This window comes from Streptomyces incanus, from assembly GCF_042656345.1.
GTDB classification, from domain to species: Bacteria; Actinomycetota; Actinomycetes; order Streptomycetales; family Streptomycetaceae; genus Streptomyces; species Streptomyces incanus.
Genome location: NZ_JBHSPC010000056.1, coordinates 79,582 through 137,252, shown reverse-complemented (window position 1 = coordinate 137,252; position 57,671 = coordinate 79,582). Strand labels below are relative to the sequence as shown.

43 protein-coding genes, 1 tRNA gene and 2 pseudogenes (1 of these 46 running past the window's edge) are annotated in these 57,671 nt (G+C 70.7%); 18 read left to right on the top strand and 28 right to left on the bottom strand.

Translation table 11 applies throughout. The features are described from left to right. Both ACFP2V_RS20135 and ACFP2V_RS20130 read right to left on the bottom strand, forming a co-directional pair. Positions 1–646, bottom strand: the 5' end (the start) of a protein-coding gene (locus ACFP2V_RS20135) for a GTPase (protein WP_381214024.1). It extends 3,155 nt beyond the left edge of the window; 646 of the gene's 3,801 nt are visible here — the first part of the coding sequence; it begins with the start codon at positions 644–646; the stop codon falls past the left edge of the window. Continuing rightward, entirely contained in the window at positions 643–1,131 is a 489-nt protein-coding gene (locus ACFP2V_RS20130) for a hypothetical protein (protein WP_381214021.1), read from the bottom strand. The genes ACFP2V_RS20135 and ACFP2V_RS20130 overlap by 4 nt, the downstream gene beginning before the upstream one ends. Positions 1,132–1,747: 616 nt before the next feature. On the opposite strand from ACFP2V_RS20130, the pseudogene ACFP2V_RS20125 reads away from it, so the two are divergent. Beyond that, a pseudogene (locus ACFP2V_RS20125) lies at positions 1,748–1,942 on the top strand (hypothetical protein); the annotation flags it as partial. A gap of 716 nt (positions 1,943–2,658) precedes the next feature. Here ACFP2V_RS20125 and ACFP2V_RS20115 read toward each other — a convergent pair. Next, the gene (locus ACFP2V_RS20115; protein WP_381214015.1) at positions 2,659–3,426 is read right to left on the bottom strand and encodes an IclR family transcriptional regulator; all 768 of its coding nucleotides are present in this window, start codon (positions 3,424–3,426) and stop codon (positions 2,659–2,661) included. 278 nt (positions 3,427–3,704) lie between these two features. Here ACFP2V_RS20115 and ACFP2V_RS20110 point away from each other — a divergent pair, with 278 nt between their 5' ends. Both ACFP2V_RS20110 and ACFP2V_RS20105 read left to right on the top strand, forming a co-directional pair. Then, the gene (locus ACFP2V_RS20110) at positions 3,705–4,226 is read left to right on the top strand and encodes a hypothetical protein (protein ID WP_381214012.1); all 522 of its coding nucleotides are present in this window, start codon (positions 3,705–3,707) and stop codon (positions 4,224–4,226) included. Between the two features lie 151 nt (positions 4,227–4,377). Further along, positions 4,378–5,538, top strand: coding sequence for an IS4 family transposase (locus ACFP2V_RS20105; RefSeq protein ID WP_381214009.1), 1,161 nt, complete (start codon positions 4,378–4,380; stop codon positions 5,536–5,538). 324 nt (positions 5,539–5,862) lie between these two features. On the opposite strand, the gene ACFP2V_RS20100 is transcribed toward ACFP2V_RS20105, so the two are convergent. Further along, positions 5,863–6,183, bottom strand: a complete 321-nt coding sequence (locus ACFP2V_RS20100) for a helix-turn-helix domain-containing protein (protein WP_079259476.1) — start codon at positions 6,181–6,183, stop codon at positions 5,863–5,865. Between the two features lie 21 nt (positions 6,184–6,204). On the opposite strand from ACFP2V_RS20100, the gene ACFP2V_RS20095 reads away from it, so the two are divergent. Both ACFP2V_RS20095 and ACFP2V_RS20090 read left to right on the top strand, forming a co-directional pair. Continuing rightward, positions 6,205–7,209: a hypothetical protein gene (locus tag ACFP2V_RS20095; RefSeq protein WP_381214005.1), complete on the top strand. Its 1,005-nt coding sequence runs from the start codon at positions 6,205–6,207 to the stop codon at positions 7,207–7,209. After that, positions 7,206–9,107, top strand: coding sequence for a hypothetical protein (locus ACFP2V_RS20090; protein WP_381214003.1), 1,902 nt, complete (start codon positions 7,206–7,208; stop codon positions 9,105–9,107). The genes ACFP2V_RS20095 and ACFP2V_RS20090 overlap by 4 nt, the downstream gene beginning before the upstream one ends. A 247-nt stretch (positions 9,108–9,354) precedes the next feature. Here ACFP2V_RS20090 and ACFP2V_RS20085 read toward each other — a convergent pair. The 4 genes from ACFP2V_RS20085 to sucC form a co-directional block, all read right to left on the bottom strand. Then, positions 9,355–9,439: transfer RNA gene (locus tag ACFP2V_RS20085), tRNA-Leu, on the bottom strand. A gap of 205 nt (positions 9,440–9,644) precedes the next feature. After that, the gene (locus tag ACFP2V_RS20080) at positions 9,645–11,186 is read right to left on the bottom strand and encodes an aldehyde dehydrogenase family protein (protein ID WP_381214000.1); all 1,542 of its coding nucleotides are present in this window, start codon (positions 11,184–11,186) and stop codon (positions 9,645–9,647) included. Between the two features lie 324 nt (positions 11,187–11,510). Then, positions 11,511–12,428: a succinate--CoA ligase subunit alpha gene (sucD, locus tag ACFP2V_RS20075; protein WP_381213997.1), complete on the bottom strand. Its 918-nt coding sequence runs from the start codon at positions 12,426–12,428 to the stop codon at positions 11,511–11,513. Positions 12,429–12,439: 11 nt separating this feature from the next. Beyond that, entirely contained in the window at positions 12,440–13,570 is a 1,131-nt protein-coding gene (sucC, locus tag ACFP2V_RS20070) for an ADP-forming succinate--CoA ligase subunit beta (protein ID WP_381213995.1), read from the bottom strand. Between the two features lie 203 nt (positions 13,571–13,773). On the opposite strand from sucC, the gene ACFP2V_RS20065 reads away from it, so the two are divergent. The 4 genes from ACFP2V_RS20065 to ACFP2V_RS20050 all read left to right on the top strand — a co-directional run bounded on the left by ACFP2V_RS20065 (position 13,774) and on the right by ACFP2V_RS20050 (position 20,404). Then, entirely contained in the window at positions 13,774–15,456 is a 1,683-nt protein-coding gene (locus ACFP2V_RS20065) for a thiamine pyrophosphate-binding protein (protein WP_381213992.1), read from the top strand. Positions 15,457–15,466: 10 nt separating this feature from the next. Next, positions 15,467–16,744 carry a formyl-CoA transferase gene (gene frc / locus ACFP2V_RS20060; protein ID WP_381213990.1) on the top strand — a complete coding sequence of 426 codons (1,278 nt, stop codon included), beginning with the start codon at positions 15,467–15,469 and terminating at the stop codon, positions 16,742–16,744. Between the two features lie 4 nt (positions 16,745–16,748). Continuing rightward, a complete protein-coding gene (locus tag ACFP2V_RS20055; RefSeq protein ID WP_381213987.1) occupies positions 16,749–18,893 on the top strand; it encodes an acetate--CoA ligase family protein in 2,145 nt (714 codons plus the stop codon). 122 nt (positions 18,894–19,015) lie between these two features. Next, a complete protein-coding gene (locus tag ACFP2V_RS20050; protein ID WP_381213984.1) occupies positions 19,016–20,404 on the top strand; it encodes an OFA family MFS transporter in 1,389 nt (462 codons plus the stop codon). Between the two features lie 123 nt (positions 20,405–20,527). On the opposite strand, the gene ACFP2V_RS20045 is transcribed toward ACFP2V_RS20050, so the two are convergent. From ACFP2V_RS20045 to ACFP2V_RS19955, 19 genes are all read right to left on the bottom strand, one after another. Further along, the gene (locus tag ACFP2V_RS20045) at positions 20,528–21,739 is read right to left on the bottom strand and encodes a sugar phosphate isomerase/epimerase family protein (RefSeq protein WP_381213981.1); all 1,212 of its coding nucleotides are present in this window, start codon (positions 21,737–21,739) and stop codon (positions 20,528–20,530) included. Positions 21,740–21,872: 133 nt separating this feature from the next. Beyond that, the gene (locus ACFP2V_RS20040) at positions 21,873–23,306 is read right to left on the bottom strand and encodes an alkaline phosphatase family protein (protein ID WP_381213978.1); all 1,434 of its coding nucleotides are present in this window, start codon (positions 23,304–23,306) and stop codon (positions 21,873–21,875) included. Continuing rightward, a complete protein-coding gene (gene eboE / locus ACFP2V_RS20035; RefSeq protein WP_381213976.1) occupies positions 23,303–24,472 on the bottom strand; it encodes a metabolite traffic protein EboE in 1,170 nt (389 codons plus the stop codon). The genes ACFP2V_RS20040 and eboE overlap by 4 nt, the downstream gene beginning before the upstream one ends. Before the next feature lie 3 nt (positions 24,473–24,475). Then, complete coding sequence (locus tag ACFP2V_RS20030; protein WP_381213973.1) at positions 24,476–25,369, bottom strand: TatD family hydrolase; 894 nt, start codon at positions 25,367–25,369, stop codon at positions 24,476–24,478. After that, positions 25,369–26,172, bottom strand: coding sequence for an EboA domain-containing protein (locus ACFP2V_RS20025; RefSeq protein WP_381213970.1), 804 nt, complete (start codon positions 26,170–26,172; stop codon positions 25,369–25,371). Before ACFP2V_RS20025 ends, ACFP2V_RS20030 begins: the two co-directional genes overlap by 1 nt. After that, on the bottom strand, positions 26,169–27,125 hold the full coding sequence (locus ACFP2V_RS20020) for a sugar phosphate isomerase/epimerase family protein (RefSeq protein ID WP_381213967.1): 957 nt from the start codon (positions 27,123–27,125) through the stop codon (positions 26,169–26,171). Before ACFP2V_RS20020 ends, ACFP2V_RS20025 begins: the two co-directional genes overlap by 4 nt. Next, positions 27,122–28,198, bottom strand: a complete 1,077-nt coding sequence (locus ACFP2V_RS20015) for an SCO3242 family prenyltransferase (protein ID WP_381213964.1) — start codon at positions 28,196–28,198, stop codon at positions 27,122–27,124. Before ACFP2V_RS20015 ends, ACFP2V_RS20020 begins: the two co-directional genes overlap by 4 nt. Further along, positions 28,195–29,370, bottom strand: coding sequence for an inositol-3-phosphate synthase (locus tag ACFP2V_RS20010; RefSeq protein WP_381213961.1), 1,176 nt, complete (start codon positions 29,368–29,370; stop codon positions 28,195–28,197). The genes ACFP2V_RS20015 and ACFP2V_RS20010 overlap by 4 nt, the downstream gene beginning before the upstream one ends. Positions 29,371–29,491: 121 nt before the next feature. Continuing rightward, positions 29,492–33,214, bottom strand: a complete 3,723-nt coding sequence (locus ACFP2V_RS20005) for a ThuA domain-containing protein (RefSeq protein ID WP_381213958.1) — start codon at positions 33,212–33,214, stop codon at positions 29,492–29,494. 257 nt (positions 33,215–33,471) lie between these two features. Next, positions 33,472–34,470: a sugar phosphate isomerase/epimerase family protein gene (locus tag ACFP2V_RS20000; protein WP_381213955.1), complete on the bottom strand. Its 999-nt coding sequence runs from the start codon at positions 34,468–34,470 to the stop codon at positions 33,472–33,474. A 15-nt stretch (positions 34,471–34,485) separates the two neighbouring features. Then, positions 34,486–35,712 (bottom strand): Gfo/Idh/MocA family protein, encoded by a 1,227-nt coding sequence (locus tag ACFP2V_RS19995; protein WP_381213952.1) that lies wholly within the window; start codon positions 35,710–35,712, stop codon positions 34,486–34,488. Between the two features lie 80 nt (positions 35,713–35,792). After that, entirely contained in the window at positions 35,793–36,842 is a 1,050-nt protein-coding gene (locus ACFP2V_RS19990) for a substrate-binding domain-containing protein (RefSeq protein ID WP_381213949.1), read from the bottom strand. Positions 36,843–36,859: 17 nt separating this feature from the next. Beyond that, positions 36,860–37,879 (bottom strand): ABC transporter permease, encoded by a 1,020-nt coding sequence (locus ACFP2V_RS19985; RefSeq protein ID WP_381213947.1) that lies wholly within the window; start codon positions 37,877–37,879, stop codon positions 36,860–36,862. After that, complete coding sequence (locus ACFP2V_RS19980) at positions 37,876–39,393, bottom strand: sugar ABC transporter ATP-binding protein (RefSeq protein WP_381213944.1); 1,518 nt, start codon at positions 39,391–39,393, stop codon at positions 37,876–37,878. The genes ACFP2V_RS19985 and ACFP2V_RS19980 overlap by 4 nt, the downstream gene beginning before the upstream one ends. Before the next feature lie 300 nt (positions 39,394–39,693). Beyond that, on the bottom strand, positions 39,694–40,875 hold the full coding sequence (locus ACFP2V_RS19975; protein ID WP_381214071.1) for an ROK family protein: 1,182 nt from the start codon (positions 40,873–40,875) through the stop codon (positions 39,694–39,696). A gap of 193 nt (positions 40,876–41,068) precedes the next feature. Then, a complete protein-coding gene (locus tag ACFP2V_RS19970; RefSeq protein WP_381213939.1) occupies positions 41,069–41,746 on the bottom strand; it encodes a GntR family transcriptional regulator in 678 nt (225 codons plus the stop codon). A 161-nt stretch (positions 41,747–41,907) separates the two neighbouring features. Next, complete coding sequence (locus tag ACFP2V_RS19965) at positions 41,908–42,855, bottom strand: beta-ketoacyl-ACP synthase III (RefSeq protein WP_381213936.1); 948 nt, start codon at positions 42,853–42,855, stop codon at positions 41,908–41,910. A gap of 175 nt (positions 42,856–43,030) precedes the next feature. Next, the gene (locus ACFP2V_RS19960) at positions 43,031–43,186 is read right to left on the bottom strand and encodes an MFS transporter small subunit (RefSeq protein WP_381213933.1); all 156 of its coding nucleotides are present in this window, start codon (positions 43,184–43,186) and stop codon (positions 43,031–43,033) included. Next, positions 43,155–44,498: an OFA family MFS transporter gene (locus ACFP2V_RS19955; RefSeq protein WP_381213931.1), complete on the bottom strand. Its 1,344-nt coding sequence runs from the start codon at positions 44,496–44,498 to the stop codon at positions 43,155–43,157. Before ACFP2V_RS19955 ends, ACFP2V_RS19960 begins: the two co-directional genes overlap by 32 nt. Positions 44,499–44,789: 291 nt before the next feature. On the opposite strand from ACFP2V_RS19955, the gene ACFP2V_RS19950 reads away from it, so the two are divergent. The 6 genes and pseudogenes from ACFP2V_RS19950 to ACFP2V_RS19925 form a co-directional block, all read left to right on the top strand. Beyond that, on the top strand, positions 44,790–45,761 hold the full coding sequence (locus ACFP2V_RS19950) for a 2-dehydropantoate 2-reductase (protein ID WP_381213928.1): 972 nt from the start codon (positions 44,790–44,792) through the stop codon (positions 45,759–45,761). Continuing rightward, positions 45,758–47,719 carry a molybdopterin oxidoreductase family protein gene (locus tag ACFP2V_RS19945; RefSeq protein ID WP_381213925.1) on the top strand — a complete coding sequence of 654 codons (1,962 nt, stop codon included), beginning with the start codon at positions 45,758–45,760 and terminating at the stop codon, positions 47,717–47,719. Before ACFP2V_RS19950 ends, ACFP2V_RS19945 begins: the two co-directional genes overlap by 4 nt. Before the next feature lie 5 nt (positions 47,720–47,724). Further along, positions 47,725–49,566 (top strand): NAD(P)H-dependent oxidoreductase subunit E, encoded by a 1,842-nt coding sequence (locus ACFP2V_RS19940; protein WP_381213922.1) that lies wholly within the window; start codon positions 47,725–47,727, stop codon positions 49,564–49,566. Next, positions 49,563–50,423 (top strand): 2Fe-2S iron-sulfur cluster-binding protein, encoded by an 861-nt coding sequence (locus ACFP2V_RS19935; protein ID WP_381213919.1) that lies wholly within the window; start codon positions 49,563–49,565, stop codon positions 50,421–50,423. Before ACFP2V_RS19940 ends, ACFP2V_RS19935 begins: the two co-directional genes overlap by 4 nt. A gap of 28 nt (positions 50,424–50,451) precedes the next feature. After that, entirely contained in the window at positions 50,452–51,300 is an 849-nt protein-coding gene (gene fdhD, locus ACFP2V_RS19930) for a formate dehydrogenase accessory sulfurtransferase FdhD (protein ID WP_381213916.1), read from the top strand. Between the two features lie 272 nt (positions 51,301–51,572). After that, positions 51,573–52,066: pseudogene (locus ACFP2V_RS19925) on the top strand (hypothetical protein); the annotation flags it as partial. On the opposite strand, the gene ACFP2V_RS19920 reads toward ACFP2V_RS19925, so the two are convergent. Then, positions 52,008–53,075: a bile acid:sodium symporter family protein gene (locus ACFP2V_RS19920; protein WP_381214069.1), complete on the bottom strand. Its 1,068-nt coding sequence runs from the start codon at positions 53,073–53,075 to the stop codon at positions 52,008–52,010. The pseudogene ACFP2V_RS19925 and the gene ACFP2V_RS19920 overlap by 59 nt on opposite strands. A 313-nt stretch (positions 53,076–53,388) precedes the next feature. Here ACFP2V_RS19920 and ACFP2V_RS19915 point away from each other — a divergent pair, with 313 nt between their 5' ends. From ACFP2V_RS19915 to ACFP2V_RS19905, 3 genes are all read left to right on the top strand, one after another. Continuing rightward, positions 53,389–54,267, top strand: coding sequence for a LysR family transcriptional regulator (locus ACFP2V_RS19915; protein WP_381214066.1), 879 nt, complete (start codon positions 53,389–53,391; stop codon positions 54,265–54,267). Between the two features lie 589 nt (positions 54,268–54,856). Next, positions 54,857–56,683: an AMP-dependent synthetase/ligase gene (locus tag ACFP2V_RS19910; protein ID WP_381213913.1), complete on the top strand. Its 1,827-nt coding sequence runs from the start codon at positions 54,857–54,859 to the stop codon at positions 56,681–56,683. A 179-nt stretch (positions 56,684–56,862) separates the two neighbouring features. Then, on the top strand, positions 56,863–57,648 hold the full coding sequence (locus ACFP2V_RS19905) for an aldo/keto reductase (RefSeq protein ID WP_381214063.1): 786 nt from the start codon (positions 56,863–56,865) through the stop codon (positions 57,646–57,648). Positions 57,649–57,671: the final 23 nt, after the last annotated feature.

Below are 57,671 nucleotides of genomic sequence, written 5' to 3'. Positions count from 1 at the left end.
GAACTTTCGCGGGGTGGCGCCAGCGCGAGTTGCGGACGTTGAGGACAGCCACCACCGGCTTTCCGTGGTCGCGGATCCAGGCGGCGATCTTCTCGAACTCCATCTCCTGCTGAGACTGGTTGTCGAAGCACAGAAGCACGATGTCGGCGATCTCGACCGCCTCGCGGGCCTTGGCCTCGAGATCGTCGCGGCTCTCGGTCCGTCCCCAGCCGTTAATCCCGGGTGTGTCGAACAGCCGGCAATCCCGCCACTCGATTGGACGCACCTCGGTGGTCCAATCGCTGACACCCGGTGAGACATACTCCCCGTCGAGCTGGCCGAACGCCGACAGCAGGGTGCTCTTTCCGACGCCGGTGCGTCCGAAGAACGCGATGTTGAACGACCCGAGCGACTCGCGCTCACGATCGAGATGACGTCGCAGTTCCCCCGGAAACCCACGAGTGAAGTCGTCCAGTCGGATGATCAAGCCAGACGAGGACGGCGCGACGCGCTGCCCTTGCGTAAATGCGCCGATCAGGTCGTCCGTGATGTCATCCAGGCGCGTCAGTTCCGCGTGTCCCTGCTCGACGGCCGATCGAACGGCCTCCTCGAGCGACACCACCTCTGTCGTCAACTCGTCATCACTTTCCGCTGGCAGACCGGTCACGGCGCGACGGTGATGCTCGTCGAGCTGTCCAGGGCCTGGCGGGCGACCTTCACGGACTTGCTGGTGAAGTCGGGCATGGTCGATCCGGCGGCCTGTGGCGCGGCGCCTTCGTCCGTGGCGGGGCAGGTCTCCTCGAGCTTGACCGTGGCGAAGTCGACCTTGGTGTCGGTCGGGTGTTCGCCGGGCGTCGAGGTCTGCGAGCAGACCTTCCAGTTGCGGTCGAAGGCCTGCATGCGGCCGCGCCCGAGGGCGTCGTGCGAGGTCAGGCTGTAGAAGCCGGCGGCTTGAGCCTGGTCCTGCGCGGACTGCAGGCCCTTGCCGATCATGTCCGGCAGGGTGGCCGTCTTCTTGTCGTCCGTGGCGGGCGCGTTGCCGGCGGCCGGCGGCTGGTCGTTGGCGCTCTGCACGCTACTGGGCCTGCTGCTAGCAGTGTCAGTGCCCTCGCAGGCGGTGAGCGTGAGCGCGGCGACGGTGCGGGTGTGCATGATCCCCCCTGAGCGGTTCTGCTGCTGAGGGACCATCATGCGACATGTGTGGCCTGAGTGAAGGCGCTGTGACACGACGAAGCCCCAGCCGGGGGGCCTCCGTCGTCGCACGTCAAGCGGCTGCGGCTCCGCGTTGCCCAGGACGGCAGGGCTTGGCCGCCCGCATGGCCTCTGTGACGTCGGAGAGGCGGTAGTACGGACGCTTGGGCGTACCGCCACGGCGGGTGAGGATGCCGCGGCGGACGGGCCCGCGTAGATGGCCAAGAGGCCCCAAACCTACGGAAGTTGCGAGGTGCTGTGCCGATGACCAGCGATGACGTCCATTCGAACATGGACGGACTAGCGTTTAACTTTCTGACCTGCCGTCAGGCATGTCGTGCCAGCTTAGCGTCGGTGAGCGTCAACTCTAGGTTATCGAAAAGTTCAACGACTTTCCCACATCGAACAAGGCCGAACTTCCGGAGGTCTGGGCCCTACCCCCAGCGGGGTAGGGCCTCTTGGCGTCGCAAGGGCGATGCGTCGGAGCGGCAATCGCCCGACGGCGCGGCCTGCCGCATCCTCCGCTTGTGCGTCAGGATGCCGCTGGCGCGTCGAGGAAGCAATCAAGCTGGCCAAGTCCGCCTGCGGCCTGGCCGACTACGAGGTGCGCTCCTTCCACGGCTGGTACCGGCACATCACCCTGGCCCAGCTGGCCGCCGCGTTCCTTGCCGTCCAGGACGCGGCGTCCCTGCGCGAGCGGGGCCCCCTCGCCTCGAAGCACTTCCGTCAGGAGGCGGCACAGTCCGCCGACCACACAGGGGGACGAGGCTGACCCCACCGGCTCCGTCCCGCCCCTGCGTTTCACCGCCTACGAGATCCGCCCGAGTCGCGCCTCCGAAGTGGTGATGGCTTCGCTCATCCCTGAAGGCGCGATCCGGGGGCTGCCGTCTCCTCCGGCCAAGACTCGCGTCGCCACGAGAAGTGGCCGGTTAAGCGGCCGCATGTCAGGATCAGTCCGTGCCTGTTTTCCTGGACGCAGTCGGGGGTGCGGGACGCCCTGCCGTGCCGGCCCCCAGGATGCGGCGGGTCGCGTTCGTCACGGTGCTGAGCCTAAAAGGGCAGCTTGCCTTGGTGGCTGACGAACTTCCTGGAGGTCATCCCCAATGGGTGCTTCCTTCAGGATCCGTCCGAGCCGCGGAGCCCTACCGTGAGGCGGCAGCTCGCGTGCTGCGCGACGTGGTCGGCGCGCTGCCGGTGCGCGGGGGCGCCGTCGAGGGATGCCGTTGGGCTCAGGTCCCTGTTCCAGTGGGCCGGAGCCGTCGAGAGGCGCACGTGTTTATCTTTCGTCTCGCTGCGGCTGGCGATCCACCGGAGCATCTGCCTTGGAAGGGAGTCACACGCTGGGCGGAGCCTGAGGAATGGCCGGAGTTGTGTACACGGTGTGATCTGCCGGACGTGGATGTGCTGCTGACGGGATATCTGGAGGGGTGGATCCCGGACGGGCGGATCACATTGGGGCCTTGAGCCCCGGCACCTCGGCACCCGCTGTCACTCTGCCCTGGCGATCGTGGTGGCGGTCTCCTGCAGGGCCGCGGCAACTGCTGGCATGTCCTGTTCACGCAGACGTATGGCGGGTGCGTACACGGAGATCGCGGCGAGCGGTTCCCCAATGCGGTTGCGGATGGCCACGCCTACGCCGTGCAGGTCGTGTGCGCTTTCCTCGAGGTCTGCCGCCCATCCCCGGACTCTGACTTCCTCCAACTCCACCTCAAGCAGCGGCCACTCAGTGATGCTTCCTGCCGCTGTAGCAGGGAGCGCGGCCGGGAGTGCCGCGCGGACATCTGCCGGGTCGCGCAGTGCGAGCAGGGCCTTGCCCGCCGCCGTGACGTGGGCGGGGAGCTCCTGTCCGAGCGGAACGCTGACGCGCAGGACATGCCGGCACTCGACTCCGTCAAGTAGTCGGACGACGGGCGCATCCAGGGAGTACAGGCACACCGTCTCCTGCAGCTTCTCGGAGAGCTCCTCCAGTGGTCTGCGCGCCTGTCGTCGGACGTCCAGCTGGGCGATCGCGGCCAGTCCCATGCGTACGAGCTGCGGCCCCGCTGAGTATCCGTGCTGGCCAGGATCGTGGCGCAGGAAACCCGTGCGCTGCAGGGTGACCAGGATGCGGTGTGCGGTGGATCGTGAGATACCGAGTTCACGGGCGGTTTCGGTAACACCGATCTCCCCCCGGTCATACGCCAGGACGAGAACATCCAGGGCCTTCGTCACCGACGCCAAGGCCTCTGTCGCCGACAGATGCTTGCCATCCACCATGAAGGAACCGTAGCGCTCAAACGTTCCCGGAGGCCGGGAGCTTCGACAGAATCCACACGTCAGAATTCTCTGATGGCATGTCTCACAGTGCAGGTGCAGCATCGCTCGAACCCAGCGAGCCAACTCTGCGCCAAGACAGGTCGAGTCCTGCGATAACCCCGACCGGACTTGCCGCGCTTGAGCTCACTGCTGACCGTTTGATAGCGCCTCACAGGAACTGCGTGCGTGCCACAGTGTGCCGTCCCTACACTGGCAGCGACCTTCCTTAGGAGTTCGCTATGGCGGGATACCGGACCGGCGCACCTGCGTCAGACAAGGGTGTCTACATCGGCCAGGCCCGGCATGCCGTGAAGGAGCTGATCACTTCACTGCGCGGCGAGTTGGCAACATTGGAAGCTGTGTACGCGATGATGTGCCAGGGCGTCGAATCCACCGATGTCCGCAAAGAGCCGCCGGACACTGGCGAGGACGCGGGTACCGCCCCACCCTCCCGGGAGGGTCCGCCTGAAGTTTCTGTCGCCGACGAGGATCCTTCGTCCGAAGAGGCGCGCCCGGGCATGGGCACTCGGACCCTGGGGCCACCGCGTAACGGAAGCATGCGCGATGCGATCCTCACACTCCTGTGCGCCGCTCAAGAGGCAATGTCCATCACCGATATCGCGGTGGCGGTGCGCCCGGGAGCGGACGCGACGGTCCGCTCATCCGTAGGAAAAACCCTCAACCGTATGAAGCAACTTGGCGAGGTGGAAAACGTAGCACCGGGAATGTTCCGGGCCGTGCTGTCATCCCGGACTGCTTGATCCATCCGAGAATGAGCCCAACCCAACAAGCAGGCCTCCCTCGATTAGCGGTCGAGGGAGGCCGTCAAACACGCGAACGGACGCTTCTCCTAGCAGGGCTCCGGTCCAATGGCCATGACTTAAGGTTGTCGGCGTGTGCGATGATCCATTGGTGGTGGATCAAGATGCGGTGCCCGAGGGTCGTTTGACGGATGACGTGGCGATCGGGCTGCTGGCGACTACGTTCCCGGATGAGATGGTCCGGGCCGTCATCGAGGCGACGGGCAGGCGTGAACAGCGCAACCGGGCGCTGCCCGCCCGGTTGATGGTCTATCTGTCGATGGCGTTGTGGCTGGACTTCGGCAAGGGCTACGTGCGCGTTCTGCGGAATCTGCTGCGCGGGCTGCGGTGGGCGCGGGGTGGCTGGGACGGCTACGTCGTACCGACCGACGGGGCGATCTCCCGGGCTCGGGACCGGCTGGGCAGCGCGCCGATGCGTGCACTGTTCGAGGCCACCGCGAAGCCGACGATTCCAGCCGGTCATGATGAGGTGTTCTGGCGTGACCTGCGCAAAGTCGTCGTGGACGGCACGGTCTTCGACGTGCCCGCCAGCGCGGACAACGCCGTGGCCTTCGATACCCCGGCCGGCGGGGTCCTGCCGCAGGCCCGCCTGGTCGCCCTCGCGGAGTGCGGCAGCATGGCCCTGATCGGGGCCGCCTTCGACTCCATCGAGGTCGGCGAACGCACCCTGTTCGAGCGGCTGCTGGGCAAACTGACCGAGGGCATGCTGCTGCTGGCCGACCGGGGCTTTCCCTCCTACGGCCTGTACACCGCTGCCTCCGGCACCGGCGCGCACCTGCTGTGGCGCGTCTCGGACTCCTTCACGCTGCCCGTCAGGAAACGTCTGGACGACGGCACCTACCTGTCCGAACTGCGGGGTAAACGTGCCCGGGATCGGGTCACGGTGCGCGTGATCGAGTACAGCGTCGCCGACGACGACGGCGTCTCCGAAGTATTCGCACTGATCACCACACTGCTCGACCCCGAGCGGGCACCCGCGATCGAACTCGCACGGATCTACGCGGACCGTTGGCACGTGGAAATCCTCTTCCGCCTGGTCAAGGTGGACCTGCGCACACCGGGAGGGGTCCTGCGCTCGCGCACCGCCGAAGGAGTCCGCCAGGAGCTGTGGGCGCTGCTCTGCCTCTACCAGGCACTCCGCTCGCTGATCACCCGAGCCGCCGTGATCGCCGGAGTGGATCCCGCCCGCATCAGCTTCCCGCCGGTCCTGGACGCCGTCAACGACTCCGTCGCGACGGCTTTTTCCCCCTGAACACCTCGCCCAGGCACTGAAGTTCTTCATCGCCGACCTCCCCGGCTGGGTCATACGCGACCGCCCGGACCGCACCACCCCCATCAAGACCAAACGCCCCAGCCTGCGCTACCAAACCCGCAGCGCGAACGACCCCGGAACCCGCCTCGTCACCCGCACCATCACCCTGCACCTACTCAAGCCCCGAACTTCCTAAGTCATGACCATTGGGGCTCCGGTCCGTCGCGCACGTTCACTCTAGCGCTCCCACAGGTGGCGCTATAGGGCGTCTACGCCATTCCGTACTTGAGCGTGCACGACTGACCTCAAATAGGCAATTGGGGATCAGTCATGAGCACATTGGGTCGCATTCGATCCGGGCCAGAGCGCCAGACCCAGGGCGCGTTCCAGTCGGCAGACCGTCAGCACATCCGGCCAGGTGGCGCCCGCCAGCAGATCGCCGATGGTCTGTCTGCCGACGTTGCTCTGGGCGGCCAGTGCACGCAGCGAGAGCTCCGGCCTCTCACGCAGGGCGGCGGCGAGGCGGCGGGCAATCGTCTGGACCACCGCCGCGGCGGGCTCCCCGGCGATCCGGGCATCCGGCCACTCCTCCGGATCGACGGCGTAGCTCCATGGCGGCGCCGTGCGCGCTCGGCCTCCGGTCATAAAGATGCGTTCCTTCAGATCGTGATCGACACTGACACCAGTGGCCGGTTAACCGGCCACTTGTCATGGGCCTTGCGCCTGGAGGTCGCTGTGTCGAATCGTCTGCTGGCCTACGCACCGAAGGCGGAGACGGTGCCGCCCGCCCAGTGGCGCCGCATCGCTCCGGTCGTCCGCTCGCTGGGATTCATGGCCGTCGCAGCGGGACCTTACGGCCCAGACGTGGTCATGACGCCGCTCGCACGGCTGGTCGCCTGGGTTGAGGCCCAAGGCCTCCCGCTCGAACCCTCGGTGATCCTTGACCAGAGCACCGTCGAACGGTTCGTCCTCGTCGGCTGCCGCGACATGGCCGCCAACAGCCGACGAACCTGCAGCAGCCAGCTGCGCCGGGCCTCCGAAGCACTCCTGCTGGACCAGCTCGGACAGCATCCGCCGATCCGGCTGAAGGCCACCGCCGCCCCGGTGGCCCCCTACCCGCCGGCAGAAATCGCCCACTGGCTGATCTGGGCGCAGAGCCTGCCCACCCCGGCCCAGCGGCGCAACGCCTGCCTGCTGTTCTGTCTCGGCGTGGGCTGCGGGCTCGCTGTTGAGGATCTTGTGTACGTTCAGGGGCGGGACATCCTCGCGGGCCCCACCGGCCGGGCACTGGTCAAGGTGCACGGGCGCCGTCCGCGCACTGTCGTATGCCGGTACGCCTACGAGGAACTGCTGCTGGCGGAAGCCGCCCACATCCCGGCAGACGCGTACGCCTTCCGGCCGGACTGGCAGGACCGCACCAGCAAGCACATCGCATCGGACTGGCTGGCCAGGTACCCGCGAATCATCGGCCGTTGTGACGGTGCAGTGCTGCAGACCCAGCGGCTGCGTACGACCTGGCTCGTCGAACTGCTGAATGCAGGTATTCCACTGAAGGTGATCCTCAAAGCGTCGGGACTCGGGACCCTGCACAGCCTCTCGCGCTACCTCGTCTTCCTCCACGACGTGCCCGAAGCGGAGGCATCCGATCTGTTGCGGGGGGCGGCGGCATGAGCAGGAAGAACCCGGAGGACAAACCCTGCCGACGTACCGGCCTCGCCCTACGCCCTGCACCGCAGGCCCCCGGCCGTACCCTCAGCGACCGCGTTGTGAGCCAGGTCTTCGACCTCGTGCGCCACAGCGGAGCACTGGAACGCCTTCCCTCCAACGAGCACCGGCCAGGCCCGAAGGGCTTCCCGTTCCGTACAGTGCTGATCGGCCTGATCCTGTCGCAGTACATGGGAAAGAGCGCGAACATCGACGACGCGTGGGAGACACTCTTCTTCGCACTGTCTCCAGGGTCCAAAGCCCTCCTTGACGTCCCCAACGTCGACCTGCACATCCCCGAGGGCGCAACCCGAGAAGAGATCGACCGCGTCGCACACCACCAGTACGCGACGTCGAAGCGCGTCTACCGGTCCTGGGCCTCGATGACCCGGCGCCTCGACCCTGCACCGCACGACCGCCGCAAGCGGCTGTCGCTCAGCGAGGCCAAGAAGATCCGACGGAAGTGGAATGCCCGCGACAACCAGGACACCGTGCGCAACCTGGAGGCCATCGCCCAGGATCTGATTCTCGCTCCGGTGATGGCTTCCTACCGGCGCGGCGACTTCGATCGGTGGCCTGGCCACATCGCGGTCGACGACACTCCGGTTCCGGTCTGGGGCAAAGAGCCGGACTACCACCAGGACCGGGCCTCGCTTGAGATCACCGCCGGGATGTACGTGAAGGGAGGAACCCAGAAGAAGTCGGGGCCCAGTGGCAAAGCTGCGACCTCCACGAACACTGGCACCCGGCGCGGCACGGCAAACAAGCCAGTGCCTCGCAAGACCAAGTCGGCACGGGAGAAGAAGGCCAAGGCGCCGGAGAAGAGAGAGTTCCGCTACGCCATGATGGCCGCGTTCCCGGGCCATGGCCATGGCGACCTCGCCGGCGCCTACCCCGCGGTCTGCCTCGGCATGATCCTGCACACCCCGGGCACCGAACCCGGCCCGGCCGCCCTGCGCGCCATCCAGCCGGCCTTCGAACGAGGCCTGGTCAAAGACCTGTTCTGCGCCGACCGGGGCATCACCCAGGCCAAGCCTCACAACCTGCATCTGCAGCTGCTCAAACTCGGCCTCAACGCGGTGAAGCACTACAACGACGACAAGGTCGACCGGCAGGGAGAGTTCCGCGGCATGCAGCGGGTCGGCGGCGAGTTCTACTGCCCGCTGATGCCCACCCCACTCGTCACTGCGGGCGCCACATACATCGACAGCCGCACGGACGAGGACCGCACCCACGCACTCAACCTGATCCAATCCCGCAAGGACTACCAGACCAAGATCAAGGAGTACGGGCCCGCAGGGGACCAGCGTCGACAGTGCCCCGCCCTCGGGTCCCATGCCACGGTCACCTGCTACCGCCGGCCCCAGCCACGCCCGTCCACCGTCGTGGACCTCGACGCCCCCACGGTGCGTACCCCGGCAGCTCTGCCCACCATCCCCAGGCCCAAGCGGGACACCCCCGTCTACCCCGACGTCTGCAGGGGGAAGAGCATCACCGTCCCGGGCACCGTGTTGGCCAAGTGGCGGCAGAAGTACCCCCTGTTCACCCCTCTGTGGCAGGAAGCCTGGTCCGGACTGCGCAGTCAGAACGAGGGCGGCAACGGCAACCTCAAGAAGTCCGCCCTCGACAGCATCGACAATCCCCAGCTCCGCCTGCCGCACGGGCGCGTCGCACAGACCCTGCTCAATGCCGTCATCATCTTCGTGGCGAACCTCAGAGCCATCCGACGGTTCCTCCGCGACCAGGGCATCCAGCCCCGCAAAGCCAGCACGCACAGCGCCGCAACCCAACCCGGTGAGCCGTCCGACCCGCCTCAGGCGCGACCGCTTCCGATCGAGCAGGTCGAGCCTCCGCCACGCGAGTGACACACCTCCGCCGCGCTCCGCCCCCTGAAAATCCCACATGCCTGCGCCACGGCTACCAGCCGTCGCGCAGGCACGTCCTGTTTCCGCAGGTGAGAGGCGCAGTACCTGGACCGCCACCGCCTCACCCCCTCATCGAGCCGATCGCGAGGCTCAAGGCTCCAGAAACGACGAAATACCGGCGAGTAACATGACTCAACCGGTAATTCGTGAACGCTTCGGGACGATCTCGTGAACGTCCCGATCGATGTGTCCGAGGGGGGACTTGAACCCCCACGCCCGATAAAGGGCACTAGCACCTCAAGCTAGCGCGTCTGCCATTCCGCCACCCGGACCAGGTGTCTTGCCGCCGTGTCAGGAGTGATCCCCTGCGGCGACGTGGACAACCATACCAAGGTTTCGCAGTGCCTTTCACCTGCGTTTCCGTGCCCCTGGACGGAGGTTCCTGGTCGCGGGCACAGCACCGGACACACCGCCTCCCGAGTCTCGTCCCGAGGCAGCACCATGGGTGGCGGAAGAGTTACCGGGGGTCCGGACCCGTCACGGCATGAGCTGGTACTCCGGGAAGTTGCCCGGCAGCCGCTCTCCCGCCGGCCCCTGGGTCACGGCACGTACGAGAAGCTCGCCGCCGACGAACGCGCCGCGCCAGGACCCGCCGAACCCGCCGAACAGCTCGTCGCGGTCACCTCGGGAGCGCGGTGTGCCGTGGCCGACCTTGAAGGCGCGGATCTGCGGGGCCAGTCGGTCGTAGGTCTCCCGGTCGTCCGTGGACAGGGTGGCCACCAGGGCGCCGTTGGACGCGTTCATGGCGGCCAGCAACTCCGCCTCCGTGTCGACGAGGACGATCGTGTCGACCGGTCCGAACGGCTCCGCGTGGTGCAGCGGGGACGAGCGGGGCGGGGCAAGGAGCGTGATGGGCTGGACGTACGCCGAGGTGTCCTGGCCGGGCAGGAAGCGGGCCTCCTCGGGCCGGCCGCGGTGCAGGGGCACGGCGCCGCGCTCGACGGCCTCGGTGACCTGGTCGTGCAGTTCCTTCGCCTTGGCCGCGTTGATCACCGGGCCGAAGTCCAACTGCGGGCAGGGGTCGTCGGGCTGCTCCACGGCGAGCGGGTGGCCGATCCTGAGCGTGCGCACCGCGGGCAGGTAGGCGGCAAGGAAGTCGTCGAACAGGTCCCGCTGGACGACGAAGCGCGGGTACGCCGTGCAGCGCTGCTTGCCGTAGTCGAAGAGCTTGGGTACGACCGCCGCGAACGTGTCCCAGTCCGAGTGGTTCCAGATGCCCCAGGTGTTGAGGCCTTCCTGTTCCAGGATGTGCCGCTTGCCGAGGTCGGCGACGGCCGTGGCCACGGCGGCTCCGGTGTCGCGGCCGCCGACGAAGGAGACGCAGCCGATCTCGGGCGCCCGCACCAGCGCCTCGGACAGCTCGCCCCCGCCGCCGCTGACGAGGGTCACGGGAATCCCCTCGCGGGCGGCGAGCGCCGAGGCCAGGGTCAGGCAGGCGACGCCGCCGTCGGTCGGGGTCTTGGCGATGACCGCGTTGCCCGCCAGTGCCTGCACCAGCATGGCGTGGACGAGCACGCTCATCGGGTAGTTCCAGCTCGCGATGTTGGACACCGGCCCGTCCAGCGGGGCTCGGCCGGCGACCATGGCGTCGATGCCGTCGACGTACCAGCGCACGCCGTCGATGGCCCGGTCGACGTCCGCCTGGGCGAGCCGCCAGGGTTTGCCGATCTCCCAGACGAGGAGGAGGGCGAGCAGTTCGCGGTGTTCGGTGAGGGCGTCGAGGGCGGCGCCGACGCGGGCGCGGCGTTCCGGCAGCGGGATGTGCCGCCAGGCGCGGTGCTGGTCGAGCGCGGCGCGTACGGAGTCCTGGGCGGTGACCCGGTCCAGACGCGGCGGGCCGACGACGGGGCTGCCGTCGACGGGGCTGACGGCGGGCAGTGTCCTGCCGTCAGCCTGCCAGGCGGCGTTCCAGAGGTTGAGGACGCGGTCGTCCCGGAAGGCCTCGGGGGCGACGGCGAGGCAGCGTTGCCAGGCGTCGGTCCAGGAGGTGCCGGCTTTGAGGGTGAGGATGGATGCCATGCGGTTCGCCTGTCTCTTGCGAGGATGCCCCGGCGTTCACGCCGGGAAGGAAGCGCATCCGGGCGCGGAGCGCTTGGACGGTTGCCCGACGGAGCCCGGGGTGGGAACACGTGTGCTTTCGGTCGCGTGATGCTCCCCCGGGCAGGTCTGGACCCGGCTGGTGTTGATCGCGTAGGACTCGGTCGCTCGCCGAGCGACCGAGCGGCGTGAGCCAGGAGTCCCCCTCACTCGTGAGGGCGAGCATTCGATCCGCTCTCGGTGCACAGTCGAGAGGAAGGGGCTCATGGGGCCGCCCTGGGTGGTGTGCGGCTGGGCTGGGGTGGGTCACCGTCCTGCTTCGAGGACGGCGAGTACGTGTCGTGCCGTTTCCGTGGGTGTGCCACCCACCCGGACGCCGACGGCTTCCAGGGCGTCCTGCTTCGCCTGAGCCGTGCCCGAGGAACCGGAGACGATCGCGCCCGCATGGCCCATGGTACGGCCCTCGGGTGCGGTGAAGCCCGCGATGTAGGCGACGACCGGCTTGGTGACGTGCTCGCCGATGTAGGCGGCCGCGCGTTCCTCGGCGTCGCCGCCGATCTCGCCGATGAGGACGACGAGGTCGGTGTCGGGGTCGTCCTGGAAGGCGGCGAGGCAGTCGATGTGGGTGGTGCCGACGACGGGGTCGCCGCCGATGCCGACGCAGGTCGAGAAGCCGATGTCCCTCAGCTCGTACATGAGCTGGTAGGTGAGCGTGCCGGACTTGGAGACCAGTCCGATGCGGCCCGGTTTGGTGATGTCGGCGGGGATGATGCCGGCGTTGGACTGTCCGGGGGTGATCAGGCCGGGGCAGTTGGGGCCGATGATGCGGGTGCCCTTCTGCCGCGCGTACGCGGTGAAGGCGACGGAGTCGTGGACGGGGATGCCCTCGGTGATGACGACCGCGAGCGGGATCTCGGCGTCGGCCGCCTCCATGACGGCGGCCTTGGCGTGGGCGGGCGGTACGAAGACCACGGTGACGTCGGCTCCGGTCGCCTGGATACCGTCGGCAACCGACCCGAAGACGGGCACCGCAGTGGGGGCGCCTGCCAGGCCGTTCGGGCACTGGGGGACGTCGAAGTCGACGCTCCGGCCGGCTTTGCGCGGGTTGACTCCGCCTACGACGTTCGTGCCGGCGGCGAGCATCCGCCGGGTGTGCTTCATGCCCTCGCCGCCGGTCATGCCCTGGACGAGGACCTTGCTCTCCTTGGTGAGGTAAATCGCCATGTCCCGTCTCCTCAGGCTGTGGTGGCGAGTCGGGCCGCGCGGCTCGCGGCGCCGTCCATCGTGGTGGCCTGTTCGACCAGCGGGTGAGCGCGCTCGTCGAGGACGGCGCGGCCCCGGGCCGCGTTGTTGCCGTCGAGGCGTACGACGAGCGGCTTGGTCAGCCGGACGGTGTCCAGGGCGCGGACGATGCCGTCGGCCACCGCGTCGCAGGCGGTGATGCCGCCGAATACGTTGACGAAGACGGATTTCACGGCCGGGTCGGAGAGGATGACGGACAGTCCGTCCGACATGATCTGCGCCGACGCCCCGCCGCCGATGTCGAGGAAGTTGGCGGGGCGGGCTCCGCAGCCGGCGACGACGTCGAGGGTCGACATGACCAGGCCGGCGCCGTTGCCGATGATGCCGACCTCGCCGTCCAGTTTGACGTAGTTGAGGCCCTTGGCGGCGGCCACGGCCTCCAGCGGATCGCGGTGGGCCGAGCCCTCCGCTCCCCACCGGGCCTGCCGGAAGCGGGCGTTGTCGTCGAGGGTGACCTTGCCGTCGAGGGCCATGATCCGTCCGTCGCGCGTGCGGACGAGCGGGTTGACCTCGACGAGCAGGGCGTCCTCTCGGACGAGGACCTCCCAGAGCCGGACGAGGACGTCGACGGTCCGCGGCGGGAGGCCCGCCGCCTCGGCGATGCGGGCCGCGGTCGCCGAGGTGACGCCTTCGGCGGGGTCGACGGGGATGCGCGCGACGGCCTCGGGGCGGGTGGCGGCGACCTCCTCGATGTCCATGCCGCCCTTGGCGGAGGCGATGGCGAGGAAGTGGCCGGCGGCGCGGTCGAGGACGTAGGAGACGTAGAACTCGTCCTCGATCTCCACGGGCTGGGCCAGCATGACCTTGCCGACCGTGTGTCCCTTGATGTCCATGCCGAGGATCTGGCGTGCCGTCAGTTCGGCGGCGGCCGGGTCGGCGGCGATCTTCACTCCGCCCGCCTTGCCGCGTCCGCCGGTCTTGACCTGTGCCTTGACGACGACGCGGCCGCCGAGCCGGCGGGCGATCACGCGGGCCTGTTCGGGCGCGTCGGTGACCTCGGCCTTCGGCACCACGATGCCGTGTTCCTCGAAGAGTTGCCTTGCCTGGTGTTCGTACAGGTCCATCTCGGCTCCTGTCTGCGAAGTCGCCGGAAGGTCGCTGGGAGAAGCCGGGGTCCGGCGTGGGAAAAGTGCCGCACACCCCCTGGACACCACTCGTGGGATGCGGGATAACAAGCTTCATACAGTATTCGTCGACTGTATGCAATGTACTGCGGGAGCGGTACCCGAGAGCGTTCCCACCCCCTAGGAAGGGACAGGACTTCGCCATGCCCGACGACACACAGGACCTGGTCTCCGGCGGTCATCTCGTCGCCAAGGCCCTCAAGGCCGAGGGCGTCGACCGCATCTACACGCTGTGCGGCGGCCACATCATCGACATCTACGACGGCTGCGTCGACGAGGGCATCGAGGTCGTCGACGTACGTCACGAACAGGTCGCCGCGCACGCCGCGGACGGCTACGCCCGCATCACCGGCAAGCCGGGCTGCGCAGTGGTCACCGCAGGCCCGGGCACCACCGACGCCGTCACCGGGGTGGCCAACGCCTTCCGGGCCGAGTCCCCCATGCTGCTGATCGGCGGTCAGGGGGCCCTCACCCAGCACAAGATGGGGTCCCTGCAGGACCTGCCGCACGTCGACATGATGAGCCCCATCACCAAGTTCGCGGCGACCGTGCCGCACACGGCGCGGGCCGCGGACATGGTGTCGATGGCCTTCCGCGAGTGCTACCACGGCGCCCCCGGCCCCTCCTTCCTGGAGATCCCGCGCGACGTCCTGGACGCCAAGGTGCCGGCGTCCGCCGCACGCGTGCCGCGCCAGGGCGCCTCCCGCGCCTCGACGCGCTCGCCCGGCGACCCCGAGGCCGTCGAGAAGCTCGCCGACCTGCTGGCGCACGCCGAGAAGCCGGCGATCCTGCTCGGCAGCCAGGTGTGGACCACCCGGGGCACCGAGGCGGCCGTCGAACTCGTCCGCACCCTCAACATCCCCGCGTACATGAACGGCGCGGGACGCGGCACCCTGCCGCCCGGCGACCCGCACCACTTCCAGCTGTCCCGCCGGTACGCCTTCACCAACGCCGACGTCATCGTGATCGTCGGCACGCCCTTCGACTTCCGCATGGGCTACGGCAAGCGGCTCTCCCCCACCGCGACGGTCGTGCAGATCGACCTCGACTACCGCACCGTCGGCAAGAACCGCGACATCGACCTCGGCATCGTCGGTGACGCGGGGCTGGTGCTGAAGTCGGTGACCGAGGCGGCTTCCGGGCGCCTCAACGGGGGTGCTTCCCAGCGCAAGGAGTGGCTGGACGAACTGCGGGCCGCCGAGCAGGTCGCCCTGGAGAAGCGGCTGCCGCAGTTGAAGTCGGACGCCTCGCCCATCCACCCGTACCGGCTGGTCAGCGAGATCAACGACTTCCTCACCGAGGACTCGATCTACATCGGCGACGGCGGCGACATCGTCACCTTCTCCGGGCAGGTCGTGCAGCCCAAGTCGCCCGGCCACTGGATGGACCCGGGCCCGCTGGGCACACTCGGCGTCGGTGTCCCCTTCGTGCTCGCGGCCAAGCAGGCGCGGCCCGACAAGGAGGTCGTCGCCCTCTTCGGCGACGGCGCCTTCTCCCTGACCGGCTGGGACTTCGAGACCCTCGTCCGCTACGACCTGCCGTTCGTCGGCATCGTCGGCAACAACTCCTCGATGAACCAGATCCGTTACGGCCAGGCCGCCAAGTACGGCAAGGAGCGCGAGCGGGTTGGCAACACCCTCGGCGACGTCCCGTACGACCAGTTCGCGCGGATGCTGGGCGGTCACGGCGAGGAGGTCCGCGACCCCGCCGACATCGGCCCCGCGCTGCGCCGGGCCCGCGAGTCGGGCAAGCCGTCCCTGATCAACGTCTGGGTGGACCCGGACGCGTACGCCCCCGGGACCATGAACCAGACGATGTACAAGTGAGGTGCCCACGGTGACCACCGAGACCGCCACGAGCACGCCCACCGCCACGAACGCACGCACCGCCAAGGCACTCGAAGGCGTCCGCGTCCTGGACATGACGCATGTCCAGTCCGGGCCCTCCGCGACCCAGTTGCTGGCCTGGCTCGGCGCGGACGTCGTCAAGCTGGAGGCCCCGACCGGGGACATCACGCGCACACAGTTGCGCGACCTCCCCGACGTCGACTCCCTCTACTTCACGATGCTCAACTGCAACAAGCGGAGCATCACCCTCAACACCAAGACCGAGCGCGGCAAGGAGATCCTCACCGAGCTGATCCGGCGCTCGGACGTCATGGTCGAGAACTTCGGGCCGGGCGCCGTCGACCGGATGGGGTTCACCTGGGACCGCATCAAGGAGATCAATCCACGGATCGTCTACGCCTCCATCAAGGGGTTCGGCGACGGTCCGTACACCGCCTTCAAGGCGTACGAGGTCGTCGCCCAGGCCATGGGCGGGTCGATGTCGACCACCGGGTTCGAGGACGGGCCGCCGCTGGCGACGGGCGCCCAGATCGGGGACTCGGGCACGGGCATCCACGTGGTGGCGGGCATCCTCGCCGCGCTGTTCCAGCGGGAGACCACCGGGCGCGGGCAGCGGGTGAACGTGGCCATGCAGCACGCGGTGCTCAACCTCTGCCGGGTGAAGCTGCGCGACCAGCAGCGTCTGGCCCACGGCCCGCTCGCCGAATATCCCAACGAGGACTTCGGCGACGAGGTTCCCCGGTCCGGGAACGCGTCCGGCGGCGGGCAGCCCGGCTGGGCGGTCAAGTGCGCGCCGGGCGGCCCGAACGACTACGTGTACGTGATCGTGCAGCCCGTCGGCTGGAAGCCCGTCAGTGAGCTGATCGGCCGGCCGGAGCTGGCCGACGACCCCGACTGGGCGACACCGCAGGCACGGCTGCCCAAGCTCGGCAAGATGTTCCAGCTGATCGAGGAGTGGTCCTCGACGCTGCCCAAGTGGGAGGTGCTGGAGCGGCTGAACGCGCACAACATCCCGTGCGGGCCGATCCTGTCCACCAGGGAGATCATCGAGGACGCCTCGCTGGTGGCGAACGAGATGGTCGTCACCGTCCCGCACCCCGAGCGCGGTGAGTTCGTCACCGTCGGCAGCCCGCTGAAGCTCTCCGACTCCCCCGTCGACGTGGTCGCCTCCCCGCTGCTCGGTGAGCACAACGAAGAGGTGTTCGTCGGCGAACTCGGCCTCGGCGACGAGGAACTGCGCCTGCTCAAGTCGAACGGGGTGATCTGAGGTGATGGCCGAGGACCGCACGCTGCGGGTGCGCACGCTGCTCGACGCGGTGCGCGCCGACGGGCGCACCGCGCTCACCGCCCCCGAGGGCAAGGTGCTGGCGGACGCGTACGGGATCGCCGTACCGGGTGAGGAGCTGGCGACGGACGTCGACGAGGCCGTGGCGTACGCGGCGCGGTTCGGCGGGCCCGTCGTGATGAAGATCGTCTCACCGGACATCCTGCACAAGACCGACGCCGGCGGTGTGATCGTCGGTGTGGAGGGCGCGGCCGACGTGCGGGCGGCGTTCTGCCGGATCGTGGAGAACGCCCGCGCGTACGACCCTGCCGCCCGGATCGACGGCGTGCAGGTGCAGGAACTGCTGCCGCAGGGGCAGGAGGTCATCGTCGGGGCGGTCACCGACCCGACGTTCGGGAAGGTGGTGGCGTTCGGGCTCGGCGGGGTGCTCGTCGAGGTGCTCAAGGACATCACCTTCCGGCTCGCGCCGGTGGACGCCGACGAGGCGCTGTCGATGCTGGACTCGATCCGGGCGGCGGAGATCCTGCGCGGGGTGCGCGGGCAGGCCGGTGTGGACCGGTGGGCGGTCGCCGAGCAGATCCGCCGGGTGTCGGACCTCGTCGCGGACTTCCCGGAGATCGCCGAGGTGGACCTCAACCCGGTGATCGCCACACCGGGCGGCGCGGTCGCCGCCGACATCCGGGTGATCCTGTCGACCGAGGCGCCGAAGGAGCGCCGCCAGTACTCGCGTGAGGAGATCCTCGCCTCCATGCGGCGGCTGATGCAGCCGCGTTCGGTCGCCGTGATCGGCGCCTCCGCCGAGCCGGGCAAGATCGGCAACTCGGTGATGCGCAACCTGGTGGACGGCGGCTTCGCCGGGGAGATCCATCCGGTGAACCCCAAGTCCGATGACATTCTGGGCCGCAAGGCGTACAAGAGTGTCACGGACGTCCCCGGTGAGGTGGATGTGGCGGTCTTCGCGATTCCCGCCAGGTTCGTGGCCGCGGCGCTGGAGGAGGTGGGACGCAAGGGGATCCCGAACGCCGTCCTCATCCCCTCCGGGTTCGCGGAGACCGGTGAGCACGAGCTCCAGGACGAGATCGTGGCGATCGCCGAGCGGCACGGCGTCCGGCTCCTCGGACCCAACATCTACGGCTACTACTCGACGTGGCAGGACCTGTGCGCCACGTTCTGCACGCCGTACGACGTCAAGGGCGGGGTCGCGCTGACGTCGCAGTCGGGTGGCATCGGGATGGCCATCCTGGGGTTCGCGCGCACCACGCGGACGGGTGTGTCGGCGATCGTCGGGCTGGGCAACAAGTCGGACCTGGACGAGGACGACCTGCTGACCTGGTTCGGACAGGACCCGCACACCGACTGCATCGCCATGCACCTGGAGGATCTCAAGGACGGGCGGGCGTTCGTGCGGGCCGCGCGCGAGACGGTGCCGAAGAAGCCGGTCGTGGTGCTGAAGGCGGGGCGTACGGCGGCGGGCGCGAAGGCCGCGGGTTCGCACACCGGCGCGCTGGCGGGCGACGACGCCGTGTACGACGACATCCTGCGGCAGGCCGGTGTGATCCGCGCGCCGGGTCTCAGCGACATGCTCGAGTACGCGCGCGCGTTGCCGGTGCTGCCCGCCCCGACGGGCGACAACGTCGTGATCATCACGGGGGCGGGCGGCAGCGGGGTGCTGCTGTCGGACGCGGTGACGGACAACGGGCTGTCGCTGATGGAGATCCCGCCGGATCTGGACGCCGCGTTCCGCGCGTTCATTCCGCCCTTCGGAGCGGCCGGCAACCCGGTGGACATCACCGGGGGCGAGCCGCCGTCGACGTACGAGGCGACGATCCGGCTGGGTCTTGAGGATCCGCGCATCCACGCGCTCGTCCTCGGCTACTGGCACACCATCGTCACGCCTCCCATGGTGTTCGCGGAGCTCACCGCGCGGGTGGTGGCGGAGTTCCGCGAACGGGGCGTCGAGAAGCCGGTGGTGGCGTCGCTGGCGGGCGATGTGGAGGTCGAGGAGGCGTGCCAGTACCTCTTCGAGCGGGGCGTCGTGGCGTACCCGTACACGACCGAGCGGCCGGTGGCGGTGCTCGGGGCGAAGTACCGCTGGGCGCGTGCGGCGGGTTTGTTGGGGGGCGGTTCATGAGGTGAGTGGACCGGGGGCCGGCCGGCGGGGCGCGTCGGCCGGCCCCCGGGCCCGAACGCGCACGAAAGGCATTGGACAGGGGGCGCTGGCCAGAACTTTCGACGCAAGGGGTGCAACACGACATGACAACGACCGATCTGCGTACTTCGGTTCCCTACCGGGAGGTGGCCGACGCGAACGGACGCGTCTACCGCCTCGGTGAGACCGACATCGACATCATGGGCCGCGCACGCAAGTGGATGGTCATCCTGCCGTGGATCGGCATGATGGGCATCTCCTCGGCGGAGTACGCGTTCGCTTCCGCCGAGGACACCCTGCACACGGCCCATTCGTGGAGCAGCGCGCACATCTTCTGGATGCTGGGCGTGTGGGTGTTCTTCCAGGCGGCGGTGGCCTTCCCGGCGGGCAAGCTGCGGGAGAGCGGCAGACTGCCGGCCCGCTGGGCGATGATGTGCGGCGCGGTGGGAACCCTGCTGGGCTATGTCTCGCTGGCCTTCGCGCCGCATGTGATCGTCGCGTATCTCGGCTTCGGCATGTTCAGCGGTATCGGTGCCGGCATGGTGTACGCGACCTGCGTGAACATGGTCGCCAAGTGGTACCCGGAGCGCAAGGGCGGCAAGACCGGCTTCGTGAACGGCGGTTTCGCCTACGGTTCGGTGCCGTTCGTCTTCATCTTCACCGGCTACATGGACCTCACCAACTTCCGCTGGGTGCTGGTCGCGGTGGGTGTGTTCCTGGCCGGTGTGGTGGCAGGAGCCGGCTACTTCTTCAAGGACCCGCCGAAGAACTGGTGGCCGGCCGACATCGATCCGCTGAAGAAGCCGACCGACGCGCGCACCCGGCGCGCGATGGAGAAGAACCCTCCGGCCGTGCACCAGTACACCCCCATGGAGGCGTGGCGGACCGGCCGGGTGGGCCTGATGTGGTTCTGCCTGCTGTGCACGTCGGGGGTGAACATCTTCGGTATCGCCTTCCAGGTGCCCTTCGGCGACGACGCGGGCTTCGCGGGCGGCATCGTGGCGACCGCCATGTCCCTGAAGGCGATCGTCAACGGCACCGGCCGCGGTGTCATCGGCTGGCTCTCCGACCGGTACGGCCGCAAGCAGTGTCTGATCTTCGTCTGCATCATCCTCGGGCTGGCCCAGTACGGCATCCTGTTCTCCGGGAACATCGGGAACCTGCCGCTGTTCCTGCTGTTCTCGTCGATCTCCGGATTCGGCGGCGGTGCCATCTTCCCGATGTTCGCCGCGATGACCGCCGACTACTTCGGTGAGAACAACAACGCCACGAACTACGGTCTGGTGTACTCCTCGAAGCTCGTCTCCGGTCTGCTCGGATCCGGCATGGGCGCCGTCGTGGTGGCGGCCTGGGACTACGCGGGCGCGTTCGTCCTGGCCGGTTCGATCTCCCTGTTCGCCGGTTGCGTGGCGGTGTTCCTGCATCCCCCGGGGCGGCCCAGGGCCAAGGGCGTCACGCCCAACCCGCAGCCGCTCGGTGAGGAGACGGCCTGACCCCACGGACCGCCGGAGCCGCACGCCGTCCGCCACGAAGCACCGGCACGAGAGCTTCGTCCACACGGACCGGGCGGCCCCTCCCGCAACACGCGGGAGGGGCCGCCCGGTCCGTGTGCGCGGTCAGCGGCGCCCCTTGCGCAGGGCCGCCAGGTTGTCGTAACTGATCTTGGCCTCCCGCAGCGACTTCCCGGGGTCTGTGGCGCTCGGGGCGTTGTCGTCCTCGACCATCGGGTTGCGGTAGTTCCGCTGCCCGACCCGGGAGAAGAACGTCGTGTAGTCGATGACGCCGGTTCCGAAGGGGACCATCTCGTAGCCCATGCCGTTGGTCGTGCTGACGACGCCGTCCTTGGCGTGGAAGAGCGGGTAGCGCTTGTTGTTGCGGGCGACCAGGCCGGCCGGGTCGAAGACGTTCCTGCGGGTGGAGCCGTCGTGGGCGGTGTACGTGTGGAACTTGTACTGGGCGACGTGCGCCCAGAAGATGTCCATCTCCAGCCAGACGGTCTTCGGGTCGGTGACCTTGAGGAAGTACTCCAGCTTCCGGATGCCCGAACTGCGGGTCGGCCGGCCCTGGTCGTCCAGGGGGCCGCCGTCGAGCAGGAAGCCGTAGGCACCGTCGTGGTTGTGGGTGTAGAGCTTGATGCCCTCCCGCCGGGCGATCGCGCCGAGGGCGTTCCACTTGTCGGCGGCCACGTCCCAGTCGGCGCGGTGGGAGCTGCCGGTGGGGTCGCCGCCGGTGCCCATGTGGTCCAGGCCGAGGATGTTGGCGATCTCGAGGTGTTTCTTGAAGGTGTCCAGGTCCGCCGTGGTCAACGGCCAGGAGGACGGGATGAAGCCGTGGTTGCCCTGGGCGCGCAGGCCGTAGTCGTCGAGCCAGGAGCGCAGCAGCCTGGCGCCCGCGACGGATTCCAGGCTGGCGCCGCCGGGCGCGTTCGCGTGCTGGTTGTAGCCGGCGAACTCCACCTGGCGGTAGCCGTGGCGGGCCAACTGCTTGAACACCTCGCGGAAGCCGGAGGGCAGATCGGTGGAGAGGGGGTCGCGGCCGGTGGCGTCACGGACGGTGTAGAGGATGATGCCGCGCTTGTGCGGCGGGACGAGCACCTGCCCGCCGTGGCCGTGGTCGTGCCCGTGGTCGTGGTCTCTGCCGCGATCGTGGGCCAGGGCGGGGGCGGCCCCGAAGACGGGGAGCGCGACGGCTCCGGCCGCCACGGCGGTGCAGGTGCTGAGGAAACGGCGCCGGTCCACGCCCAGGGAGCGGCGCAGTCCCTCGTCCGGGGCGCCGGTGCCGGAGGCGGTGACGGCCTCGGTGCGGGAGGGCTCGGAATACAGGGTCACGAGTGGCCTGCCTTCTCGGTCGTGGCCGGTTCCGGTGCCGCCGGGACCGGCCGTTGTCAGTGCCGTGTGTTTCACTCTCTGTAGCTGGATCTCGGAGGGCCCTAAGTGGTGGTGCGTCAGCCATGGTGGTGCGTCAGCCGAGTCCGGCGAGCTGGAGCAGGAGTTGCTTGACATCGGTGGCCGCGACGCGGTCTCCGACGGCACGGGGGGTGGAGCAGATGAGGAGCGGACCGTCGTCGTCGCTCGCCGGGAGGCGGCCGTGGCTGCCCCGAATAGGCGACGGATCGAGGGGCACGACCGCCATCCGGTAGCGCATGCCGAGTTTCTTGCGCGCCAGCGCGGTGGCCGCCTTCACCTTGACGTACGGGTCGAGGGGGTCCATGAAGAGCTCGACCGGGTCGTAGCCGGGTTTGCGGTGGATCTCGACGAGCTGCGCGAAGTCGGGCGCGCGGTCGTCGTCGAGCCAGTAGTAGTACGTGAACCAGGCGTCGGATTCGGCGACGGCGACCAGTTCGCCGGCGCGCGGATGGTCGAGGTGATGGGCCTTCTTGCCCTCGTCGTCCAGGAGTTGGTCGATGCCGGGCAGCCCTTCGAGAGCGGCCCGGGTGGCGTCGAGGTCCTCGGGGCGGCGCACGTAGACGTGGGCGATCTGGTGGTCGGCGACCGCGAAGGCGCGCGAGGCCATCGGGTCGAGGTACTCCATGCCGTCCTGCGTGTGCACCTCCAGCAGGCCCGCGCGACGCAGGGCGCGGTTGATGTCCACGGTCCGGTTCACCCGGGTGATGCCGTACTCGGACAGGGCGACGACGGTGCGGCCCTCGGCGCGCGCGTCGTCGAGCAGCGGGGCCAGGGCGGCGTCCAGGTCGGCGGCGGCTTCGAGGGAGCGCGGGTCGTCGGGGCCGAAGCGCTGCAGGTCGTAGTCGAGGTGAGGGAGGTAGCAGAGCGTCAGGTCGGGGTGGCGGGTGCGGTTGATGTGGCGGGTGGCATCGATGATCCACTGGCTGGAGACGAGGTCGGCCCCGGGCCCCCAGAAATGGAACAGGGGGAACGTGCCGAACTTCTCGGTGAGTTCGTCGTGCAGGGCGGCCGGCCGGGTGTAGCAGTCGGGTTCCTTGCGGCCGTCGGCGTAGTAGACCGGGCGGGGGGTGACGGTGATGTCGGTGTCGGCGCCCATGGCGTACCACCAGCAGATGTTGGCGACGGTGTAGCCGGGGTGCGCGCGGCGGGCGGCGTCCCAGAGCTTGTCGCCGGCGACGAGTCCGTTGTGCTGGCGCCACAGCAGGACGTCGCCGAGTTCGCGGAAGTACCAGCCGTTGCCGACGATGCCGTGTTCGGAGGGGAGGGTGCCGGTGAGGAAGGTGGACTGGGCGGCGCAGGTGACGGCGGGCAGCACGGTGCCGAGCGGGGCGCGGGAGCCGGACTGGCCGAGCGTCTTGAGGTGGGGCATGTGGTCGAGGAGCCGGGGGGTGAGGCCGACGACGTCGAGGACGAGAAGGGGGGTGGGGCCGCCGGTCGTGGGTTCTGCGGGGGAGCCTGTTGTGGGGTCTGCCGCGGGGTCCGGGGTCATGGGAGTTCCTTCAGGCCTAGGTCCGTCAGCAGGTCGCGGGCGAGGGTGAGTTCGGCGGCGATGCCGTCGGCGAGCTGGGCGCGACCCTTGGGCCGCAGCTCGGGTGGGAGGGCCTGCCAGGTGTAGGTCTCGGCCTCCAGATGGCGGGTGAGTGGCTGCGGGCCGCCGACGAGCCGGGTCAGGGCGGTCTTCAGCACGGGCAGTGTGGAGGTGAGGGGCGCGGTGGGAGCCGCGTGCAGCGGGACGTGGAAGTGGGCGCGCCAGGGCGCCCCGTCGGGCAGGGTGTCGCCGGCCAGGGCCTCGTCGAGGTCGTCGGTGCCGCGCAGTCCGGCGGCGGTGGACGTGCGGGTCTGGTGCAGGAAGCGGGGCTCGGCGAAGGCGCGCAGGGCCTCGCGGACCTCGGGCAGATGGGGCTGCTCGGCGTGCAGGGCGGCGGAGAGCTGGGACTTGACCACGGGGATGCCGGCCCGGGTGAGGTCGTCCAGGGCGGTGTGCGGATCTTCGAAGGAGGTGGCGAGGTGACAGGTGTCGACGCAGATGCCGATGCGGTCGTGGCCGATCGCGGTGAGCGGTTCGATGGCGTCGTGGGTGGTTTCGACGACGCAGCCGGGTTCAGGTTCCAGGGCGATGCGGATGGAGCGTCCGGTCAGCTCCTGCAGTGCGTCGAGGCGTTCGGCAAGGGTACGCAGGGCGGTGCGGGAGGCTTCGGCGCGCTCCGTGTCGTGGGCGGTGCGCCAGGCCAGCGGCAGGGTGGAGATGCTGCCGTCGGGGACGTCGTCGGGGAGCAGAGCGGCGAGGAGGCGGGCCAGGGAGGTGGTGTACTCCAGGCGTTCGGGGTCGGCCCAGTCCGGTGTGTAGACGCGGTACTTGACCTCCTCGGCGCCGAATCCCTGGTAGGGGAAACCGTTGAGGGTGACGACCTCGAGGCCGCGCCGGTCGAGTTCGCAGCGCAGGCCGCGCAGGGCGGACGGGTCGGTGACGAGGGCGTGGGCGGCGTCCTTGGCGAGCCACAGGCCGATGCCGAGCCGGTCGCGGCCGAGACGGCGGCGGACGGGTTCGCAGTGGTCCCGCAGCTGGGCGAGGACACCGTCGAGGGTCTCGGCGGGGTGGACGTTGGTGCAGTAGGCGAGGTGGACGGTGGATCCGTCGGGGTGGCGGAAGCGCATGGCTCACGCCTCCGCGGCGGCGACGCCGGCCGTCCGCGGGGGCTCGTCCCTCGGTGCACCGCGCTGGATGGAGTTGCCCTCGTGGGTGGCCTCGGGGGCGGTGACGTCGAGGGTGAGCCGGCCGCTGAGTCCGTAGAAGGCGACGGGGTTGCGCCACAGGACCCGGTCGACGTCGTCCTCGGTGAAACCTTCGGCGAGCATCAGGTCGGCGACCTTGCGGGTCTTGAGCGGGTCGCTCTTTCCCCAGTCGGCGGCGGAGTTCACCAGGACCCGCTCGGGGCCGTGGGAGCGCAGGATCGCGACCATCCGTTCCTCGTCCATCTTGGTGTCGGGATAGACGGAGAAGCCGAGCCAGCAGCCGCTGTCCTTGGCCTCCTTGACGGTGGTCTCGTTGAGATGGTCGACCAGGACGTGCTCCGTGGGCAGCGCGGACTCCCGTACGGCGTCGAGGGTGCGGCGCAGTCCGGCGAGCTTGTCGCGGTGCGGTGTGTGCACCAGGGCGGGCAGGCCGTGGTCGGCGGCGAGCTGGAGCTGGACGGCGAGCGCGGTGTCCTCGGCGGGTGTCATGGAGTCGTAGCCGATCTCGCCGACGGCCACGACGTTGTCCTTGACGAGATACCGGGGCAGCAGGTCGAGGACGGGCGTGCAGCGCGGGTCGTTCGCTTCCTTGGGGTTGAGGGCGATGGTGCAGTGGTGGGCGATGCCGTACTGGGCGGCACGGAAGGGTTCCCAGCCGAGGAGGGAGTCGAAGTAGTCGGTGAAGGAGGCCGGCGAGGTGCGGGGCTGGCCGAGCCAGAAGGCGGGCTCGACGACGGCGCGGACGCCCGCCCCGTACATGGCCTCGTAGTCGTCGGTGGTCCGCGACGTCATGTGGATGTGGGGGTCGAAGAGGCGCATCAGGACTCCTTGCCGTGGGGGTCGTCCGTGGTGTGACTCGGGGTGGAGGCGGCGGAGGCGGCCTCGGCGGGGGCCAGGGCCAGGGTCCGTACGCGGTGCAGGTCCTCCGGGACGGGGCGGCCGGCGGCGGTGCGTTCGTCGGCGTAGTCGCCGAGCATGCGGGCGAGTTCGCCGTCGCCGCGGGCCCGCCGGGCCAGGTCCGCCACCCGGTTCAGGGCGACGCCGGTGAACAGGCACTTCAGTACGGCGTGCCGCCAGGCGTGGGCGTCGAGGTGCCGGGCGCAGTACGGGCCGACGGCGGCGGCGACGAGCCGGGTGTCGTTGGTGCGCAGGGCGTCCTCGACGAGCGGGCGGGCGTCGGGGCCGGGCACGAGGTGGGGCAGGGCGTGCAGGACCGCCCGGCGTTCGTCGGCGGTGCCCTGGTCGTAGACCCGGGTCAGCGCCTCGGTGTCGGCGCGGGCCGCGTGCAGGATCAGGACGCGGGCGGCGTCGGCGTGGGCTCCGCCGCAGCGGCGGCCGGCCTCGGCCAGGCGCAGTTCCCATACGGAGATGGGCCCATGGGTTCCGGGGTGGGCGGCGGCCTCGTCGAGGGCCTGGTCCAGCCAGGCGCGGGCGGTGGCACCGAGACGGGCGGAGAGGAGACGGTGCAGTTCGGCGGGCGGGGTGACGGCGAGGGTGATCGGGGTGGCGGCGGGGGTGGTGGTGCCGTCGGCTGCCGGGGTTCCCGGGGGGTGGGGGGTCGCCTCGGGGCCGCTGATGGTGGCTGCCTCCGGGGTCGCCGGGGTGGCAGGGGGGTGGTTCACGGGGTGCTGCTCCCTTCGGGGGTGGCGGAGGGATCGCCGAGCGGGGGCGCGGGGACGGATGCCGTGCCGGCGCCGGTCGCCGCGGTGCGGGCCGCGGCGTGGAGGAGCGGGAGGGAATGGGCGGCGAAATGGGGGCCCGCGTGGGAGTGGCGGGGCAGTTCGACGACGGTCAGGCCCTGGTAGCCGGTGGCGGCGAGGGCCGCGAGGACGGGCGGGAAGTCGATCTCGCCGTCCCCGAGGGGCAGGTGCTCGTGGACGCCGCGGCGCATGTCCTCGATCTGGACGTGGCGCAGCCAGGGGGCGGCGTCTCGTACGCAGTCCGCGGGAGGGAGGGGTTCGAGGCACTGGCAGTGGCCGATGTCCAGGGTGAGGCCGAGTGGCTCGGGGTCACCGAGCGTGCGGCGCAGGTGGTGGAAGTCGGCGAGGGTGGCGAGGAGGTGGCCGGGTTCGGGTTCGACGGCGAGGGGGACGCCGGCGGTGGCGGCGGCGTCCAGGACAGGGGCGAGGGTCTCGGCGAGGCGTTTCCAGGCGGTGTCCTCGTCCGTGCCGTCGGGGACGATGCCGCTGAAACAGTGCACGGCGTGCGCGCCGAGGTCGGCGGCGACGCGGACCGCCCGGAGGAGGAGGCCGACGCGGCGGGCGCGGTCGTCCGGGTCGGGATCCAGCAGCGACGGGCCGTGCTTGCGGCGGGGGTCGAGCACATAGCGGGCGCCGGTCTCCACGGTGACGCCGAGCCCGAGCTCGTCCAGCCGGTGCGCGACCCGGCGGGTGCGCGCCGCGAGGTCCGGGGCGAGCGGGTCGAGGTGCATGTGGTCGAGGGTCAGTCCGACCCCGTCGTAACCGAGGTCGGCGAGCAGGGCGAGGGCGTCGTCGAGACGGAGGTCGGCGAGGCCGTTGGTGCCGTAGCCGAAGCGGAGAGGGTGCGGGAAGACGCCGTTCGGGTTCCGGCTCACGTGATGCTCACCTTCCTCATGCCGGACCTCCTCGCGAACATCCGGCCGGCCGGGGCCAGGGCCGCGACGAGCAGGGAGGTGACGGCCGAGCCGGAGCGGGCGGCGAGCGCGGCTTGGAGCGGGATCGTGGCCCGGATGCCTCCGCCGACGGCGCGTTGGGTGAGCGGGGGCGAGGGGTTGAGCGCGGCGTGGAAGTAGGGCCGGGCGGCCGTGGCCGCGTAAGCGGCGGCCAGGGCGGTGGCGAGGACGCCGGTGGCCCGGGACGGGCGCTCGGCCGGGCCGGAGCCCGGCAGGCCGGGGGCGGCTGCTGCCCGCCGGCCTGCCGGGAGTCGGGTACGGCGGTGGGTGACCAGCCGCGTCAGCGCCCCCGTCGTCGCGAGGGCCGCCAGCGGGGCCAGGACCGAACCCCCGGTGGTCTCCCGGCGGGAGACTGCCGTGACCGCGAGGGTGTGCGTGCCGAGCAGCGCGGCGGAGGGCAGCGCTGCCCGGGTGCCGCCGCCGGTGGCGGCCGCGCCCAGGAGCAGATCCAGTCCGCGGGCGGCGGCCATGGCCGCGGGACCGGCGGGCGTGTGCTTCAGCGCGAGGTCGTAGGCCCAGACGGTCGCCGCCAGGGGCGCGGCCACCGCGAGGGCGGGGCGTCCCGCACCGGCGGCGAGCGCCAGTCCGACGCCGGTGAGGGCACCGGCGGCGGTGAGGGCGGCGGCCGGACGGATACGGCCGGACGGAATCGGGCGGTGCGGGCGTTCCGCGGCGTCCTCGGTGCGGTCCGCCCAGTCGTTCAGGGCCATGCCGGCCTCGTACAGGCACAGGGAGGACCCGATGGCGAACAGGGTGCGGGGCCCGGGGCGCGCGCCGGCCGCCGCCGCGCCGGCCAGGGCGTCGCCGGGGACGGTGAACAGCGCTGGCAGGCGCAGCAGTTCGGCCCAGGCACCCGCGCGGCCGGAGCGGGGACGGGAGGTGTGGGGCGCGGGACCGGGGAGGGGTGTGGAGGCGTCCCCGGGGACCGGGCCGTCTGCCGCCGTCGCCCCGGCCGTAGCAGGTGTGTCCTGCGCCGGGGCGGCCGTGCGGCTCACCGCTGCGCCCCGCGATCGAGGGCGTCGTCCCGCAGCCGCCCGGCGAAGCGCCTGAGCTCCACGTACTGTTCGGCCAGCGAGGACGGGCCGTCCCCCACCGGGTCCTTGAAGTAGAAGCCCAGTTCGCTCAGCGGACCGGACAGGCCCCTCTCCCGGGCGCGGGCGACCAACCGGGCCAGGTCGAGGACGAGCGGCGCGGCGAGCGCCGAGTCGCAGCCCTGCCAAGTGGTCTGCAGGACCATGCGGGCGCCGAGGAAGCCGTCGAAGGCGATGTGGTCCCAAGCCGTCTTCCAGTCGCCGAGCGCGGGCACGTCGTCGATGTGGACCTCGCCCTCGGGGGCGGTGCCGAGGGTGTCGGCGAGGACGCGTTCCTTGCCGGCGTTCTTGGCGGCGGCGGTTGCGGGGTCGGCGAGGGCGGCACCGTCGCCGCCACCCAGGAGGTTGGTGCCGGACCAGGCGCGCACGGCGAGGGCGCGCTGCAGGAACATCGGGCCGAGTACGGAGCGCAGCAGGGTCTGCCCGGTCTTGCCGTCGCGGCCCGCGTGGGGGACGGAGGCCGTCGCCGCCTGCTCGGCCAGCGCCGGGTGGTGCAGGCCTGCGGAGGGGGTGAAGTTGACATAGGGGCAGCCGGCGCGCAGGGCGGCCGCCGCGTAGAGGGAGCTCGGCGGCAGGGAGCCGTCGGCGGGAGCGGGCTCGGTGGAGGCGACGTTCACCACGACGGCGCCCGCAAGTCCCTGGCGGCGCACGAAGTCGCGCATGTCGGCCGCGAACACGTCGATCAGTTCGTCGTCGTGGCGGCCCGAGCCGCCGTCCGTGTCGCCGGTCAGGGGGCCGCCGGGTCTGATCTCCCGGTCGGCGGCGACGAGTTCGGCGTGCACGGCGGAGGGCAGTCCGTGCGGCAGGACGCCGCCGTCGGCCAGGTGTTCGGCACGTTTGGGCAGCGGGCAGCCGACGGTGTCGTGGCCGCCGAAGACGAGGGACGACAGCGGCGGCAGGCCGCACGGGGCGAAGTCGGGGGTCTCGGTGACCATGCCGGTCGGCGGATGGAGTCCGGCGGCGACAGCGGCGCAGCCCGCGATCGCGGTCGTGGCCACGGATCCGCGCGCCCCGATGAGCCAGACGCCGAAGCGCGGGGCCGGGGAGGGGGCGGGGAGGGACGGTTCGGCGGACATGGGCAGCCTCCTTGTCGTACGCGAACCGGGTGCGAGCGCCGGAAGCGGACGAGCGGGGTGCCGGGCGCGGGGCCCGGCGAGACGGCGGGCGGAGGTCCGGCGTCCTCCGCCCGCCGCCGTTCTAGTCGCCCTTGGCGGGCAGTTCCTTGAGCTGGATGTTGCGGAAGGAGACCTGGTCGTCGGCGCCATGGTTCTGGAGGCCGATGTAGCCGTCGGTCAGGCTCCGCTCGGGGTCCTTGTTGGTGAAGTCGTTGATCCTGACTCCGTTGAGGAACACCTGGAGGCGTTCGCCCTGGACCTTGATCTCGTAGGAGTTCCACTGTCCGGGCGGACGCAGGACCTGGTCACGGGCCTTGATGTCCGCCGACTTGAACGAGTAGACGGAGCCCGTGGTGCGGTCGGGCGCGTCCGTGGCGTCGATCTGGATCTCGTAGCCCTTGTTCACCGCGGACCAGGGGTCGTCGGAGGCCGGGAAGCCCACGAAGACACCGGAGTTGTCGTCGCCCCGCATCTTCCAGTCGAGCTTGAGGGAGTACGACTTCAGCTCCTTGGCCTGGTACCAGAGCAGACCCATTCCGCCCTCGGACTCCAGGGTGCCGTCCTTGACGTTGAACTTGCCGGGGCCGGCCTGCTTCCAACCCTCCAGGGTCTGGCCGTTGAAGATCTTCCGGTAGTCCTTGCCCGGCTTGCAGTCCGCCTTGACCTGGCCGGTGGCGTACTGCAGACCGCCGAGCAGATGGGTGCGGAAGGCCTCGTCGGCGTAGGACTCCTTGGTGTGGCCGCCGCCGGTGTAGAAGGAGCGGCCGCCGCCGTAGTTCTGGCACCAGGCGATCGGGTGGTCGCCCTTCATGGTGCCGCCCTGGTAGGTCGTCTCGTCGAGGGTGGCGAGGACCTTGGCCTGCTCGCGCGGGTTGGTGCGGTAGTTGTACCACTCGTCGGTGCGCTCCCACGCGTCGTCCAGGTGCGCGGTGGACGGGTGGTCGTGGTCCTCGACCCGCACGGTGGCCTTCTGGATGGCCGGGTGCGAGTCGAAGTAGGCGCCGACGAGGCCGCCGTAGAACTCCCAGTCGTACTCGGTGTCGGCAGCGGCGTGGACGCCCAGGTAGCCGCCGCCGTTGCTGACGTAGTTCTCGAACGCCTTCTGCTGGGCGGCATTGAGAACGTCACCGGTGGTGGACAGGAAGGCCACCGCGTCGTACTTGGCGAGGTTGGCCGTGGTGAACTGTCCGGCCTCCTCGGTCGCGTCGACCGTGATGCCGGCCGGGGCGCCGAGCTCCTTCAGGGCGGCGACGCCGGCCGGGATGGAGTCGTGCCGGAAGCCGGCGGTCTTGGAGAAGACCAGCACCTTCTTGCCGCCCTTGAACGGCTGGGTGGAGAACTCGAAGTCGTCCACGTCGTACAGCGCGCCGTCGCCGCCCCTGAAGACCAGGTAGATCTCCGTGGTGTTCTTCGGCAGCGAGCGCAGCGGCACGTCGACGTTCTGGAACGTCTCCCAGCCGCCGGTCGGCGGGATGTACGCCGAGCCGTGCAGCTTGCCGTCGGGCGAGCCGGTGCGCAGTTCGATGAAGCCGCCGGCGCCGCCGGAGGAGGCCCGCACGGTCATCTTCTTCTGCCCGTCGAACCGGTAGGGGCTGAAGGAGATCCAGTCGCCGTCGTTGATGTCGCCGACGGTCTTGCCGCCGTGGGCGCCTGTCTTGTCGTAGGTCTTCACGCCCGACTGGGTGGTGAAGTGCTCGGCCTGGCGGTGCAGCGGCTGGAGCACGGTGCGCGCGGTGCCGGTCAGGGCCTCCTGGCCGTTCGCACCGCCGTCGGTGTAACCGGCGCCGACGACACCGTAGATGTTGGCGTTGGGGTCGTGACCGCCGTCTCCGGCGGGCGGCTTGAGGGTGCCCTCACAGCCCGTCTCGCTGGTCAGCTCGTGGGCGTGGGAGTCGTGGCCGAGGCTGTAGACGACCTTGACCTTGGAGCAGTCGACCTTCTCCTCGGGGTCGGTGACGGTCACCTTGAACGGGACGGGCTCACCGAAGGCGGCCAGGCTGCCGTTGCCCGGGGTCTCGATCTTCACGGTGGGCTCGGTGTTGCCGACCACGATGCGGACGCTGGCGTTGCCGGTGTTGCCCTCGGGGTCCTTCGCGGTGAAGGTCGCGGTGTAGGTGCCGACCTTCTTGTACTTGTGGGTGGGGGTGAGCCCCTCGCCCTTGGCGCCGTCGCCGAAGTCCCAGCTGTAGGTGAGGTTCGGGGAGTCGGCGTCCTTGGCGGAGGCGGTGAAGGCGACCTTGAGGCCGGCCGCACCGGACGTCTTGTCGGCGCTCACCTCGGCGATCGGGGAGAAGCCGTCCTGGGCGTTCTCGATCCGGTACAGCGCGGAGTTGTCGTCGCCCTGGAACCAGGAGAGGCCGTAGTCCAGGACGTAGAGCGCGCCGTCGGGGCCGAACTCCATGTCCATGATCTGGGTGCCGGTCCACGGGAAGTCATTGATCTTCGCGACGGAGCCGTCCGTGTTCTGCTCGATCCGCTTGATCCAGCGGCGGCCGAACTCGCCGGCGAAGAAGTCGCCGTCGTACTCCTCGGGGAACTTCACCTTGGAGTCGAGGTTCGGGTCGTAGCGGTAGACCGGGCCGGCCATCGGGGACTCGGAGCCGCTGCCGAACTCGGGCACGGAACCGCCGTCGTATGCGATCCAGGCGGGCTGGGCGGGCGGCAGGTCGGTGAGGCCGGTGTTGTGCGGGGACGTGTTCTTCGGGGCGTCGCAGTCGAACGTCTCGCCGGAGGTCTTGGTGGCGAAGTCGTAGTCGACGTAGGCGTCGTTGTCACCGGTGCAGAACGGCCAGCCGAAGTTGGCCGCCTTGGTGACCTTGGCGAACTCGACCTGTCCCGCCGGGCCCCGCTTCGGATCGGCGGCGCCGGCGTCGGGGCCGTAGTCGCCGACGTAGACGGTGCCGGTCTTGTCGTCGACGCTGATCCGGAACGGGTTGCGGAAGCCCATCGCGTAGATCTCGGGACGGGTCTTCTCGGTGCCGGGGGCGAAGAGGTTGCCCTCCGGGACGGTGTACGAGCCGTCCTCGGCGACCTTGATGCGGAGGAGCTTGCCGCGCAGGTCGTTGGTGTTGCCGGAGCTGCGGCGGGCGTCGAAGGCCGGGTTGCGGCCCGGCCGCTCGTCGATCGGCGTGAAGCCGTCGGAGGCGAAGGGGTTGGTGTCGTCGCCGGTGGACAGGTAGAGGTTGCCCTCGGCGTCGAAGTCGATGTCGCCGCCGACGTGGCAGCAGATGCCGCGGGAGGCCGCGACGTCCAGGACCTTCTTCTCGCTGGCCATGTCCAGCGTGCCGTTGGGGTTGAGGACGAAGCGGGAGAGGCGGTTGACGCCGTCGAACTTCGCGAAGTCCGCGGCGGTGCCGGTCTCCGGGGCGTCGCCCGCGGGGGTGTCGAGCGGCGGGGCGTAGTAGAGGTAGACCGCCCGGTTCTTCTTGAAGTCCGGGTCGATGCCGACGCCCTGCAGACCCTCCTCGTCATGGCTGTAGACGGGGATCTTGCCGGCGACCTTGGTGACACCCGCTTGGTCGGTGAGGCGCAGCGTGCCGTCGCGCGAGGTGTGCAGGACGCTGCGGTCCGGAAGCACGGCGAGCGACATCGGCTCGCCCGTCTCGGGCTCGCCCTTGGCGAGCGGTACCTGCTGGAACTGTCCCTCGGCGGCTGCCGGTCCATCGTGTTCCGGGTGACCGGGGTGGGCGCCGGCGACGGTCGCCGGGGCGCCCACGGCCAGCATCAGGCCGGTGAACAGGGCGAGGCTGGTGCGAAGTCTGGGGCGCCTCGTGGTGCGGGTGGATGCGAGTCTGCTTCTGTGCACGAAGTCCCTCCGGGAACGGGGTGGGGCCGTACGGAACAGGTGCGAAGACGTGCGCCGGGATGCGTCGGCACCCCGGCGGTGTGGGTGTCCTGGACACTTCAGGGACCGTAACCGCGTTCGTCCGGAACGAACAACCCTTGGGTCAGGGCCGGTGGAACTTTCCCCCAGCACAGGACAAAGCGGGATCCGGGCAGGTCGGGCCGGGGGACCGGCGAACGTTCCGGCCCCCCTTCCCGACCTGCCGTCGGGTAAGCGGTTCAGCTGTTGAACGCGGCGTCGAAGGAGGCGCTGGGCGGCTCGAAGTCGTACGCCTTCAGCCGGGTCAGCGCCTCCGGGGCGCCCTGGAGCCGGTCCATGCCGGCGTCCTCCCATTCGACGGAGACGGGGCCCTGGTAGTCGATGGAGCGCAGCATGCGGAAGACGTCCTCCCAGGGGACGTCGCCGTGGCCGGCGGAGACGAAGTCCCAGCCGCGCCGGGGGTCGCCCCAGGGCAGGTGGGAGCCGAGGCGGCCGTTGCGGCCGTCGAGGCGTTTGCGGGCCTCCTTGCAGTCCACGTGGTAGATCCGGTCGCGGAAGTCCCACAGGAAGCCGACCGGGTCGAGGTCCTGCCACACGAAGTGGGAGGGGTCGAAGTTGAGTCCGAAGGCCGGCCGGTGGTCGACCGCCTCCAGGGTGCGTACGGTGGTCCAGTAGTCGTAGGCGATCTCGCTGGGGTGCACCTCGTGGGCGAACCGCACGCCTTCGGCGTCGAAGACGTCCAGGATCGGGTTCCAGCGCGTCGCGAAGTCCTCGTAGCCGCGGTCGATCATCGCCTCGGGCGCAGGCGGGAACATGGCGACCAGGTGCCAGATCGCCGAGCCGGTGAATCCGATGACGGTGTCGACGCCGAGGCGGGCCGCGGCGCGCGCGGTGTCCTTGATCTCGGCGGCGGCCCGCTGCCGTACGCCCTCGGGTTCGCCGTCGCCCCAGATCCTGGCGGGCAGGATGGCCTGGTGGCGCTCGTCGATGATGGCGTCGCACACCGCCTGGCCGACCAGGTGATTGGAGATCGCCCAGCACGTGAGGCCGTACTTGTCGAGGAGCTGGTGGCGGGAGGCGACGTAGGACGGGTCAGCGAGCGCCTTGTCGACTTCGAAGTGGTCTCCCCAGCAGGCGAGTTCGAGGCCGTCGTAGCCGAATTCGCGGGCGAGTCGGCAGACTTCCTCCAGGGGCAGGTCCGCCCACTGTCCGGTGAACAGCGTGAAGTTGCGCGGCATCGGTATCCGTCCTCCTCAGGTGGCGATCGACGTGTAGAGGGAGTTCTTCTCGGCGCTCTCCTCCACGGCCGCGAGCACGCGTTGCACCTGCAGCCCGTCGGCGAAGGAGGGTTCGGGTGTGCGGCCGTCGGCGACGGCGTGGACCAGGTCGCGGGCCTGGTGCACGAAGGTGTGCTCGTAGCCGAGGCCGTGGCCCGGCGGCCACCAGGCGTCCAGGTAGGGGTGGTCGGGTTCGGTGACGAGGATGCGGCGGAACCCCGCGTGCGCGCCGGGCTCGGTGCCGTCGTGGTAGGAGAGCTCGTTGAGCCGTTCCAGGTCGAAGGCCAACGAGCCGTGCTCACCGTTGAGTTCGATGCGCAGGGCGTTCTTGCGGCCGGTGGCGTACCGGGTGGCCTCGAAGGAGGCGAGGGCGCCGGAGGCGAAGCGGCCGGTGAACAGGGCGGCGTCGTCGACGGTGACCTGGCCGGTGCCGGTAGCCCCGACGCCATCGACGGCGGCCAGCCCGCTGGTGGGTCCGGTCGGAAGCGGCCGTCGGCGGACGAACGTCTCGGTGAGCGCGGAGACGCCCGCCAGCGGCTCCCCCGCCAGGTACTGCGCCAGGTCGACGATGTGCGCGCCGAGGTCGCCGAGCGAGCCGGAGCCGGCCTGTTCCCGGCGCAGCCGCCAGGTCAGCGGGAACGCGGGGTCCACCAGCCAGTCCTGGAGGTACGCCACCCGTACGTGCCGCAGGGTGCCGATGCGGCCCTCGGCCACCATCCGCCGGGCCAGCGCGGTCGCTGGTATCCGGCGGTAGTTGAAGCCGACCATCGCCAACCGTCCCTGTTCCTGGGCCTCTTCGGCGGCGCGAACCATCGCCTCGGCCTCGGCGACGGTGTTGGCGAGGGGCTTCTCGCACAGCACGTGCTTGCCCGCTGCGAGGGCGGCCACCGCGATCTCGGCGTGGCTGTCGCCCGGGGTGCAGATGTCGACGAGGTCGACGTCGTCCCGTTCGACCAGGGCACGCCAGTCGGTCTCGGTGTCCGCCCAGCCGTGGCGGTCGGCCGCCGCGCGCACCGCGGTGGCGTCCCGGCCGCAGAGCACGGCCAGTGCGGGGCTCAGCGGCAGGTCGAAGACGCGGCCCGCGGTGCGCCAGCCCTGGGAGTGGGCGGCGCCCATGAAGGCGTAGCCGACCATGCCGACACGCAGGGGCGGCTTCCCCGTTTCTGCGCCGTCTGCCCCCTCTGACTGCTGCGGCTGTGCCATACGGATGTCCTCCTCGTCGTCGTGGCGGGCGGGGTCGGGCCCCGCCCGGTGGGCTGGTCAGGCCCGTGGGGCGGGGCTCCTCATTTGAAGCCGGTGGACATGTACCGGTCGACGTTCTCCTTGTCGACCACGGCCGAGTAGCAGGTCAGCGAGGTCGGGATCTCGAACTCGGCGAGGCCGCCGACACCCTTGCCCTGGCCGAGGGCGCGGGCCAGGTCGATCGCGGAGGCGGCCATCGACGGCGGGTACAGCACCGTCGCCTTCAGGACGCCGTCGTCCGCCTTGATGGCCTCGAAGGCGGAGAGCGCGCCCGCCCCGCCGACCATCAGGAAGTCGTCGCGCCCGGCCTGTTCTACGGCGCGCAGCGCACCCACGCCCTGGTCGTCGTCGTGGTTCCACAGGGCGTCGAACTTCGACTGCGCCTGGAGGAGTTGGGCCATCTTGGCCTGACCCGACTCGACGGTGAACTCGGCGGCCTGGCGGGCCACCTTCTTGATGTTGGGGTAGTTCTTCAGTGCGTCGTCGAAGCCCTGGGTGCGCTGCTTGGTGAGCTCCAGGTTGTCCAGGCCGGCCAGTTCGACGACCCGGGCGTTCGGGGTGTCCTTGAGCTTCTCACCGATGTAGTGTCCGGCGTTCAGGCCCATCCCGTAGTTGTCGCCGCCGATCCAGCAGCGGTAGGCCTGCGGGGTGTTGAAGACGCGGTCGAGGTTGACGACGGGGATGCCGGCGCGCATCGCCTTCAGCCCGACCTGGGTGAGCGCCTTGCCGTCGGCGGGCAGCACCACCAGGACGTCGACCTTCTTGTTGATGAGGGTCTCGATCTGGCCGATCTGCTGGGCGGTGTCGTTGGAACCCTCGGTGATCTCCATGGTGACGTCGGAGTACTTCTCGGCGCGCTTCTTGGCCTGGTCGTTGATGGCGTTGAGCCAGCCGTGGTCGGCCTGCGGTCCGGCGAAGCCGATGGTGACCGGCTTGCCGGGCTTGTCGTCGGCGGCCGGCTGGTCGCCTGCGGTCGGCTCCGCAGCGCTCGGTTCGTTGCTGGTGCAGCCGGTGACGAGGACACCGGCGGACACGGCGGCGGCTGAGAAGAGCAGCCCTCTGCGGCTCGTGAAAGGCGTCGGCTCTGGCATGGCGGTGAACCCTTTCGTCAGGTCGTGCTCGCGGTACGGCGCTGGACCAGCACGGCGGCGACGATGATCGCGCCCTTGGCGATCTGCTGGACGTCGCTCTGCAGGTTGTTCAGGGCGAAGATGTTGGTGATCGTGGTGAAGATCAGGACACCCAGCACGGAGCCGACGATGGTGCCGCGGCCTCCGGTGAGCAGGGTGCCGCCGATGATCGCGGCGGCGATGGCGTCGAGTTCGTAGAGGTTGCCGTTGGTGTTCTGGCCGGAGCCGACCAGGACGATCAGCAGGAAGGCGGCGATGCCGCAGCACAGCCCGGACAGCAGGTAGAGGTACAGCCGCTGGCGGCGGACGTCGATGCCGGCGAGCCGAGCCGCCTCCGGGTTGCCTCCGACGGCGACGGTGCGGCGCCCGAAGGTGGTCCGGTTGAGCACCAGCCAGCCGATGACGGTGACCGCCGCGAACACCAGGACCAGGGGCGGAACGCCGAGGACGTAGGAATCGCGTTTACCGAGGTCGAGGACCCCGTCGACGGTGACGACCTGGGTCCGCCCGTCGGTGATCAGCAGGGCCAGGCCGCGGGCCGAGGCGAGCATGGCGAGCGTCGCGATGAACGGGACCATCCCGCCGTAGGCGATGAGCACCCCGTTGACCAGGCCGCAGCCCAGTCCGACGAGGACGGCGGTGAACAGGATGCCGGTGAAGCCGAACTCCTGGGTGGCGACGGTGGTCGCCCACACCGAGGACAGGGCGACGATCGCGCCGACCGACAGGTCGATGCCGCCGGAGGTGATGACGAAGGTCATGCCGACGGTGACGACGCCGATGACGGAGGCCAGGGTGAGGACGAGTTGGAGGTTGCGGGTGTCCAGGAACTCGTCGGGTCTGGTGATGCCGCCGATGAGGACGAGGGCGGCGAGCACGCCGATCAGCGACAGCGTACGGGCGTCGGCGCGGAACAACACGGCGCGCCAGGCGGGCGTTTCGCCGGTGGCCGGCACCTTGTCGGTGTTGTCCCGCGGCGGGGAGACGGGCTGCGTCATGACGCCGGACTTCCTTCCATGACCAGGTCGAGTACACGGTGTTCGTCGAGCTCCCGGGCGGGTGCCGTGTGGACGACGTCGCCTTCCCGGAGCACCAGGACACGGTCGGCGAGGCCGAGCACCTCGGGCACCTCGCTGGAGACGAGCAGCACGGCGAGGCCTTCGTCCGCCAGGCGGCGGACGACCGCGTACAGCTCGGCGCGGGCGCCGACGTCGACGCCGCGGGTGGGTTCGTCCAGCAGCAGCACCCGGCAGCCGCGCAGCAGCCAGCGGGCGAGCACGGCCTTCTGCTGGTTGCCGCCGGACAGGGTGCGCACGGGCACGTCCGGGTTGTCCGGCCGGAGCGACAGCTCGCGGGTGGCGGCGCGGGCGGCCCTCAGCTCGGCGCCCCGGTCGATCCAACCGGCGCGGGAGAAACGGGACATGGCGGAGACCGACACATTGCGGGTGACGGACTCCAGCATGAGCAGGGCCTGTGCCTTGCGTTCCTCGGGAGCGAGCCCGATCCCGGCGCGGACGGCGGCGCGCACGCTGCCCGGCCGCAGGGGGTGTCCGTCGACCAGGACCCGGCCCAGGTCCGGTTTGCGGGCGCCGTAGATCGTTTCCAGGATCTCGGAGCGCCCGGAGCCGACGAGCCCCGCGAGCCCGACGATCTCCCCGGGGCGCAGTTGGAGGTCGAGGGGGGCGAACTCGCCCTTGCGGGACAGGCCTTCGACGGTCAGCACCGGTTCGCCGGCCGGCGGGGAGGCGGGCCGCCGGGGGAAGACGTACTCGACGTCGCGGCCCGTCATCAGGGCGACCACCTCGCGGGTGGGCGTCGACCTGGCGGGCAGCCCGCCCGCGACGGCGCGGCCGTCCTTGAGCACGGTCACCCGGTCGCCGATGCGCCGGATCTCCTCGAGGCGGTGCGAGATGTAGACGACGGCGACCCCGTCGGCGGTGAGGCCCGCGACGATGCGGAAGAGGTTGTCGACCTCGTCCGGGTCGAGCGCGGCCGACGGTTCGTCCATCACGATGAGGCGTACGTCGTGCGAGAGCGCCCGCGCCATCGAGACGATCTGCTGCTGGGCGGCCGACAACTCCCCGACCGCACGGCCCGGTTCGATCTCCGGGTGCCCGAGCCGGGTCAGCAGCTCGGCCGTCGACTCCCTGGCCGTCCTGGGACGGACGACGAACCCGGCGGTGGTCGGTTCCTGGCCGAGGTGGACGTTCTCGGCGACCGTCATGTGTTCCACCAGGTCGAGTTCCTGGTAGATGGTGGCGATCCCGAGGCGCATGGCGGCGATCGGCGAGCGCAGGGTGACGGCTTCGCCGCGCCAGCGGATGGTGCCCGTGTCGGGCTGGTGGGCGCCGGCCAGCACCTTGATCAGGGTGGACTTCCCGGCGCCGTTCTGGCCGAGCAGGCAGTGCACCTCGCCGGCCTGGACGTCGAGGTCGACGCCGTCCAGGGCCCGGACGCCGGGGAACGACTTGGTGATGCCGGACATGCTGAGCAGCGGTGGTTCGGGTGCCATGCGGATTCCCCTCGGCGGGCGTGCGGGCCGGTGTCAGGGCGATCCCCTTGCGGGGAAGGTGTTTTCGAGCAGGCCGGGGTGCCTGGACGGTGCGGCGCTGTGTGGGAGGGACGGTGTGGGGCGCGGGCGGTGCGGGTGGTCGGGGTGGTGTTGGGCCGTACGTGCGGCGGGTGGGGGTACGTGGTGCCGGTGCGCTGTTCCGTCGGTGGAAACGGTGGGCCGCTCTGCACGGTGGAGGGCAGAGCTGTTCCGTGCGGTGGAGCCGGGCCTGCTGCTGCGTGCGGTGGAGCGGTGGGCTGCTTACGCGGGTGAGAACAGGTGGTCGCTGATGAGCCGGGCCGCGCCGATGACTCCGGCGGTGGGGCCCAACTCCCCTAGGACGATCGGTAGGTTGCCGGTCGCCAGAGGCAGCGACTGACGGTAGACCTGGGTACGGATGGCGGCGAGCAGGGTGTGGCCGAGACCGGTCACCCCGCCGCCGATCACCACCAGGCCGGGGTTGAAGAAGCTGACCAGGCCGGCGATGACCTGGCCGGTGCGGCTGCCGCCCTCGCGGATCAGGTCGATCGCGGTGGCGTCCCCCGCGGCCGCCGCGGCGGCGACGTCGACGGCACTCAGCGTGCCGTTCGCCTCCAGACGGCTCGCGAGTTCGGCGGAGAGCCGCTGCTGGGCGGCCTCCAGGGCGTCCCGGGCAAGGGCCGCGCCGCTGAAGTGGGCCTCCAGACAGCCCCGGTTGCCGCAGGCGCACGGGCGGCCGTCGGGTACGGCCTGGATGTGCCCGATGTCGCCGGCACTGCCCGTCGTACCGCGGTAGACCTCACCGCCGACGACGATGCCGCAGCCGATGCCGGTACCGATCTTGACGCAGAGGAAATCGGGGACGGTGCGGGCAACGCCCGCGTGCTGCTCCCCCATCGCCATCAGGTTCACGTCGTTGTCGACCATGACCGGGCAGCCGAGGTCCTGGCTGAGCGCCTCCCGCACGGGAAAGCCGTCCCAGCCGGGCATGATCGGCGGTGCCACCGGTATGCCCTCGGGGAACCGGACCGGGCCCGGGACACCGATGCCGGCGCCGTCGAACCCCTCCGCGAGTCCCGAGGCCTTCAGCTTCGCCGCCATGGACAGCACGTGTTCGAAGACCGCGACCGGCCCGTCACGTACGTCCATGGGCTGGTTGATGTGCCCGAGGACCTCCAGTTCGGCGTTGGTGACGGCGACGTCGACCGAGGTCGCGCCGATGTCGACACCGAGGAGCCGCAGGTGCGGGTTGAGGCGGATGTTGTGGGAGCGCCGGCCGCCGCGCGAGGCGGCGAGTCCGTCGGCCACGACGAGTTCCGTCTCCAGCAGCCGGTCCACCTCCACGGCCAGTTTCGACCGGGAGAGGTCGACCTGGTCACCCAGCTGGGCACGGGAGTTGGGTCCACCGTCGCGCAACAGCCTGAGCAGTCGGGCCTGATGGGCGTTCGCGGGCCGTGCCGTCATGCGTCTCACGAACCCCTCCCCGCCTCGATCGGCCTCTGCGCGCCGGATTCCGGCCACGTGTGTGGCGTGCTTTCGAAGGGAACGTAGCAGCGGCTGCCGGAGGTGGGAAGAAGTCGCGCAGGAATTGCCCCCTACTTTTTCCACTCACAGGACAAAGAGGCCGGCGCGGAGCCGCTTTGCCGGGTACCTGCCGTCAGGACTTCGCCTGTTCGAGGTACGAGCGCCGGGTGTGCTCGGTGTGTTCGCGCATGAGCCGCTCGGCCAGCCGCTCGTCGCGGTTCACGATGGCGGTGATGAGGTCGCGGTGCTCGGCCCAGGACTTCCCGCCACGCCGGCGGGCGACGGGGGTGTGATACCAGCGCACACGGCGGCCGACCTGGGCGGCGAGTTCGGCGAGGACGGCGTTGCCGGCCAGCTCCATGATCTTGGCGTGGAAGCGGGCGTTGAGGGCGACGGCCTCGTCCACGTCGTCGGAGGCGACGGCCTGCAGGCCCAGTGCCACGATCTCGTCCAGGGCCTCGATGCCCGCGCTGTCGGCGTTGAGCGCGGCGAGCCGGGCGGCCTCGGCCTCCAGCAGCGTGCGGACGGTGAGGAGCTGGTCGGCCTCCGCCTCCGTCGGCTCGTGCACGAACGCGCCCTGGGCGGGGCGCAGATCGACCCACCCCTCGGTGTTCAGCCGCTGGAGCGCCTCGCGCACGGGCTGCCGGGAGACGCCGAGGTGGCCGGCGAGTTCGCTCTCGACCAGATGCTGGCCGGGCCTCAGTGCGCGGGTGGTGATGAGTTCGAGCAGTGCCTCGTAGACACGGTCGCGCAGCGGGCCCGGTCGTTCGAGCTTGGGCACCGCCCCCTGGGGCAGTCCGGTCGACAGCATCGCGGTCCCCCTCCTCGGCAGCCCCCGCCCGGCCGCACGGCCGGTCGTACGGCACCGCCAGTAGTGATTGGCTTTCGTCTACAGTCTACGGCGCACAGATGCCAGGGAGAGGGAGAGTCGATCGCGTCACACCCGTACGAGGGACTTCGCGTGAGGAAGTGTCAGGGGCAGCGGACGACCTGGCCCGCGTACGAGAGGTTTCCGCCGAAGCCGAACAGCAGGACCGGGTCGCCGGACGACACCTCGCCCCGCTCGACGAGCTTGGCGAAGGCGAGCGGGATGCTCGCGGCCGAGGTGTTGCCCGACTCGGTGACGTCCCGGGCGACGACCGCGTTGACCGCGCCGATCTTGAGCGCGAGGGGTTCGATGATCCGCAGGTTGGCCTGGTGCAGCACGACCGCGGCGAGGTCCTCCGGCGCGAACCCCGCCTTCTCGCAGGTCTGGCGGGCGATGGACGGCAGCCGTGTGGTCGCCCAGCGGTACACGCTCTGCCCCTCCTGCGCGAACCGCGGTGGCGTTCCCTCGATCCGCACCGCGTGGCCCATCTCCGGCACCGAGCCCCACAGCACGGGCCCGATCCCGGGCTCCTCGGGGGCCTCGGTCGCCTCGACGACCGCGGCCCCCGCCCCGTCGCCGACGAGTACGCAGGTGGTGCGGTCGGTCCAGTCGGCGACCTCGGACATCTTGTCGGCGCCGATCACCAGCGCGCGGCGCGCGGCGCCGGCCCGTACCGCGTGGTCGGCGGTGGCGAGCGCGTGGGTGAATCCGGCACACACCACGTTGACGTCCATCGCGGCGGGGCCGGGGACGCCGAGGCGTGCGGCGACCCGGGCCGCCATGTTGGGCGAGCGGTCGATCGCGGTGGAGGTGGCGACCAGCACCAGGTCGATGTCGCCGGGGGTGCGGCCGGCCGCCGCCAGCGCCTTGGCCGCGGCGTGTGCGGCCAGCTCGTCGACGGGCTCGTCGGGGCCCGCGATGTGACGGGTGCGGATGCCGACCCGGCTCGTGATCCACTCGTCGCTGGTGTCGACCAGGCCCGCCAGATCCTCGTTGGTGAGCACCCGGGCGGGCTGGTAGTGGCCGACGGCGGCGATGCGCGAGCCGATCATGGGGGATCCCCCTCGTGTTGCGGTTGCGGGATTCTCCAGTCTGATCAGTGACCCGCGGGTACGCCGACAGGTGATACGACAGGATTCGGGGGCCGGGCTTGTCGGCTTCGGTCAGGGCCGCGGACGCCGGGACGCGCCCTTCGGCGCGTCCCGTGGGTGCGTCCGGGGCCGGCCGTCATCCGGTGAACAGTTGGGTCGCCTTCCGTACGAGTTCGTACAGGCCGTAGGCGAGGGGAAGGCCCACCCACAGCCAGGCGAAGACGATCAGCCCGCGGCGGTCGGGGCCCGCCGCGGCCGCGTCAGGCGGACTCGTGCTGCTCTCGCCGCTCATCGGCGGCCTCCTTCGTCTCGTCGGGGCGGGGTACGTGGTGCCGGGGGTGCACGGGACGGACGAGTTCGTTGGCGACGAAGCCGACCACCAGCAGCCCGATCATGATCATGAAGGACAGTCCGTACAGCGACGAGCCGTGCCGTCCCGCCTCCTCCTGCCGGTCGGCGACCCAGTTCACGATGAGCGGGCCGAGCACGCCGGCCGTGGACCACGCGGTGAGCAGCCGCCCGTGGATGGCGCCGACCTGATAAGTGCCGAAGAGGTCCTTCAGATAGGCCGGGACGGTCGCGAAACCGCCTCCGTAGAAGGAGAGGATCACCAGTGCGCACAGGACGAACAGCGGCTTGGAGGAATCGCCGAACATCGCGATCAGGGCGTACATCAGCGCGCCGACGCCCAGGTAGAGACGGTAGATGTTCTTGCGGCCGATCAGGTCGGAGGTGGAGGACCAGCCGATGCGGCCCGCCATGTTCGCCGCCGACAGCAGGGCGACGAAGCCGGCGGCGGCGGTCACCGACACCGGCGCGGAGGTGTCCGCGAAGAAGTCGGTGATCATCGGGGCGGCCTTCTCGAGGATCCCGATGCCCGCGGTGACGTTCATGCAGAGCACCAGCCACAGCAGCCAGAACTGCGGGGTGCGCAGGGCGCCGCGGGCCGAGACCTGCGGTCCGGTGAGGGCGGCGGCGGGAGCGCCGGCCGCCGGCTGCGCGGTGCGTGGCACCCGCACCAGCAGGACGCCGAGCAGCATGAACACGGCGTACGTCAGCCCGTGCACGAGGAAGGCGAGCGCGATGCCGACGTTGTCGCCGCCGAAGGACTCGAGCATCTGCGCCGACCACGGCGAGGCGATCAGCGCGCCGCCGCCGAAACCCATGATCGCGATACCGGTGGCCATGCCGGGCCGGTCCGGGAACCACTTGATCAGGGTCGAAACGGGCGAGATGTAGCCGATGCCCAGGCCGACGCCGCCCACGAAGCCGTAGCCGAAGACGATCAGCCAGTACTGCTCGGTGGCCGCGCCGAGAGCGGAGAGCAGAAAGCCGGAGGAGAAGCAGATCAGGGCGACGGTCATCGCCCAGCGCGGCCCCTTGCGTTCCACGAGGGTGCCGCCGAAGGCGGCGGACAGGCCGAGCATGACGATGCCGAGCTGGAACGGCAGCGCGCTCTGGGTGCCGCTGAGGCCGAGGGCGGACTCGAGCGGCGGCTTGAACACACTCCATGCGTAGGCCTGGCCGATGGAGAGGTGGACTGCGAGAGCGGCGGGCGGTACGAGCCAGCGGCTCCAGCCCGGGGGTGCGACGGGAGGACTCATGAAACCCGGACGGTAGGGAGATCATGAGGGGTTTGAGAACCCACGGGTCGATCGTATGCGGTGAACGGTATGCGGTCTGCGGCGAACGGTCGGACCGACCGGTTTCCTCGGCGTGGGCCGTGCGGCGGGGCCGGGCGGCGAGCCGTGCGGTAGGCCGTGGGGCAGACCGTGCGCGAACCCTTGCTGCACCCCCTTCCATACTGTAGACAATATTTCGTCGACATGATGCGGAATCTGATCCGTCGGCAGCCACCTCCGCGGTACTCCCTCGACCGAACGGAGCGTTCCCCAGTGAAAGTGGCAGTTCTCGGCGCCGGGGCCATCGGCGCCTACGTCGGCGCCGCGCTCCATCGCGCGGGTGCCGATGTGCACCTCGTCGCCCGTGGACCGCATCTGGCGGCCATGAAGCAGCACGGCGTGCGGGTGCTCAGCCCACGCGGCGACTTCACCGCCCGCCCCCACGCGACCGACGACCCGGCCGAGGTCGGCCCGGTCGACTACGTCTTCCTCGGCCTCAAGGCCAACGCGTACGCGGCGTGCGGGCCGCTGATCGCACCCTTGTTGCACGACACCACGGCGGTCGTGGCCGCCCAGAACGGCATCCCCTGGTGGTACTTCCACCGGCACGGCGGCCCTCACGACGGCCACCGTCTCGAGAGCGTGGACCCCAGCGGCGCGGTCGGTGCGGTGCTCGCGCCACAGCGAGCGATCGGCTGTGTCGTCTACGCGGCTACCGAGCTCGAAGGGCCGGGCGTGGTACGTCACTTGGAGGGCACCCGGTTCTCGATCGGGGAGCCCGACCGCAGTGTCTCCGCGCGCTGCCTCGCGTTCAGCGGGGCGATGGTGGACGGCGGGCTGAAGTGCCCGGTGGAGCCCGAACTGCGCGGTGACATCTGGGTCAAGCTGCTCGGCAACATCTCCTTCAACCCGATCAGCGCCCTCGCCCGCGCGACCATGCGGCAGATGTGTCTGCACGGCGGCACCCGCAGGGTCATCGAGATCATGATGAACGAGACGCTCGCGGTCGCCCGTGCCCTGGGCTGCGAGGTCGGCGTGTCCGTGGAGCGCCGGCTGGCCGGTGCCGAGCGCGTCGGCGACCACCGCACGTCCACGCTCCAGGACCTGGAGCGCGGCAAACCGCTCGAGCTCGACGTACTGCTCCCCGCCGTCGTCGAGTTGGCGGAGATCACCGGCGTGGAGGTGCCCACCCTGCGCACCGTGCACGCCCTCTCGGACCTGCTCGCGCTGAGGAGCGCCGCATGAAGAGCACCAGGAAACGCGACCGGAGCCCGAAGACCTACACCCGGCTCACCCATCCGCTGGTCCGTGACGCGCGGGACGAGCCGTTCCGGCGGGCGACCTGGGAGGAGGCCCTGGACCGGGCCGCCCGGGGACTCGGCGCCGCGCGCGGCGCGTTCGGGATGTTCTCCTGCGCCCGCGCGACGAACGAGATGAACTACGTGGCCCAGAAGTTCGCCCGGGTCGTCATGGGCACCCACAACGTCGACTCCTGCAACCGCACCTGTCACGCCCCGTCCGTGGCCGGGCTGTCGGCGGCCTTCGGGTCCGGTGGCGGGACGTCGTCGTACGAGGAGATCGAGCACACGGACCTCATCGTGATGTGGGGTTCCAACGCCCGCTTCGCCCACCCCATTTTCTTCCAGCACGTGCTGAAGGGCATCCACAACGGCGCCCGGATGTACGCGGTCGACCCGCGGCGGACGTCGACCGCCGAGTGGGCGGAGAGCTGGCTCGGGCTGAACGTCGGCACGGACATCCCGATGGCGCACGCGATCGGCCGCGAGATCATCCGCGCCGGTCTGGTCAACGAGGCCTTCGTCCGGCGGGCGACCACCGGCTTCGAGGATTACCGGGAACTCGTCGAACCGTGGACGCTGTCCCTCGCCGAGAAGGTGACGGGCGTCCCGGCGGCCGCCATACGGGAGTTGGCGCACGCCTATGCCCGGGCCGAGCGTGCCCAGCTGTGCTGGACCCTCGGTATCACCGAGCACCACAACGGCACCGACAACGTCCGCGCCCTGATCAACCTGTCCCTGCTCACCGGTCATGTCGGCCGCTACGGTGCCGGGATGCAGCCGCTGCGCGGCCAGAACAACGTGCAGGGCGGCGGAGACATGGGGGCGATCCCCAACCGGCTGCCCGGGTTCCAGGACATCCTCGACCCGGCGGTCCGGCTGAAGTTCGAGTCCGCCTGGGACACCGTCCTCCAGCCGCGCCACGGGATGACCCTGACGGAGATGTTCGAGGCGATGGAGGACGGTTCGCTGCGGGCCGTCTACTGCATCGGTGAGAACCCGGCGCAGTCCGAGGCGGACAGCGACCAGGCGGTTCGGCGGCTCGGCGGGCTGGACTTCCTGGTGGTGCAGGACATCTTCCTGACGAAGACCGCCGAACTGGCGGACGTGGTGCTGCCGGCGACCGCCGGGTGGGCGGAGACCGACGGCACCACCACCAACAGCGAACGCCGGGTGCAGCGCGTCCGCAGGGCGGTCGACCCGCCCGGCGAGGCGCGCGAGGACATCGACATCCTGTGCGATCTCGCCGCCCGCTTCGGCCACGACTGGAAGTACGCGGACGCCGAGGCCGTCTGGAACGAGCTCCGGACGCTCTCCCCCGACCACCACGGCATGACCTACGGGCGGCTGGAGGAGCACCAGGGCATCCAGTGGCCGTGCCCGAGTACCGAGTCTCTCGAACCGCCGTATCTGCACGGCAGGTTGTGGGAACCGGATCCGCTGCGGCGGGGCAGGCCCGCGCCGTTCGGGATCGTGCAGCACGATCCGCCGGTCGACCTCACGGACGAGGAGTTTCCCATCCGGCTCACCACGGGACGGCGGCTGGATTCCTACAACACCGGTGTACAGAGCAGTGGTTACTCCTCGCCGCTGCGGCGCGGCGAGTCCGTCGAGCTGTGCCCCGAGGACGCGGAGCACTACGGGGTGGTGTTCGGCGAGGAGGTGCGGGTGACCTCGCGGCGCGGGTCGGTGGTTGCGCCGGTGTGGGTGGACACCGCGCTGCGGCCGGGCCTGGCGTTCATGACGTTCCACTTTCCCGACGAGGTGGACACCAACAAGTTGACGATCGAGGCGAACTGCCCGATCGCGGGGACGGCGGAATTCAAGGCGTCGGCGATCCGGATCGAGAAGCTTCCGGCTCCGGACCACGCGAACCGTCCGGCCCGTGCGACCCAGGTGAGGTGACGTAAGTGGACCTGCGCTTCGGTGACAGCAAGCCGACGGACGAGGAGCGGGCGGCGGTCGACGCGCTGCTCGGCCCTCCCGAGTCCTCGTGGGAGGGCGCCGACCGTACCGACGCCGATCTGAGGTGGGCCCGTGGCGGGCGGGAGGCCCGGGACCGCCGCGACCTGCTGTTGCCGGGACTGCACGCCGTCAACGACCGGGTGGGCTGGATCAGCGAGGGCGCCCTGGACTACCTGTGCCGGCGGCTGACGGTGCCGCCGTCGGAGGCGTACGGGGTCGCCACGTTCTACGCGATGTTCTCGGTCCGCCCGCGCCCCGCGACGGTGCTGCACGTGTGCACCGACCTCGCGTGCGCGGCGGCCGGGGCCGGCGCCCTGTGCGCCGGGATCGCATCACGACTCGGGACCACACCCGGGGCCGGCGGCACCAGCGGGGTGAGCGTGGAGCGCAGCCCCTGTCTGGGCCTGTGCGAACGCGCCCCGGCGGCACTGGCGATCCGGGCCGGGGACCCGGCGCGTACGGCGGTCTCCGCACCGGCGACGGTGGAGTCCGCGGTGCTCGCGGCGACCGCGCCCGACGCGGCGCCCGACGAGCCGCCCGCGGCTATGGCGGTGCCCCAGGCGGGGGACCCGGCGCTGACGCTGCTGCGCCGGGTCGGTGTGGCCGACCCGGAATCGCTGGACGACTACCGCGCCCACGGCGGTTACGCGGCCCTGCGCCGGGCCTTCGCGCTGGGTCCGGCCGGGGTGATCCGGGAGGTCACCGACTCGGGTCTGGTCGGGCGGGGCGGTGCCGCCTTCCCCACCGGCCGCAAGTGGCAGGCCACGGCGTCCCAGCCGGACCGGCCGCACCATCTCGTGTGCAACGCCGACGAGTCCGAGCCCGGGACCTTCAAGGACCGGGTGATCATGGAAGGTGACCCGTACGCGCTGGTGGAGGCGATGACGATCGCGGCGTACGCGACCGGTGCGCACAAGGGGTACCTCTATCTGCGCGGCGAGTATCCGCGGGCGCTGCACCGTATGCGGTATGCGATCGACCGGGCACGGGAGCGCGGGCTGCTCGGCGACGACATCCTCGGCCAGGGTTTCGCCTTCGACATCGAGATCCGGCGCGGTGCGGGCGCGTACATCTGCGGCGAGGAGACCGCGCTGTTCAGCTCCATCGAGGGTTACCGGGGCGAGCCCCGCTCCAAGCCGCCCTTCCCGGTGGAGAAGGGCCTGTTCGGCAAGCCGACGGTGGAGAACAACGTCGAGACACTCGTCAACGTTCTGCCCGTCCTGACGATGGGCGCCCCGGCGTACGCGGCGATCGGTACCGAACGGTCCACCGGCCCCAAGCTGTTCTGCGTCTCCGGCAGTGTCGGGCGGCCCGGCGTCTACGAGGTGCCGTTCGGTGCGACGCTGGGCGAGCTGCTGGAGCTGGCCGACGTGCGGGACGGGCTGCGGGCGGTGCTGCTCGGTGGGGCGGCCGGCGGTTTCGTCCGCGCCGACGAACTCGGCATCCCGCTCACCTTCGAAGGCACCCGTCAGGCGGGCACGACGCTCGGCTCGGGGGTCGTCATGGCCTTCGACGACGCCGTCCCGCTGCCCCGGCTGCTGCTGCGCATCGCCCAGTTCTTCCGTGACGAGTCGTGCGGGCAGTGCGTGCCGTGCCGGGTGGGGACCGTGCGCCAGGAGGAGGCGCTCACCCGGATCGTGGAGCGCACCGGGGCCGGGGCCGCCGATGACATCGCCCTGCTGCGCGAGGTGGGCAGCGCGATGCGGGACGCCTCGATCTGCGGTCTGGGCCAGACCGCGTGGAACGCCGTGGAATCCGCCATCGACCGTCTGGGGGCCTACGAATGACCGTGACACCGCTGGGGATTCCCCGCCGTCTGCTGGAGTTCACCCTGGACGGCGAGCCGGTCCGGGCGCCCGAGGGGTCGACGATCCTGGACGCCTGCCGGGCGGCCGGGAAGGACGTGCCGACCCTGTGCGAGGGCGACACCCTGACACCGAAGAACGCGTGCCGTGTGTGCGTGGTGGAGGTCGAGGGCGCTCGCACCCTGGTCCCGGCCTGCTCACGCAAGGCGGAGCCGGGCATGGAGGTGCGTACCGGCACCGAACGGGCCCGGCACAGCCGGAAGGTGGTCCTCGAACTGCTCGCGTCCTCCGTCGACCTGTCGACGACCCCGCGGGCCGCCGAGTGGATCAAGGAGTACGGGGCGGAACCGGACCGCTTCGGCCCGGACGCGGCCCGGGTCGACGAGGAGCCCAGGGTCGACAACGACCTGTACGTGCGCGACTACGGCAAGTGCATCCTCTGCTACAAGTGCGTGGACGCCTGCGGCGACCAGTGGCAGAACTCCTTCGCGATCTCGGTCGCGGGCCGTGGTTTCGACGCCCGGATCGCGGTCGAGCACGACGGTCCGCTGACCGACTCGGCGTGCGTCTACTGCGGGAACTGCGTCGAGGTGTGCCCGACGGGTGCCCTGTCGTTCAAGTCGGAGTTCGACATGCGGGCGGCGGGTACCTGGAACGAGTCGGCGCAGACGCGGACGACGACGGTGTGCGCGTACTGCGGAGTGGGCTGCAACCTCACGCTGCACGTGCAGGACAATGAGATCGTGAAGGTCAGCTCACCGCACGACAATCCGGTGACCCACGGCAACCTGTGCATCAAGGGCCGCTTCGGCTATCAGCACGTACAGAACCGGGACTGACACCAGGCACCGACCAGGGACTGGGGACATGGGACGAGTCACAGAACGACGCAAGGTGGTCCGCATCCGGGACGGGGTGGTGTCCAGCCGCCCGGACACACTCGTCACCGAGGAGCCCCTGGAGATCCGGCTGAACGGGAAGCCACTGGCGATCACGATGCGCACCCCGGGTGACGACTTCGCGCTGGCCGTCGGCTTCCTGGTGAGCGAAGGAGTCCTGGCGACGGCGTCCGATCTGCGGAACGTCGTGTACTGCGCGGGCGCGACCGCGGACGGGTCGAACACGTACAACGTGGTCGACGTGCAGACCGCCCCCGGCGTGCGGATCCCGGACATCACGCTCGAGCGGAACGTGTACACGACCTCGTCCTGCGGCCTGTGCGGCAAGGCGAGTCTGGACGCGGTGCGCACCACGACCCGCCATCCCATCGCCGACAGTCCGCCGCTGCGCGTCGGCCCGGAGCTGCTGGCGGGCCTGCCCGACCGGCTGCGCGCCTCCCAGCGGGTCTTCGACCGGACGGGCGGCCTGCACGCGGCGGCCCTGTTCGACGAGGCCGGGGAACTGCTGGACGTCCGGGAGGACGTGGGCCGGCACAACGCGGTCGACAAGCTGGTCGGCCGTGCCCTGCAGGGCGGGGACCTGCCCTTGTCCCGGACCGTCCTGATGGTCTCCGGCCGTGCCTCCTTCGAGCTGGCGCAGAAGGCGGTCATGGCGGGCATCCCCATGCTCGCGGCCGTCTCGGCGCCGTCCTCGCTGGCCGTGGACCTGGCGGCGGAGACGGGTCTGACGCTGGTCGGGTTCCTGCGGGGCAGCTCCATGAACGTGTACGCGGGTGAGGACCGCATAGTCCTGCGGACCGCGGCCGTCCAGGGCTGACCGGTCCCCGCGGCACGGCGGCGGGGCCCCTGCCGGCGGGGAGCGCCCCCTGCGCCGCGGGGGCCCGCCTCGAACCCACGCGGCCACCGCGCCATGCGTCAGGGCGGCAGGCACCGCAGCAGGGCAGCAGGTCAGCAGGCGTCATGGACCTGGGCCGGGCCACTGGGGCCACCGTCCCGGAGCGTGTCCGACGACGCAGCGCCGGCACGCGCGGGAATCCGCACGGAGACACCGAAACCGATACAGCCGCGGCCCCGGCCCCGACGGGGAACAGGGACCTGGATCGGCCTGGTTCCGGCCCTCGCCCTGGCCCTGCTCCTGGGGACCGGCTCGCCGACCCGGCTGCCTGGAAGTACGGGGACGGCACGGCGTGGCGGACCCGCACCCGCCCGTGCCCGGTGCTCGGGGACGGACAGCGCACCGGGGTGGGCAGCGCCTTCTCGGTGGTGCGGAGGGCGGGGCGTGCGTCCTGTTCACGATGGCCGCGGGCGTGCGGGGGGGGCTGACGACGGTGGCGGCGTACCGGTCCTGCTCCCTCACCGGACCGTGGCGCGGCCCGGCGAAGGAGTCCAGCCCCGCGCTGCCGCCCGGCGGGACCGGCGGGTACAACCCGCAGGCGCACCCGGAACCGAGCGGGGACGGACGGCTGGTGCTCAGCTACGACGTGAACCTGCTCGAGACGTCCGGCGCCGGCGCCGCCGTGATGCTCAGCCGGAACGTGTCCCCGTACCGGCCCCGGTTCCTGACCGTCCGGCCGGGACCGTGATCTCCTCGGCAACCGCCGAGGTGACCGCCTCGGGCGGGTCGACGGCGTCGCGCGAGCGGCGTTTGGCGATCACCGCGCACACCATGAGCTGCATCTGGTGGAACAGCATCAGCGGCAGCACGGCCAGTGAGGCCTGCGCGCCGAACAGCACGCTCGCCATGGGCAGTCCGGCGGCCAGGGACTTCTTCGAACCGGCGAACTGGATCGTGATCCGGTCCGCCCGGCCGAACTTCAGCGCCTTGGCCCCGTACCAGGTCAGCAGCAGCATCGCGGCGAGGAGTACGGCCTCCACGGCGAGCAGTCCGCCGAACCGGGCCGGGCTCACCTGGTGCCAGATGCCCTCGACCATGCCCTGGCTGAACGCGGTGTAGACGACGAGCAGGATCGAGCCCCGGTCGACGAGCCCGAGCACCTTCCGGTGGCGGAGGACGAACTCTCCCACCCAGCGGCGCAGCATCTGCCCGGCGACGAACGGCACCAGCAGGTGCAGCACGATCTTCGTCACCGAGTCGGCGGAGAACCCTCCGGCGCCCAGGCTCCCGTCGCCGCCTCCGCCCCCGCCGAGCAGCGCCGCCGCCAGCAGCGGGGTCGCCACGATGCCGGCCAGTGAGGAGAAGGAGCCGGCGCAGATCGCGGCGGGCACGTTGCCGCGGGCGAGGGAGGTGAAGGCGATCGACGACTGGATGGTGGACGGGACGAGGGTGAGGAAGAGCAGGCCCTGATAGAGGGGGTCGCTCAGAATCCCGGACGGGACGAAGCCGCGGGCGGCCAGGCCGAGCAGCGGGAAGACGACGAAGGTGCAGGCCAGGACGGTGCCGTGGAGCCGCCAGTGCCGGAGCCCGTCCAGTGCCTCACGGGTGGAGAGGCGGGCTCCGTAGAGGAAGAAGAGGAAGGCGATGGCTGCGGTGGAGGCACCGGAGGCGACGTCGGCGCCGGTGCCGCGCGCCGGGAGCAGCGCGGCCAGGCCCACCGTCCCGAGCAGGAGCAGGATGTACGGGTCGACCGGCATCCGGCTCGGCCGGTGCGGGCGTTTCACGGTGTTTCACTTGCTCCGCTCACTCGGGGAACGCACTCCGGTGCGCGCTCGGGGTCCACTGGGGTTCCGCCGGGGTTCTCCTGCGGCTCGCCGGGGTTCCGCCGGGTCCGCTGAGGGTTCCTCGGGGCTGCCCCGGGCCGAGGGCACTGCCGGGAGCGCTCCGCATGGGCACGGGAAACCCCTCCCCATCCTGCTCCCTTCCTCCGTGATCGGGAATCCCGTATACCGCTCTCACTGTCATCATGTACCGCGATAGCCGCGCTAATCTGCCGGGATGGCGGACGAAATGTACGACCCGACGCAGCTGCGGACCTTCCTGTCCGTGGCGCAGACGCTGTCCTTCACGCAGGCGGCGCGCCGCCTCGGGCTGCGGCAGTCGACGGTCAGCCAGCATGTGCGGCGGCTGGAGGACGCCACCGGGCGGCAGCTGTTCACCCGGGACACGCACTCAGTGGAGCTCACCGAGGACGGCGAGGCGATGCTGGGCTTCGCGCGGCGGATCCTGGACGTCCACGAGCAGGCGGCGCAGTTCTTCACCGGCACCCGGCTGCGCGGCCGGCTGCGGTTCGGGGCATCGGAGGACTTCGTCCTGACCCGGCTGCCGGAGATCCTGGAGCGGTTCCGGTACGAGCACCCGGAGGTCGACCTGGAGCTGACGGTCGAGCTGTCGGGCACGCTGCACGAGAAGCTGGCCGCGGGCGAGCTGGACCTGGTGCTCGCGAAGCGGCGGCCGAAGGACCCGCGGGGTGAGCTGGTGTGGCACGACGAGCTGGTGTGGATCGGTGCGCAGGGGCTGCGTCTCGATCCCGGCCGTCCGGTACCACTGATCGTCTACCCACCGCCGGGCATCACCCGCGAGCTCGCGCTGCGGGCGCTGGAGCGGCGGGGCCGTGCATGGCGGATCGTCTGCACCAGCGGCAGTCTCAACGGCCTGATCGCGGCGGCCCGCGCCGGACTCGGCGTGATGGTGCACGCGCGCGGGATGATCCCGCCGGGGCTGGTGCGGATGCCGGACCGGGCGGAGCTGCCGGAGCCGGGCCAGGTGGACTTCGTGGTGGCGCACGGCCGGCGGCGCCCTTCCGCGCAGGGCGCGGCGCGCGCGCTGGCGGCGGCGATCCTGTCGGGCGGCGACCGCCTGCACCGCACCGGCCGTCAGGCCCGCTGACCGGGACCCGCCGATCGGACTCCACCGACCGGGGCCCGCCGGTCGGAACCCGCTCCGCAGCACAGGCCCCACCAGGCGCACCACGCACACCCGGAACTCCCGCCCCGTGTCTCCGCCGGGAAGTTCCGGCCCCGCCGAAACGGTGAGAAGTGGCTCCGCCGGGTGTGCGAGCGGCGGGCCGGTGGGCGGTCCGCGCACCAGCGCGGCCGGCGAGAGGAGGCCGTCCGGAGCCGGGTGACCGGTCGTCCGACCGTTCGCGGAGTGGGGCCGCTTCTGCCCGCCCCCTGGGCCCGGCGAACCCCGTGCAAGACACGCCCCGCGCCCGCCCGACACACCCCGCCCCGCCCCGCCCCGCCCCGTCGATGGAGAGATTCGGTGGAGATCACGGCGCTAAACCTTACTCAACGGTCAGGTTTCTGTCCTGCCCTTCCCCATGTGAGCGCATTTTCCCTCGCCGGCCGCCCCGGACAACCGTACCGACCGGTTTCCCGGCCCCTCCCGCCCTCCGACCGGTTGGGGTAGCTTTCACCGCGCTGTGCAGGGGGATGCGGGGTCCACCCTTCGACGGCCGAGGAGCGGGGAGCGGGGATTGCGCGAGTTCACCAGCCCTGCGCCGGCGTTGCCGCCCCCGGTGGGCGGTCTGGCCGACGTGGTCTTCCAGTACGCCGAGGAGGACCCGCGGCGGGTCGCACTGGGCCGCAAGGGCGCGGCCGGCGAGTGGCGGGACGTGACGAGCGCCGAGTTCCGTGACGAGGTGCTGGCACTGGCCAAGGGCCTGCTGGCCGACGGCGTCCGGTTCGGCGACCGGGTCGCGATCATGTCCCGTACCCGCTACGAGTGGACGCTCTTCGACTTCGCGCTGTGGACGATCGGCGCGCAGGTCGTGCCGGTCTACCCCACGTCGTCCGCCGAGCAGTGCTGCTGGATGCTGTACGACGCCGAGGTGACGGCGGCGGTGGTGGAGCACGAGGACCACGCGATGACGATCGCCACCGTCATCGACCGGCTGCCGCGGATGCGCCGGCTGTGGCAGCTCGACTCCGGCGCGGTGCAGGAGCTGTACGACGCGGGCGCGCACCTGGACGACGACGTGGTGCACCGGCACCGCAGGGCGGTCACCCCCGACACGGTGGCGACCGTCATCTACACCTCGGGCACCACCGGCCGCCCCAAGGGCTGTGTCCTCTCGCACGGCAACTTCATGTACGAGGCCGACACCGTCATGGACCGCTGGGATCCGGTGTTCCACTCCCGAAAGGGCGACCAGCCGGCGACGCTGCTGTTCCTGCCGCTGGCACACGTCTTCGGGCGGATGGTGGAGGTGGCCGGCATCCGCGGCAAGGTGCGGTTCGGGCACCAGCCGCGGCTCGAAGCGGCGGTCCTGATGCCCGACCTGGCCGCTTTCCGGCCGACGTTCATCCTGGCCGTGCCCTACATCTTCGAGAAGGTGTTCAACGCGGCGCGGCGCAAGGCGGAGCGGGAGGGCCGCTCGGGTCCGTTCGAGCGGGCCGTCGAGGTGGCCGTCGGATACGCGGACGCCGTCGAGGCGAAGGCCTGGGGCATCGGGCCCGGCCCCTCGGCGTCCCTACGGATGCGGCACCAGCTGTTCGACAAGCTGGTCTACACGAAGATCCGCGACGCGATGGGCGGGAGGATCCGGCACGCCATGTCGGGCGGTTCGGCGATGGACCGCCGGCTCGGGCTGTTCTTCGCGGGGGCGGGCGTGCGCGTCTACGAGGGCTACGGGCTGACGGAGTCGACGGCGGCCGCCACCGCCAACCCGCCCGGGCGGACCCGGTACGGCACGGTCGGCCGGCCCATTCCGGGGGTGGGCGTGCGCCTCGGGGACGACGGCGAGATCTGGCTGAACGGCGGCACCGTCTTCCAGGGCTATCTCAACAACCCCGAGGCCACCGACGAGACCCTGCACGACGGCTGGCTGGCCACCGGCGACCTGGGCTCCCTGGACGAGGACGGCTATCTCACCATCACCGGGCGCAAGAAGGAGATCCTGGTGACCTCGAGCGGCAAGAGCGTCTCGCCGGGGCTGCTGGAGGAGCGGGTGCGGGACCATCCGCTGGTGAACCAGTGCATCGTCGTCGGCAACGACCGCCCGTACGTCGCCGCCCTGATCACCCTGGACCCGGAGGCGGTCGAGCACTGGCTGTCGATGCGCGGCAAGCCGAGTCCGTCGCCGGCCGAGCTGGTGCGGAACGCGGCGCTGGAGGCGGAGGTGCGGCGGGCGGTGGTGGCGGCCAACACCCTTGTCTCGCAGGCGGAGTCGATCCGGACCTTCCGGATTCTGGCGCAGCCGTTCACCGAGGAGCACGGGCTGCTCACGCCGTCGCTGAAGCTGAAACGCAGGGCGATCGAGAAGGCGTACGAGGAAGAGGTCGAGGCGCTGTACCGCACGTGAGGTCCGCCACACGGCGGTGCTCCACGCCCCCGGAAGTACGCTCACCGGACGGGAATTGTGCCGTCAGGAATGCATCACGGGCGGTGATCGTTGACCATGGGAGTTCCACCGGACCCCGACCGAAGGATCGAGAGCTCGTGAGCATAGTCCCCCCGATCACCCTGAACAACGGCGTCGCGATGCCCCAACTGGGTTTCGGCGTCCGGCAGGTACCGGACGCCGAGGCCGAGACGGCCGTCGCGGCGGCGCTGGAGGCGGGCTACCGCAGCATCGACACAGCGGCGGTGTACGGCAACGAGGAGGGCACCGGCAGGGCCGTCGCCGCCTCGGGCGTTCCCCGCGAGGACCTCTTCGTCACCACCAAGCTCTGGAACGACGACCAGGGGTACGACGCCACCCTGCGCGGTTTCGACACTTCCCTGTCCAGGCTCGGCCTGGACTACGTGGACCTGTACCTCATCCACTGGCCGACACCGGCCCGCGACCGCTATCTCGACACGTACCGGGCGTTCGAGAAGCTGTACGCCGAGGGCCGGGTCCGTGCCATCGGCGTGTCCAACTTCCTGCCCGAGTACCTGGAGCGCCTGCTCGACGAGACGTCGGTCGTACCGGCCGTCAACCAGATCGAGCTGCACCCGCATCTCCAGCAGCCCGCCGCGCGAAAGTACCACGCGGAGCGGGGCATCGCCACGGAGGCCTGGTCTCCGCTCGGCCAGGGCAAGGGCCTGCTGGAGGTCCCGGCGATCGTGGCCATCGCCCGGAAGCACGGGCGTACTCCGGCACAGGTCGTGCTGCGCTGGCACCTCCAGCTCGGCAACGTCGTCATCCCCAAATCGGTGACGCCGTCGCGGATCAAGGAGAACATCGACGTGTTCGGCTTCAGCCTGGACGCGGAGGACCTCGCGGCGATCAGCGCCCTCGACGAGGACCGCCGTCTGGGCTCGGACCCGGCGACGGTGAACTGACCTCCGGGCCCGCCCGGGCCCTT

Excerpts from the sequence above, each read along its gene's own strand:
- ACFP2V_RS20090 (WP_381214003.1), top strand. The coding sequence starts at position 7,206 with ATGAGCAGGAAGAACCCGGAGGACAAACCCTGCCGACGTACCGGCCTC.
- sucC (WP_381213995.1), bottom strand. The coding sequence starts at position 13,570 with ATGGACCTGTACGAACACCAGGCAAGGCAACTCTTCGAGGAACACGGC.
- ACFP2V_RS20055 (WP_381213987.1), top strand. The coding sequence starts at position 16,749 with ATGGCCGAGGACCGCACGCTGCGGGTGCGCACGCTGCTCGACGCGGTG.
- ACFP2V_RS20110 (WP_381214012.1), top strand. The coding sequence starts at position 3,705 with ATGGCGGGATACCGGACCGGCGCACCTGCGTCAGACAAGGGTGTCTAC.
- fdhD (WP_381213916.1), top strand. The coding sequence starts at position 50,452 with ATGGGACGAGTCACAGAACGACGCAAGGTGGTCCGCATCCGGGACGGG.
- ACFP2V_RS20050 (WP_381213984.1), top strand. The coding sequence starts at position 19,016 with ATGACAACGACCGATCTGCGTACTTCGGTTCCCTACCGGGAGGTGGCC.
- ACFP2V_RS20130 (WP_381214021.1), bottom strand. The coding sequence starts at position 1,131 with ATGCACACCCGCACCGTCGCCGCGCTCACGCTCACCGCCTGCGAGGGC.
- ACFP2V_RS20030 (WP_381213973.1), bottom strand. The coding sequence starts at position 25,369 with ATGCGCCTCTTCGACCCCCACATCCACATGACGTCGCGGACCACCGAC.
- ACFP2V_RS19945 (WP_381213925.1), top strand. The coding sequence starts at position 45,758 with ATGAAGAGCACCAGGAAACGCGACCGGAGCCCGAAGACCTACACCCGG.
- ACFP2V_RS19980 (WP_381213944.1), bottom strand. The coding sequence starts at position 39,393 with ATGGCACCCGAACCACCGCTGCTCAGCATGTCCGGCATCACCAAGTCG.
- ACFP2V_RS19985 (WP_381213947.1), bottom strand. The coding sequence starts at position 37,879 with ATGACGCAGCCCGTCTCCCCGCCGCGGGACAACACCGACAAGGTGCCG.
- ACFP2V_RS20080 (WP_381214000.1), bottom strand. The coding sequence starts at position 11,186 with ATGGCATCCATCCTCACCCTCAAAGCCGGCACCTCCTGGACCGACGCC.
- ACFP2V_RS20115 (WP_381214015.1), bottom strand. The coding sequence starts at position 3,426 with ATGGTGGATGGCAAGCATCTGTCGGCGACAGAGGCCTTGGCGTCGGTG.
- ACFP2V_RS19965 (WP_381213936.1), bottom strand. The coding sequence starts at position 42,855 with ATGATCGGCTCGCGCATCGCCGCCGTCGGCCACTACCAGCCCGCCCGG.
- ACFP2V_RS20000 (WP_381213955.1), bottom strand. The coding sequence starts at position 34,470 with ATGCCGCGCAACTTCACGCTGTTCACCGGACAGTGGGCGGACCTGCCC.
- ACFP2V_RS19920 (WP_381214069.1), bottom strand. The coding sequence starts at position 53,075 with ATGCCGGTCGACCCGTACATCCTGCTCCTGCTCGGGACGGTGGGCCTG.
- ACFP2V_RS19995 (WP_381213952.1), bottom strand. The coding sequence starts at position 35,712 with ATGGCACAGCCGCAGCAGTCAGAGGGGGCAGACGGCGCAGAAACGGGG.
- ACFP2V_RS19975 (WP_381214071.1), bottom strand. The coding sequence starts at position 40,875 with ATGACGGCACGGCCCGCGAACGCCCATCAGGCCCGACTGCTCAGGCTG.
- ACFP2V_RS19935 (WP_381213919.1), top strand. The coding sequence starts at position 49,563 with ATGACCGTGACACCGCTGGGGATTCCCCGCCGTCTGCTGGAGTTCACC.
- ACFP2V_RS20100 (WP_079259476.1), bottom strand. The coding sequence starts at position 6,183 with ATGACCGGAGGCCGAGCGCGCACGGCGCCGCCATGGAGCTACGCCGTC.
- sucD (WP_381213997.1), bottom strand. The coding sequence starts at position 12,428 with ATGGCGATTTACCTCACCAAGGAGAGCAAGGTCCTCGTCCAGGGCATG.
- ACFP2V_RS19960 (WP_381213933.1), bottom strand. The coding sequence starts at position 43,186 with ATGAGCGGCGAGAGCAGCACGAGTCCGCCTGACGCGGCCGCGGCGGGC.
- ACFP2V_RS19970 (WP_381213939.1), bottom strand. The coding sequence starts at position 41,746 with ATGCTGTCGACCGGACTGCCCCAGGGGGCGGTGCCCAAGCTCGAACGA.
- ACFP2V_RS19990 (WP_381213949.1), bottom strand. The coding sequence starts at position 36,842 with ATGCCAGAGCCGACGCCTTTCACGAGCCGCAGAGGGCTGCTCTTCTCA.
- ACFP2V_RS19955 (WP_381213931.1), bottom strand. The coding sequence starts at position 44,498 with ATGAGTCCTCCCGTCGCACCCCCGGGCTGGAGCCGCTGGCTCGTACCG.
- ACFP2V_RS20065 (WP_381213992.1), top strand. The coding sequence starts at position 13,774 with ATGCCCGACGACACACAGGACCTGGTCTCCGGCGGTCATCTCGTCGCC.
- ACFP2V_RS20040 (WP_381213978.1), bottom strand. The coding sequence starts at position 23,306 with ATGACCCCGGACCCCGCGGCAGACCCCACAACAGGCTCCCCCGCAGAA.
- eboE (WP_381213976.1), bottom strand. The coding sequence starts at position 24,472 with ATGCGCTTCCGCCACCCCGACGGATCCACCGTCCACCTCGCCTACTGC.
- ACFP2V_RS19915 (WP_381214066.1), top strand. The coding sequence starts at position 53,389 with ATGTACGACCCGACGCAGCTGCGGACCTTCCTGTCCGTGGCGCAGACG.
- ACFP2V_RS19905 (WP_381214063.1), top strand. The coding sequence starts at position 56,863 with ATGCCCCAACTGGGTTTCGGCGTCCGGCAGGTACCGGACGCCGAGGCC.
- ACFP2V_RS20010 (WP_381213961.1), bottom strand. The coding sequence starts at position 29,370 with ATGTCCGCCGAACCGTCCCTCCCCGCCCCCTCCCCGGCCCCGCGCTTC.